The 41,579-nt window shown below is 38.7% G+C and carries 36 protein-coding genes and 6 pseudogenes; 7 read left to right on the top strand and 35 right to left on the bottom strand.

Translation table 11 applies throughout. The features are described from left to right. The 6 genes and pseudogenes from HMPREF2887_RS10365 to HMPREF2887_RS01550 all read right to left on the bottom strand — a co-directional run. A pseudogene (locus tag HMPREF2887_RS10365) lies at positions 1-216 on the bottom strand (glutamate racemase); the annotation flags it as partial. A gap of 93 nt (positions 217-309) precedes the next feature. Continuing rightward, positions 310-558: a YneF family protein gene (locus tag HMPREF2887_RS01570; RefSeq protein WP_003023631.1), complete on the bottom strand. Its 249-nt coding sequence runs from the start codon at positions 556-558 to the stop codon at positions 310-312. Between the two features lie 54 nt (positions 559-612). After that, the gene (locus tag HMPREF2887_RS01565) at positions 613-1,863 is read right to left on the bottom strand and encodes a diaminopimelate decarboxylase (RefSeq protein ID WP_021001962.1); all 1,251 of its coding nucleotides are present in this window, start codon (positions 1,861-1,863) and stop codon (positions 613-615) included. 107 nt (positions 1,864-1,970) lie between these two features. Next, entirely contained in the window at positions 1,971-2,654 is a 684-nt protein-coding gene (locus HMPREF2887_RS01560; RefSeq protein ID WP_021001963.1) for a Bax inhibitor-1/YccA family protein, read from the bottom strand. 25 nt (positions 2,655-2,679) lie between these two features. Beyond that, positions 2,680-3,171, bottom strand: a complete 492-nt coding sequence (locus HMPREF2887_RS01555) for an HDIG domain-containing metalloprotein (RefSeq protein WP_021001964.1) — start codon at positions 3,169-3,171, stop codon at positions 2,680-2,682. A gap of 45 nt (positions 3,172-3,216) precedes the next feature. Further along, entirely contained in the window at positions 3,217-3,957 is a 741-nt protein-coding gene (locus HMPREF2887_RS01550) for a TrmH family RNA methyltransferase (RefSeq protein ID WP_021001965.1), read from the bottom strand. Positions 3,958-3,988: 31 nt separating this feature from the next. Here HMPREF2887_RS01550 and HMPREF2887_RS01545 point away from each other — a divergent pair, with 31 nt between their 5' ends. Continuing rightward, positions 3,989-4,267 carry an acylphosphatase gene (locus HMPREF2887_RS01545; protein ID WP_003023619.1) on the top strand — a complete coding sequence of 93 codons (279 nt, stop codon included), beginning with the start codon at positions 3,989-3,991 and terminating at the stop codon, positions 4,265-4,267. A gap of 79 nt (positions 4,268-4,346) precedes the next feature. Next, the gene (yidC, locus tag HMPREF2887_RS01540; RefSeq protein WP_003023616.1) at positions 4,347-5,264 is read left to right on the top strand and encodes a membrane protein insertase YidC; all 918 of its coding nucleotides are present in this window, start codon (positions 4,347-4,349) and stop codon (positions 5,262-5,264) included. A gap of 132 nt (positions 5,265-5,396) precedes the next feature. Here the strand turns inward: yidC and HMPREF2887_RS01535 are convergent, their stop codons facing one another. From HMPREF2887_RS01535 to nrdR, 14 genes and pseudogenes are all read right to left on the bottom strand, one after another. Beyond that, complete coding sequence (locus HMPREF2887_RS01535; protein WP_021001967.1) at positions 5,397-5,861, bottom strand: 8-oxo-dGTP diphosphatase; 465 nt, start codon at positions 5,859-5,861, stop codon at positions 5,397-5,399. Between the two features lie 76 nt (positions 5,862-5,937). Continuing rightward, a complete protein-coding gene (greA, locus tag HMPREF2887_RS01530; protein WP_021001968.1) occupies positions 5,938-6,420 on the bottom strand; it encodes a transcription elongation factor GreA in 483 nt (160 codons plus the stop codon). Positions 6,421-6,870: 450 nt separating this feature from the next. After that, positions 6,871-8,477 (bottom strand): annotated as a pseudogene (mltG, locus tag HMPREF2887_RS01520) (endolytic transglycosylase MltG). 114 nt (positions 8,478-8,591) lie between these two features. Further along, on the bottom strand, positions 8,592-9,086 hold the full coding sequence (locus tag HMPREF2887_RS01515) for a GNAT family N-acetyltransferase (protein WP_021001970.1): 495 nt from the start codon (positions 9,084-9,086) through the stop codon (positions 8,592-8,594). Then, positions 9,083-9,607: a GNAT family N-acetyltransferase gene (locus HMPREF2887_RS01510; protein ID WP_057489786.1), complete on the bottom strand. Its 525-nt coding sequence runs from the start codon at positions 9,605-9,607 to the stop codon at positions 9,083-9,085. The genes HMPREF2887_RS01515 and HMPREF2887_RS01510 overlap by 4 nt, the downstream gene beginning before the upstream one ends. Continuing rightward, the gene (gene murC / locus HMPREF2887_RS01505) at positions 9,597-10,928 is read right to left on the bottom strand and encodes a UDP-N-acetylmuramate--L-alanine ligase (protein ID WP_021001972.1); all 1,332 of its coding nucleotides are present in this window, start codon (positions 10,926-10,928) and stop codon (positions 9,597-9,599) included. The genes HMPREF2887_RS01510 and murC overlap by 11 nt, the downstream gene beginning before the upstream one ends. 80 nt (positions 10,929-11,008) lie before the next feature. After that, positions 11,009-11,647, bottom strand: coding sequence for a divisome accessory protein ZapJ (locus HMPREF2887_RS01500; RefSeq protein WP_021001973.1), 639 nt, complete (start codon positions 11,645-11,647; stop codon positions 11,009-11,011). Positions 11,648-11,688: 41 nt separating this feature from the next. Continuing rightward, positions 11,689-14,799 (bottom strand): pilus expression-regulating Snf2 family helicase, encoded by a 3,111-nt coding sequence (locus HMPREF2887_RS01495; RefSeq protein ID WP_021001974.1) that lies wholly within the window; start codon positions 14,797-14,799, stop codon positions 11,689-11,691. Between the two features lie 80 nt (positions 14,800-14,879). Continuing rightward, positions 14,880-15,218 (bottom strand): hypothetical protein, encoded by a 339-nt coding sequence (locus HMPREF2887_RS01490; protein WP_003041516.1) that lies wholly within the window; start codon positions 15,216-15,218, stop codon positions 14,880-14,882. 92 nt (positions 15,219-15,310) lie between these two features. Then, entirely contained in the window at positions 15,311-16,621 is a 1,311-nt protein-coding gene (der, locus tag HMPREF2887_RS01485; RefSeq protein ID WP_021001975.1) for a ribosome biogenesis GTPase Der, read from the bottom strand. Positions 16,622-16,958: 337 nt separating this feature from the next. Then, on the bottom strand, positions 16,959-17,672 hold the full coding sequence (locus HMPREF2887_RS01480) for an NADPH-dependent oxidoreductase (protein ID WP_021001976.1): 714 nt from the start codon (positions 17,670-17,672) through the stop codon (positions 16,959-16,961). After that, the gene (dnaI, locus tag HMPREF2887_RS01475; RefSeq protein WP_021001977.1) at positions 17,669-18,568 is read right to left on the bottom strand and encodes a primosomal protein DnaI; all 900 of its coding nucleotides are present in this window, start codon (positions 18,566-18,568) and stop codon (positions 17,669-17,671) included. Before dnaI ends, HMPREF2887_RS01480 begins: the two co-directional genes overlap by 4 nt. Beyond that, a pseudogene (locus tag HMPREF2887_RS01470) lies at positions 18,569-19,716 on the bottom strand (DNA helicase). Further along, positions 19,717-20,189: pseudogene (gene nrdR, locus HMPREF2887_RS01465) on the bottom strand (transcriptional regulator NrdR). It lies immediately after the preceding pseudogene. 165 nt (positions 20,190-20,354) lie between these two features. Here nrdR and HMPREF2887_RS01460 point away from each other — a divergent pair. Then, the gene (locus tag HMPREF2887_RS01460; RefSeq protein WP_021001979.1) at positions 20,355-20,951 is read left to right on the top strand and encodes a hypothetical protein; all 597 of its coding nucleotides are present in this window, start codon (positions 20,355-20,357) and stop codon (positions 20,949-20,951) included. A gap of 46 nt (positions 20,952-20,997) precedes the next feature. Here HMPREF2887_RS01460 and HMPREF2887_RS01455 read toward each other — a convergent pair whose 3' ends face one another. The 6 genes and pseudogenes from HMPREF2887_RS01455 to HMPREF2887_RS01430 form a co-directional block, all read right to left on the bottom strand. Continuing rightward, positions 20,998-21,813: an endonuclease/exonuclease/phosphatase family protein gene (locus HMPREF2887_RS01455; RefSeq protein ID WP_021001980.1), complete on the bottom strand. Its 816-nt coding sequence runs from the start codon at positions 21,811-21,813 to the stop codon at positions 20,998-21,000. 16 nt (positions 21,814-21,829) lie between these two features. Further along, positions 21,830-24,019, bottom strand: coding sequence for a PTS transporter subunit IIBC (locus HMPREF2887_RS01450; RefSeq protein ID WP_084740366.1), 2,190 nt, complete (start codon positions 24,017-24,019; stop codon positions 21,830-21,832). 211 nt (positions 24,020-24,230) lie between these two features. Next, positions 24,231-24,920 carry a response regulator transcription factor gene (locus tag HMPREF2887_RS01445; RefSeq protein WP_057489790.1) on the bottom strand — a complete coding sequence of 230 codons (690 nt, stop codon included), beginning with the start codon at positions 24,918-24,920 and terminating at the stop codon, positions 24,231-24,233. Between the two features lie 8 nt (positions 24,921-24,928). Next, complete coding sequence (gene gndA, locus HMPREF2887_RS01440) at positions 24,929-26,353, bottom strand: NADP-dependent phosphogluconate dehydrogenase (RefSeq protein WP_084740362.1); 1,425 nt, start codon at positions 26,351-26,353, stop codon at positions 24,929-24,931. A gap of 298 nt (positions 26,354-26,651) precedes the next feature. Further along, the gene (locus tag HMPREF2887_RS01435; RefSeq protein WP_003023578.1) at positions 26,652-27,275 is read right to left on the bottom strand and encodes a DNA alkylation repair protein; all 624 of its coding nucleotides are present in this window, start codon (positions 27,273-27,275) and stop codon (positions 26,652-26,654) included. 50 nt (positions 27,276-27,325) lie between these two features. Continuing rightward, a pseudogene (locus HMPREF2887_RS01430) lies at positions 27,326-27,861 on the bottom strand (DUF177 domain-containing protein). Positions 27,862-27,970: 109 nt separating this feature from the next. Here HMPREF2887_RS01430 and HMPREF2887_RS01425 point away from each other — a divergent pair. Together HMPREF2887_RS01425 and HMPREF2887_RS01420 are read left to right on the top strand one after the other, a co-directional pair. After that, positions 27,971-28,828, top strand: a pseudogene (locus tag HMPREF2887_RS01425) (XRE family transcriptional regulator). Between the two features lie 189 nt (positions 28,829-29,017). Further along, entirely contained in the window at positions 29,018-30,247 is a 1,230-nt protein-coding gene (locus HMPREF2887_RS01420; protein WP_084740360.1) for an MFS transporter, read from the top strand. 96 nt (positions 30,248-30,343) lie between these two features. Here the strand turns inward: HMPREF2887_RS01420 and htpX are convergent, their stop codons facing one another. Together htpX and HMPREF2887_RS01410 are read right to left on the bottom strand one after the other, a co-directional pair. Beyond that, positions 30,344-31,240 carry a zinc metalloprotease HtpX gene (gene htpX, locus HMPREF2887_RS01415; RefSeq protein ID WP_084740355.1) on the bottom strand — a complete coding sequence of 299 codons (897 nt, stop codon included), beginning with the start codon at positions 31,238-31,240 and terminating at the stop codon, positions 30,344-30,346. 1 nt (position 31,241) lies between these two features. Beyond that, the gene (locus HMPREF2887_RS01410) at positions 31,242-31,802 is read right to left on the bottom strand and encodes a LemA family protein (RefSeq protein WP_084740351.1); all 561 of its coding nucleotides are present in this window, start codon (positions 31,800-31,802) and stop codon (positions 31,242-31,244) included. 146 nt (positions 31,803-31,948) lie between these two features. On the opposite strand from HMPREF2887_RS01410, the gene rsmG reads away from it, so the two are divergent. Beyond that, positions 31,949-32,662, top strand: a complete 714-nt coding sequence (gene rsmG / locus HMPREF2887_RS01405; protein ID WP_084740397.1) for a 16S rRNA (guanine(527)-N(7))-methyltransferase RsmG — start codon at positions 31,949-31,951, stop codon at positions 32,660-32,662. Between the two features lie 38 nt (positions 32,663-32,700). Here the strand turns inward: rsmG and HMPREF2887_RS01400 are convergent, their stop codons facing one another. The 7 genes from HMPREF2887_RS01400 to HMPREF2887_RS01370 all read right to left on the bottom strand — a co-directional run bounded on the left by HMPREF2887_RS01400 (position 32,701) and on the right by HMPREF2887_RS01370 (position 39,780). Then, positions 32,701-33,528: a glycosyltransferase family 8 protein gene (locus HMPREF2887_RS01400; protein WP_084740348.1), complete on the bottom strand. Its 828-nt coding sequence runs from the start codon at positions 33,526-33,528 to the stop codon at positions 32,701-32,703. 21 nt (positions 33,529-33,549) lie between these two features. Next, the gene (locus HMPREF2887_RS01395) at positions 33,550-34,302 is read right to left on the bottom strand and encodes an SDR family oxidoreductase (RefSeq protein WP_084740345.1); all 753 of its coding nucleotides are present in this window, start codon (positions 34,300-34,302) and stop codon (positions 33,550-33,552) included. 32 nt (positions 34,303-34,334) lie between these two features. Then, positions 34,335-35,171, bottom strand: coding sequence for an energy-coupling factor transporter transmembrane component T family protein (locus HMPREF2887_RS01390; RefSeq protein ID WP_084740342.1), 837 nt, complete (start codon positions 35,169-35,171; stop codon positions 34,335-34,337). Further along, entirely contained in the window at positions 35,164-36,843 is a 1,680-nt protein-coding gene (locus HMPREF2887_RS01385; RefSeq protein WP_084740339.1) for an ABC transporter ATP-binding protein, read from the bottom strand. The genes HMPREF2887_RS01390 and HMPREF2887_RS01385 overlap by 8 nt, the downstream gene beginning before the upstream one ends. Positions 36,844-36,853: 10 nt before the next feature. Beyond that, a complete protein-coding gene (locus HMPREF2887_RS01380; RefSeq protein WP_003023547.1) occupies positions 36,854-37,615 on the bottom strand; it encodes a nucleoside phosphorylase in 762 nt (253 codons plus the stop codon). A 752-nt stretch (positions 37,616-38,367) separates the two neighbouring features. Next, the gene (locus HMPREF2887_RS01375; protein WP_324253126.1) at positions 38,368-38,916 is read right to left on the bottom strand and encodes an ECF-type riboflavin transporter substrate-binding protein; all 549 of its coding nucleotides are present in this window, start codon (positions 38,914-38,916) and stop codon (positions 38,368-38,370) included. Positions 38,917-38,931: 15 nt separating this feature from the next. After that, positions 38,932-39,780 carry an SAM hydrolase/SAM-dependent halogenase family protein gene (locus tag HMPREF2887_RS01370; RefSeq protein ID WP_021001990.1) on the bottom strand — a complete coding sequence of 283 codons (849 nt, stop codon included), beginning with the start codon at positions 39,778-39,780 and terminating at the stop codon, positions 38,932-38,934. 955 nt (positions 39,781-40,735) lie between these two features. Here HMPREF2887_RS01370 and HMPREF2887_RS01365 point away from each other — a divergent pair. After that, on the top strand, positions 40,736-41,296 hold the full coding sequence (locus HMPREF2887_RS01365) for a methyltransferase family protein (RefSeq protein WP_003023538.1): 561 nt from the start codon (positions 40,736-40,738) through the stop codon (positions 41,294-41,296). Positions 41,297-41,579 lie beyond the last annotated feature (283 nt).

The following is a 41,579-nucleotide window of genomic DNA, read 5'->3' as shown; positions in this document are numbered from 1 at the left end:
GGCAAGAACAATCATTTTGACATTTTTAGTTAAGAGAAATTGCACTAATTGCCATGTATATTCGCGAATCTGATCTGCTGGTCTTGGTCCATAAGGCGCACGTGCAGAATCACCGATATAAATCACTTCCTCATGTGGAAGCTGCCGCATCAGTTCGCGAACAACTGTCAAACCGCCCACGCCTGAGTCTAAAAAACCAATTGGTCGATTATCCATAAGTTCTTCTTTCTAAAGAAGGGACTGGGTGCAAGGCCCAAATCCCCATTCAGTTATCTCTTTAAAAATCAAATTTTATACTGTTTGAACAGCTTATTTTTTCTTTTTAGCATTTTCAAGTGCTGCTTTTTGTTGATTTTTAATTTGACGATACACTTGTTGTACCTTTGCTTCATTTGGTTTTTGTCCATTTGCAGATAGCATTGTACGAACCGCATCAATATTCAAACGTGGATTGTCTGCAAATTCTTTTTCAATTTGTTTGCGAACTAGATACATTCCAGCGAGCATGCCACCAAAGAAAGCCAGAATAATCAACAAAATAGCTAATAGTAAATTCATAAATATGTAATCCTCTTTTCCCTTTTTACATCTTCTTATTATATCAAAAATTGTCTATTTTTCAAAATCAAAGCCATACAAAGTTGCGAAGTAATCCTCTGGTATTTCAGCACGCCGAATCATTCGTACACCGCCGTCTTCTTCCAGTAAAATTTCAGCTGAACGAAGTTTAGCATTGTACTGATAACCCATTGAAAAACCATGTGCTCCTGTATCGTGAATCACTAAGGTATCCCCAATATTAGTAATCGGCAGTTCGCGCTGAATGGCAAATTTATCATTATTTTCACAAAGACTGCCGACCACATCCACTATTTCTGTCGGTCCGTCTGGGTGATCCATATTTGTAATATGATGATAAGCGCCATACATAGCAGGACGCAGCAGGTTCACTGCTGAAGCATCTACACCAATGTAAGTGCGATAAGTCTTCTTTTTATGCAATACTTTCGTCACCAATAACCCATGAGTGGCCAGCATAAAACGTCCCAGTTCCGTAAAAATTTTAACCTTTCCTAAACCTGCAGGTATTAAAATTTCCTCATAAACTCGGCGAACTCCTTGCCCAATCGCTAAAATGTCATTTGCTTTTTCTTCTGGACGATAAGGAACGCCTACTCCGCCTGAAAGATTGATAAAATCCAGGTCCACATTGGTCTCAGCTACGACCTCAACGGCTAATTCAAATAGCTGACGGGCTAATTCAGGATAATAATGATTCGTAACAGTATTAGAAGCTAATAAGGCATGAATCCCAAATTTTTTAACGCCCAAATTTTTTAAATCTTTAAATGCTTGGATGAGTTGTTCTTTGGTCATCCCGAATTTGGCTTCTTCTGGAGAATCCATAATATCTGTTCCCAACTCAAATACACCGCCTGGGTTATAGCGGCAAGAAATGATTTCTGGAATGCTCGCCACTTCCTGTAAAAATGCAACATCTTCATAAGCATCAAGATTGATAGTAGCTCCCAATTCACGCGCAAATTGTATTTCTTCTGCAGGCGTATCATTGGACGAAAACATCATGTCATTTCCTGAAAAGCCTACTTTTTGGCTCATCAAAAGTTCTACATAGCTGGCACAATCTACTCCACAACCTTCTTCTTTCAAGATTTTCAAAATAGTCGGATTCGGAGTTGCTTTCACTGCAAAATACTCTTTAAATCCTTGATTCCAAGAAAAGGCTTTCTGAAGCGCACGAGCTGTCTCACGAATTCCTTTCTCATCATATAAATGAAATGGAGTTGGAAATTGAGTTGTGATTTCAGCTAACTTTTCGCGACTAAGAAATGGTTCTTTCATAGCAAGTCTCATACTTTCTTTTCATTTGCTTTATTATATCATAAAAGAAGAAGCCATAGCCATAAAAAAAAAGAAGCTGGAATCAGTCCAACTTCTAATTCTTACTTTTAATTATCTCTTCCAAAAATACGAAGAATGCTGAGGAACAGATTGATAAAATCAAGGTAAAGGCTTAAGGCGAGTGAAACTGCCCAACCAGCTGCTACATTTCCGCCTGATTGCTCATAGACATAGCGGATTCGTTGATTATCCCAAGCAATCAATCCAGAGAAGATAATCACACTAATAATGCTAATGATGAAATCTAGTCCAGAACTTCTAAGGAAAATATTCACCAAACTAGCGATGATAACTCCAATTAGACCTGCAATAAAGGATCTGCCCAGACCAGAAAGATCTTTTTTGGTAAATTTCCCAATCAATGCCATAGCAAAAAACATCGCTGAAGAAGTAATGAAGGCTGCTAAAACCGTTGCTTGTGTGTAAAGAGCCAACACTAAACTAATCGTAAAGCCATTTAAAGCCGAATAAACTAGAAAAGTTGGCAATGCAGCTGGATTGTTTTTGGCAGACATTCCTGAAGCTACCCAGACAAGAACTAACTCAGCAAAAATTGCCAAATAAAAAATCCAACTATTCGCCATTATTACTGAATAAATCACATCTTGAAATATTGTTAACATCAAAGCCGAGACAAGGGCAGAAATGCCAATCCCCATACCGACTAATGAATAAACTTTAGCGTAAAAACTATTGATACCACTATTTTCTTGAATAACTGTATTGTTCATAAGCTCTCTCCTTTATTATGATATGTTACGATTTTAACATTTTTCGATGAAAAAGTCTTCTTTTAGCCATTCTTTTCCGAACTGGCGCCATGGCTTCCTTGATCGCCCAGTATTTATCCACCATGGTGACAATATAGCCTTCTTTATACCGTGGTGGTGCCAATGTTGCTCCCCACATGTGTTTGATAATGATGTCTTCTTCCACTTTATTTAAATTGGTTACTTTCCGTGCATTTCGTACTGCTAAGCGAGGGTGTACCCAAGCATGACTTTTATTAAATTTCGTTTCCCGCCAATCATAATAAAACATATCGTGCAGAAGTCCGCCACGTGCGGTACTTTTTGCATCCCAACCTAATTTTTTAGCAATTTTATAACTCGTATAACTAACATGAATCGAATGCTCCAAGCGATTGGAATAAATATGATGTGTTATGGTTTTTAATTTCTGGACGCGTGGTTGAGCAATCAATTGTCCAACATGATCCATATACTCTTTATCTTCTCTATAAAGCATAGAACCACCTCCATGTGCTTTAAATTATAAATATATTTCTAAATTTTAACTTAAAGAAAAGATGAGAATTCCTGCTGCCACGGCGACATTTAAACTCTCAGCTCGTCCTTTCATCGAAATATGAATGAGGTAATCAGCTGCTTCTGCCATTTCAGAACTAATCCCCTGACCTTCATTTCCCAACACAAGAGCAAAATCCGACAGTGGTGCTAACTCCCGATAATCCATCGAATCTTTTGAAAGTGTCGTTGCCAATATCGGAAATTGTACTTGTTTAGCAAGGTCAAGAAAATCTGCTGTTTTTACTCGATAAATAGGCAAATGAAAATGACTGCCTTGCATGGAACGCAGAGTTTTCAGATTGTAAATATCTGCTGAATGCTGCGAAATAAACACCCCGTCATAACCAGCCGCATCAGCTGTTCGGATAATCGTGCCCACATTCCCCGGATCCTGCACATCTTCTAAAAAGAGATATTTCCCTTTGAGAACTGAAGGAATCGTCGCTTCCTCAAAAGCAAGCTCTGCTACAATGCCCTGCGGTGTTTTGGAATCAGCTAAATCCGCCAAAATTTCTGCCGTCACTACATAAACTTGAGGAAAATCCTGCACTCTGTCAACAAATTCTTCTAAAACAAAGATATGCCTAATTTTAGCTTGTGCATTGACTGCTTCTTCAAATAAATGCCAACCCTCAATTAAGTATGAGTCTTTCCGATATTTTTTTTGAAGTAATTTTTTAGTATTTTTTACCACATTATTCGCTTTTGAGGTTATAATATTCATAGAACTATTATATCACAAAAAGGAGGTTCACATGCAAAAAGTAAGAATGATTGCACAAGGTCGCGTGCAAGGAGTTGGCTTTCGTTGGGGTGTTTACACACTTGCCACAGAAATTGGCGGTATCACAGGGCGTGTCTGGAATAATGAAGATGGTACCGTAGAGATTTTGGCGCAAGCAGAAAACTCTGCCCTTATGGCAAAATTTATCCAAGAAATCCGCAAAGGGCCAACGCCATTTTCAAAAGTCAACTATTTAGATGTTACAATGACGAATTTTGAATCCTATTCAGATTTTAAAATTGCAAATTAAGTCCTAAGAACTATTGTATATTTAGGAAAAAAACAGTAGAATAGAAAGGTATTATTTTTTAGAAAAAGGAAACAAACACGTGAAAAAATTAAATCGTATTTTATTCTCAGGATTAGGGTTATCTATGCTTCTGCTGCTCTCAGGATGTGTGCAAGTAAAAGATGGTAAGCCTGCTGGGTTTGTCTGGGATATCATTGGAAGACCAATGAGCCTTGCCATTCAGTATTTTGCTAATAACATGGGGCTAGGTTTTGGTGTTGCTATTATCATTGTTACCCTGATTGTGCGGCTGATCATTTTGCCACTAGGACTTTATCAATCATGGAAAGCAACCTATCAATCTGAAAAGATGAACTACTTGAAGCCTATTTTTGAGCCTATCCAAGAACGTATGAAAAATGCTGAAACACAAGAAGAAAAACTGGCTGCTCAGCAAGCACTCATGGCTGCTCAAAAAGAAAATGGTGTCAATATGCTCGGAGGTATCGGATGTCTTCCTCTCCTGATTCAATTACCATTTTTCTCTGCCCTTTATTTCTCTGCTCAATACACTGAAGGAGTAGCTAAGAGTGTCTTCCTAGGAATTCCACTCGGAAAAGCCAGCATTCTTCTCACCATTATCGTCGGAATTTTGTATTTCATTCAATCTGCTTTGACCCTTGTCGGCGTTGATGAGGTTCAAAAAGAGCAAATGAAGAAAATGATGTACATGAGCCCGCTCATGATTGTCATCTTCTCGTTCACAGCTCCAGCAGGTGTTACACTTTACTGGGTAGTCGGTGGTTTCATCATGATTATCCAACAATTGATTATCAATCATTACATCCGTCCTCAACTCAGAAAACGCGTAGCTGAAGAATACAAAAATAATCCACCTAAAGCCATTAAAAATTCTGGTCGTAAAAAAGATGTGACACCTCAAGCACAGGCCGTTATTGAAAATAGAAAACAAAATAAAAAGAAAAATCGTAACGCTGGGAAACAACGTTCAAGATAAACAAAAAGGCTGGAACAATCATTCCAGCTTTTTGCTTGCCATTCAATCAGAAAAGCATCTCACTATATGAAATAGTCCTTATCTTTTCAAACATCAACTTGAACGATAGAATATTCTCATTTAAACATAAAATTACCAAAATTCGCGAACAAAATCATTTTCTAAGCGTTCACTATAGAACAATTCTGACAATGATTTGTCATCAAAAATACGTAGCAAATTTTTTAAATCATAAGCCAATTCGAGAGTGTCCAAGTCTTCACGCGCCACCCACCTAACTTCACCTTCTTCTGATGAGCGGAGATGTCCTGAAAATTCATTTGTGCGATAAAGAAAGACCAGATAACGAATACCTTCCGCCGTGTACCAATGTTTCATACCAACCAGTCTAGGACGATGGATTGTTAATCCCGTTTCCTCATATACTTCACGCACAACTGCTTGGTGGAGACTTTCTTTTTCTTCTATATGTCCGCCAGGTAGAGCTGCTCCTGACCAAGAATACCGTTTTGGGTCCCGAATCTGCATAACAATACGATTCTGATCATCTTCAATCAGACACATGTTGGTTAAAATCACTTGGGACTGATGGGACATATTTCCCTCCTCTATGTCTTACTGAGACGCGCCCCGTGATTGTGATGATACCATGGGGCTCGTTTTCTTTTTTTAATTATGCTGTTTTTTCGACTTTTAGGATTTTTACATCATAACTACCAATAGGTGTTTCAACTGTAGCTGTGTCACCTGTTTTCTTGCCAATTAGAGCTTGTCCAATAGGACTTTCATTAGAAACCTTTCCAGCAAAAGCATCTGCTCCTGCTGCACCCACAATCATATAGACTTCTTCATCCGTTTCACCAACTTCTTGAATCGTAACGGTCTTACCAATAGCAACTTCATCTTGTGCTACTGCATCACTATCTACAATTTCAGCATAGCGAATCTTGGTTTCCAGACTTGAGATTTGTCCTTCAACAAAAGCCTGTTCATCTTTGGCTGCTTCATACTCACTGTTTTCTGATAAGTCACCATAAGAACGAGCAATTTTAATACGTTCTACCACTTCTGGACGGCGAACTAGTTTTAATTCTTCTAATTCTTTTTCAAGTTTTTCCTTTTCTTCAAGGGTCATGGGATAAGTTTTTTCTGCCATTATTTTTTCTTCTTTCTATTTTTAAAATAAAGAGGGAGTGGGACAGAACTCAGCTTGAAAATTTTAGTTCCTAGTCTCACCCCCGCAGGGTTGCTCAACAGTCTCCCAGACTGTTGAGGTGGTGGATAAAGAAAACAAAGTTTTTGTCAAAAGTGTTCTACCAAGCTTGAAAAACAAACAACTTTGAGATTTGCTTTACAAGTTCTATCCGCCACCTCAAAGCAATGCTTTGAGCAATCAGTAGCTGCGTCGTTGGTTTATTATAACTATATACTTTATACTTTGAAGCTGGAAACTTTCGTCCCAGCTTCTTTTTAATATTCGCTTGCTTTGCAAGGTGCATTCTTCAACTAGTCTAAAATACGCTTGTAGCAATCTTTTTAGACTTATACATCATTGCTCAGAAGTAGAACAAAATCAAGTTTTAAAAGTTACGTTTGTCCCACTTCTCTAATTCGAACTACTTGATTGTGTCAATTTACTATTAACATGTTCTTGAACATTTTTTCATGTTCTTCATAGGTATTTGCGAAATAAACATTTCCTGTTTCTGTATTGGCTACGAAGTAAAGATAATCCGTTTTGGCTGGATTAACAGTCGCTTCAATAGCAGAAAGACTAGGATTGTCTACAGGACCAGGCATTAAACCGGTATTTTTATAAACATTGTAAGGCGAATCAATATTAGTATCAATCGCAGCGTCTTCTGCTAAGGTTGTCTTTTGACCAAGCTTCCCTTGAGCATACAAAATTGCAATATTACTTTGCAAAGGCATGTTTTGATTTAAACGATTGTAAAAGACACTTGCGATGTTTTTTCGGTCTTGATCTGTTGAACCTTCTTTTTCAACCAAGGACGCAATTGTCAAAACATCATGCACAGTCAAGTTCTTTGAGGCTAAAACATCATAATATTGCGACATGGTTTTATCCATTGCTGCTAACATTTGGTCAATGAGCGTTTCAGCAGTTATGCTGTCGGTCACATTGTAAGTAGCAGGGAAAAGATAGCCTTCTAAGCGATACTTAACACCGCTCTCTTTTTTAGCTAAATTGCCTAATAAGTTTGGATATTTTGTAGCTTCCTGAGTGATAAAATTATCATCTTGCACTTTCTTTAAGAACGTATCCGAAGACAATTTATTTTTCTTCAACTTCGCAATCGTTTTTGCAATTTGGTCAATGGTATATCCTTCTGGAATGGTTAATTTTTCCATTGAAGGATCCTGCGGAGTATCCGTTCCACCTTGCTGTAGCTTTTTAGCAATCGTATCCAAACTCATGCTCTTTTGCAGATTGTAATAACCCGATTGGAAATCTGCATAGTTATTAAACTTAGCATAATAGCTAAAAATCTGAGCATTTTTGATCAAACCAGCTTTTTCCAAGACCGTTCCAATTGCTTTGGTGCTCGATCCAGTCGGAATCTTAACCGTCACATACTTTGTATTTTTCGCATCAACTGGTTGTAAAGCTGATGTAACATAGCGATAAGCAAAAAAACCAGTTAAACCAATCCCTAAAAGTAGCAAAATTAAGACCGTTTTGACGATTTTTCCGGCAATTTTATTTTGACGCTTCTTCGTGTTAATCGTTTGAGCAGTCCGATTTGAACGAGAAAGTTTCTTTGTATCTTGCTCCGTTCCGTAAACTGCAGGTTGAACTAATTCTTTTGGAACCTTGGTTTCTTCAACAGCCTGATTGGTTGGGTAAGAAACAGGGACTTTCGTCGTATGAGTATTAAACTCTTTTTCTTCTTCCCTAGCTACTGCTTCGGCTTCTATTTGTTCAATGGTTGGAAGGGGACTTTCTAAAGGAGCTGGCTCTGGTTCGCCACTTTCTTCTTTTTGAACTTTTGGTATATCCTTTTCAGAAGCAGTTGCTTTCTCTTCTTCCTGTGCAGAAGGAAGCACAGATTGACCCAAACCTAACTTTTCCTGCAAGTCATTAGATTCTTCTACAGGTTTTGGTTGTTCAGTTCCCTTTGCTTTAGCCAAGTCGCGCAGAATCTGCTCTTTAAAACTCAGCCCTTCTTTTTCTTGTGAATCTTCAGCCAAATAGTTGACCTCCTTGTTCAATATCCCTACTATTATATCTTAAAAGATAAAGAAAAGCAATAAGAGAATGCCTTTCTTTCAAGCATTCTACAGAATAATCAATTCTTTTCTCCACTATTTGGGAGTTTTCCAAAGCATATCATACCAGACTTCACCTGCATAGGTAGATTGGGATACGCCCTCGTTGATAAAACCATGTTTTTCATAGTAAGCGACCAAATAATCATGACAAGTTAAGTTGATTCCCAAACGCTGGTCGCGAATAGCAATATCCTTCATTGCATTCAACAAACTGCGACCTAATCCCATATTCTGAGCATTTTTATCAATAGATAAACTGGTCAACGAAATATAATGGTCTGTCAAATGACTATAATCTTCTACCTCAGAAGTAAAGGATTGATCTACTAAATGGCGTTCTGGACGAACAGGTCCTTCAAGGTAGCCTAAAATCTGACCGTCTCGTTCAGCTACTAAGAAACTGGTTGTTAGTTTTTGGATATGGGCTTCCAAAATCTCTCGACTCAGAGCTTCTTCTGGTCCAAAGTTTTCCCATTCAATAGTCGTAATAGCATCCAAATCTGCTAAATTTGCCTGTCTAATCTTCATTTTCCCTCCTTAAAATATGGATTATCCCAAACAAGTTCATATAAAATAGCATGGCTATCTCCCCTTTCAGAAATTCCTTCATTTATGAAAGCATTCATTTCGTAGTAAGAAATCAACTCATCCGAACAAACCAACTGAAGACCTTTTTGATTTTGTGCAACAGCTATTTCTTTGTAAGCAGCTAAAAGCAAAGTTCCCAGTCCCTGCTCTTTAAAATCTAGATGAATGGATAAGCGCTGAATCGTCATAAAATCAGAATCTTGCTGCCACTTTGACGAATTGTCTATCATTTCCTTTGTCAAATGACGTGAAAAAACGGCTGCCCCTACAAGGTAGCCAGCTATTTTCTCATTTAATTCCGCTATTAAAAAGTTCGTTTGCCCCTGTTCAATCCATTTTTGGATTGTTTCTGCACCAGCTGCTTCTGTGGAAAAATTCGCCTCCTCAATCGCAACGATTGCCTTCCAATCTTCCAAAGAAGCTTCTCGAAGGGCGACTTGTGGTATTAGATTACTGGACATTGCTTGTCAAATTGGATAGCAAACGTTCAAAAGAATATTCATAGGTTTGAATATCCCCAGCTCCCATGAAAACATAAACAGCATTTGGGTGTTCTAACAATGGCGAAACATTGTCAACAGTAATAATTTCTGCCTTTTTGATAATTTTTTCAGCTAAATCTTCTACTTTGACATCTCCGTGGTCCACTTCACGCGCAGAGCCATAGATTTGCGCCAAATAAACGGCATCGGCTTGATTCAAAGCTTCGGCAAATTCGTCCAAAAGCGCAATGGTTCTGGTAAAAGTATGTGGTTGGAAAATCGCAACAATTTCTTTACTTGGATATTTCTGGCGAGCTGCGTCCAAAGTCGCAATAATTTCAGTTGGATGATGCGCAAAATCATCAATAATTGTTGTCCCATTAACCACTTTTTCAGTAAAACGACGTTTCACACCACCAAAAGTGACTAAATGCTCCCGAACTAAATTTAAGTCAAATCCAGCTGTGTACAATAAACCAATAACAGCTGTTGCATTCATAATATTGTGGCGACCAAAGCTAGGAATCTTGAATTCTCCTAATTCTTGCCCACGGAAAGAGACTTTAAAGCTAGAGCCTGTCGTAGAACGGAGTAAGTCATGAGCGATAAAGTCATTTCCTTCCTTAAAGCCATAGTAATAAATAGGAGCGTTAGCTGTGACTCGGCGCAATTCTTTGTCTTCACCGTAAACAAATAACCCTTTGCTAACCTGTTTAGCATAATCATTAAAAGCATTGAAAACATCTTCTAAGCTGGTGAAATAATCTGGGTGGTCGAAGTCAATATTCGTGATAATTGAATATTCAGGATGATAAGGCATAAAATGACGTTCGTATTCATCTGCTTCAAATACAAAGTATTTCGCATTTGCAGAGCCGCGCCCCGTCCCGTCACCAATCAGATAACTGGTATCCGTAATGTTTGACAAAACGTGTGCCAACATACCCGTCGTTGATGTCTTTCCATGTGCCCCTGCCACTCCCATGCTGACAAAATCACGCATGAAAGTTCCCAGAAATTCATGGTAGCGCTTATAAGCAATTCCATTTGCATCAGCATAGGCAATTTCAATATTATTATCCGGACGAAAAGCATTTCCTGCAATGACTTCTACATCTGCTTGAAGGTTTTTTTCGTCAAAAGGCAGGATTTTAATCCCTGCTTGCTCTAAGCCACGTTGTGTAAAATAATATTTCTCCACATCGCTTCCCTGAACGTGATGTCCCATTTGATGCAGCATCAATGCTAAAGCACTCATTCCAGAGCCTTTAATCCCGATAAAATGATAGGTTTTTGTCATAATTTCTCCTTAAATACTAAGAGCGTTAAATTTAGTGAAACCAAGTTCACACAAAAATAATTGCTCTTGTCAACGTTCGATTATTTTTCTTCCAGCCGTGTTAAATTTAGCTCTTGCGCTATCCGGCGCTCTCTTTGGCTTTGCAATTCTTTTTTATTGTAAATTTGACTTGTTTTTAAAAAGTCATAATTATTTTTAGCTTTTTTAGGTAATTCATTTGGTTGATGTACAGAAGGCTCCGTCTTGATATCTGCCAAAATATATTGGTCCTGTTTCAAATTCCGACTATATTTTGCCAGTTCACTACCATTTCCCTTTTGGAAAAATGCTGTTGGTTGATGTGAAATAGCTGTGTTACCATTCGTAACGGCAGGATAAGAGCGCTTTTTAGAAGTAAAATCCGATGTCAAATAAGCTGCCGAACGTTTCTTTTTCAAATCCGCTCTGGCTTCTTCTCTAGCCAATTCAGCATAGCTTTTTGGGGCAGGTTTGGCGACTTCATCAGACGGAATAGCTGAAGTTGCTTGGTAAGCTTTTCCTTCTTTTACTTGACTATCTGCAATTTTCTTTACAATTGGTTCCCATTCTAAATAATTTTTATCAACATAGTCACCATTAATATTGCTGATAAGATCACTTTCATCGTAAAGATTCATACGCGGCATTTCTGATAGCATGACTTCATCGTCAGAAATCAATGGAAAAGATTTTTCTTTCATTAGCACATTTCCTTTCAACACCTCATTATAACCTATTGGTGCTATTTTTCAAGTGTTTCTGTAGAAATTCCTAGAATTTCTCGTATTTCAGCAACGGTTAGGCTGTTACGGGATTCTGTTCCATCTAGGATAGTTGATACGAGATGGCGCTTGCTTTCCTGCAATTCTTGAATTTTTTCTTCGATTGTGCCTCGCGTAATCAGGCGATAGACTTCTACATTTCTTTCTTGACCCATACGGTGAGCTCGACCAATTGCCTGAGACTCTACTGCTGGATTCCACCAAAGGTCAACTAGAATAACGGTATCTGCACCTGTCAGGTTTAAGCCAACGCCACCAGCTTTTAGGGAGATTAGAAAAGCGTCTCCTTCCCCATTGTTGAAAGCATTTGTCATCTCTTGGCGCTCTTTTGCTGGTGTAGAACCTGTAATTTTAAATGCCTCCATTTTCATCTTTTTCAATTCTTTTTCGATAATGTCTAGCATACCTCGGAATTGAGAAAAGATTAACACACGGTGGCTTCCTGTCTGAATCTGCTCTAATAGTTCTAGCAGGCTTTCTAGTTTACCACTCTCGCCATGATAATCTTCCATAAAGAGCGCTGGGGTATCACAGATTTGGCGCAAACGCATCAAGCCGGATAAAATTTCCATTTTGCTGCGATTGAGTTCTTCCTCTGTAGAAGCAAGCACGCGCTCCTGCATTTGTTTTAACTGCGCTAGGTAGATAGCCTTTTGACTATCTGCCAGTTCATTGCGATAAGACACTTCGATGAGATCTGGTAATTCTTGCAAGACATCTTCTTTCTTTCGACGCATGACAAATGGTTTGATAAAACGAGCGACAGTTTCTGCAGGCAGTTTCAAAAAGTTCTTTTTGCTAGGTAATAATCCTGGCAAAACAATTTGAAAAATAGACCATAATTCGCTGAGGTTATTTTCAATCGGCGTTCCAGAAAGAGCAAAGGTATTTTTGACCTCAAAATTTCGTAAATGATGAGCAATCTTGGTCTGTGCATTTTTCATGACCTGCGCTTCATCTAAAAAGAGATAATCGAAGTTCAATTGACTATATTCTTCAACATCTTGACGGAAAGAAGCATAGCTTGTAATCATCACCTGATGACCTTCTGCAATCAAGTTATCTCTGACTGGCTTTAATCCATAAATGACCGCTACATCCATTTCTGGCGCAAATTTTGCAAACTCATCCAGCCAATTGTAAATTAAACTAGACGGAGCCAAAATCAAAACGTTGGTCTCTTTTTTTAGCTGACTACTTAAAAAGGCAATGGTTTGAAGGGTTTTCCCAAGCCCCATGTCATCTGCTAAAATACCGCCAAATCCATAATGGTGAAGCATAGACATCCATTTGACACCCGTTTCTTGGTAATCACGCAAAGTTGCTTCCACTTTTAACGTTGGTAGCGCAAATTCCTCTGGATGCGTCAAATCAAAGGCTAAATGGCGAAATTCCTCCGAAAAGCTAACTTTTTCTTGATCTTTAAACAATTCAGATAGCTGATAAGCAGCAATCCGCTGCGTTTGGAAAATGCCGTCTTTTCCTTTTTTAACTCGTAAATCCTGTAAGGTTTTGCTGACTCTTTTTGTTTCTTCATCAAAAACGAGCACCTTGCCAGAGCGACTGATGAAATAATCATTAGCCGAAAAAAGAGCTTCTAACGCATCGTCTACTTCTGTCTGGTCAATACTTGTAAAGTCAAACCCGATATCCAACAAGCCACCATTTGTCTGAACAGAAACTGCTGGTCTTTCCACTTGGTACAAGGCTGTCAGGCTTTCTGCTACAAATACCTTTCCCAAGCGCCTAAAACGAGGGAGAATGGACGTAAAAAATGAATAAATCTCTTGTGGTTGCAATGGTGGACGAGTGCTTGTGAAATCTGCTTCAAAGCCAGCAGACAGAGCTTGTTGAAAAACCTTTTGTTCTAACTGGAAATCGCTGGCAAATGGTAGTTCTTCCAACTTAAAACGAGTATCCACAACACGATTTCCATAGTCAAACTGGATTTTGAGACGAATTTCCTGAGTATCCAATAACTCGAAATCAAACAGTGGAGTAAACGTATGAATGACTAAACTTTCTGGTGCGTGAATAGAACCGACTTTGCCAAATTCTAATAGTCCTGAAGCTAGTTTTGCTTGATCGCTTGTATCAAATTGAAGGCGTTTTTTGCGATCGGTATCCACAGGCAATTCTCGAATCACCTGAATCATCCGCTTTTGTTGATCTGTCAGTTGATAGAAATGATCCCCATAAAAAATAAAGTCACCACCATATAGGATTTTATAATTTTGCTCTGTAATGGTGAGTTCGAAATAATCCAAATTTTCCTCTACTGTAAAATCATAGATGCCTACTTCAGCATGCAAATCTTGGAAAAAGACTTTGTCATAGTCATAAAGACTATATTCCAAGCGAAAATGCGGCAAATTCATGAGTCGATTTACGCCTTCTTCAAACAGACTAGACGGAAAATAAAGATGTCTAGCTGCATTTGGAAAGATAAAAGAAGCATCTTGATCTTGCTGATAAGAAACAAGTCCTCGTAAAAACTGGATCACCTCTTGACTAGCTTCATCAAAAGCAGCCAATTGCATTTTTTCATAATAGTGCTTGCCGATTTGATAATAATCGCCTTTTTCAACAATCTTTAAAAAAGCACGAATATCCCGGATAACATAGGAGCGCTCATCTGGTAAACGACTGATGCGCAAGGTCCACAAAAATTGTCCTGTATAATCATCTTCTTGCCCGACCGCAGACAGTTCATAGTGAACGGCTACTTCTTCTGTCTGGAGGATTTTATCCAAGAAGAGACTGCCAAAAGAGACCTTCGTTTGAGTTTCTTCTGAAGTTGTCTGTTCTTCTTCCAGATTTGCCAAAACGACTTTCCCTTCAGGATCATTTTTTAGAAAATATTCTAATCCTGCAAGATGAGCACAATATTTCTTTTTTTGAAAAAAATCACAGGCACAAAAAATGGCTTCGTCGTCCAAGCTATATCGCAGATTGTGACTTTCCACTCGGCTGTAAATCATCTGATCTTTCACTTTGAGAATTTCAATTTTCCCTGCTTCGTAAAGGGCAATTCCTTCCGTCCGAATCTTCCCAGGAATCAATTTTGCCATAAGTACCACCTTTATTTTATCTATTCATTATACCATATTTTCAGCATAAAGAAAAAAAGCAAGGTTCTCCTCGCTTTCTTTTAGAAAATGTCCTCGTTGAGCTTTTTATAGCATTTAGTGCGTGCAATCAACACTTTCATAAAACCGACTAGCAATATTGTATTTCCTATTACTAAGAATACTAAAAGGAGCCAAATTCCCAGTAAAAGTATAGAGAATTTTGTTATCATCAACCAAATGACGCCCAATGTTATAGCAGCCAAGAAAAGATGTGCAATTCCTACAACTATCAAACTAAAAAGTGATAACCAATAGCGAAAACCAAACGGTTTGTACTTTCTATCATCATAATGAATATTCACATAAGCTGCACTTGCAATTCCAATGAGCACCACTTTAGCAATATTTATCCAATTCATATTTCTTTCTCACATAAGTACGTTAGACTAGTTATCTTGTACTGTACCACTTCTACTATTTTTATGTTCAGCCTTGTTTAGTTAGTTCCGCCCTACTTCCGCTTTCTGGCAATGAGATGAATTGGTGTTCCTTCAAATACGAAAGCTTTGCGGATTTGGTTTTCTAGGAAGCGCATATAAGAAAAGTGCATGAGCTCTTCTTCATTGACGAAAATAACAAAGGTTGGCGGTTTAGTCGCGACTTGTGTCGCATAGAAGATTTTCAGCCGTTTCCCTTTGTCGGTCGGTGTCGGATTAATCGCAATGGCATCCATGATGACGTCGTTGAGAACAGCTGACGGAATGCGAGTATTTTGACTTTGACTAATTCTCTTAATCATGCCTGGCAATTGATGCAAACGTTGCTTAGTCAGAGCTGATACAAAGACAATCGGTGCATAAGAGAGATACTGAAATTGGTCGCGAATATCGGCTTCCCAATTTTGCATGGTCTTGTTATCTTTTTCCAGCGTGTCCCACTTGTTAACAACGATAATAATTCCTTTACCTGCTTCATGAGCAAAACCAGCAATCCGCTTATCATACTCGCGAATCCCCTCTTCAGCATTGAGCACCATGAGCACAACATCGGAACGGTCAATGGCTCGCATAGCTCGCATAACAGAATACTTCTCTGTATTTTCATAGACCTTACCTGACTTACGCATACCCGCTGTATCAATCATAGTAAATTCTTGTCCCTCATCGTCCGTAAAGACCGTATCAATCGCATCACGAGTAGTACCAGCCACAGGACTAGCAATAACACGATCTTCTCCTAAAATCGCATTGATTAGGCTAGACTTGCCGACATTGGGACGACCGATGAGGCTGAATTTAATCATGTCTGGATTTTCAGCTGCTTCTTCATTGGGGAGATTTTCAACAATGGCATCCAGGACATCTCCTGTCCCAATCCCATGAACGGAAGAAACGGGATAAGGATCACCCAAACCAAGCGCATAAAAATCAAAAATTTCACTGCGCATCTCTGGATTATCTACTTTATTGACCGCTAAAATAATTGGCTTGTGGGTCTTGTAGAGCATGCGAGCCACATATTCATCCGCATCTGTAATACCTTCTTTTCCAGACACCACAAAAACGATGACATCCGCTTCCTCCATAGCAATCTCTGCTTGGTGCTTGATTTGCTCCATAAAAGGTGCATCTACGTCATCAATCCCGCCTGTATCAATCATGCTAAACTTGCGATTCAGCCAATCAGCCGTTGCATAAATACGGTCTCTGGTTACTCCTTCAACATCCTCAACAATCGAAATCCGCTCCCCGGCAATCCGATTAAAAAGCGTTGATTTGCCGACATTAGGACGGCCGACAATGGCAATGGTTGGTAAAGCCATAGTGTTCCTCTTTCTGTTTCAAGAAGCTGGGACAAAATGCTCAGCTTCGCTTGTTTATGTAGTTATAATTACAGGGCGCAGCGGTTTGGAGAAACTCTATTGACTTTAGGCAATTTAGAATTTCCCATGTACAATTACTAGACAATTAGTGCCAATCAAACACTGCTAAGTGAGGTCTAATGCGCTGATAAATCAGCTTTTATATCCCTTTTGACGTCAAGTTTTACTTGAGTTTTTTTCCAACCTCGGAAGGTTTCCCAAACCTTTCGAGCTGTGCGGGGTGAACCAACAAAATCGAATTTCTTCAAAATGACCTTTTTGTCTCACTCCCTTTATTTTACAATAATTTCTTGTCTTGCAATAGATCCTGACTAGCAATATTAGGCTTTTGACCAAATTGCTTCGCTAGTCGCTCGCTCCATGTATCTGTTGCACGCTTCCCAGCATAGTCTGCCTGAATCTGATCATAAGCCTGAATAACAGACGCATCCTGTTCTTGATAGTTTTCTTCAAAAACGACTGTTTCATACGGCAGGCGTGGTTTAACAGCATGGTACTGATCCGACTTTCCCAAAGCCATTCCAAAAATAGGGTATGTATAATCTGGTAAATTAAACAGCTCCGCTATTTCCCTAGAAGCATAGCGAATCAAGCCAATGATGACCCCGCCATATCCCAGACTTTCAGCCGCCAAAAGAGTATTCTGCGCGACCAGACTAGCGTCAACAGAACTAATCAGAAGATTCTCCACTCCTTGTGAGTAAAAGGTATCCGTATGAAGTCGCACACCTTTCTCAGCTCGATTGAGGTCTCCGATAAAAAGAAGAAAAACAGACGACTGACGAATAGCCTCCTGAGGCACCAAATCAAACAAAGCTACTTTCTTTTCTTGATTGCGAACAACAATAATCGAATAAGATTGGAAATTCTTCCAGCTAGAGGCTGCTCGACCAGCATCAATAATCGCCTTCAAATCCTCATCTGAAATCTGCTCATCTGTAAAACGACGAACAGAAGTATGCTTTTTCATCAAATCAATCGTTTCATTCATCGGCGATTTTCTCCTTCCAGACGAACTTCCTCTGCTAAGAATTTTATTCTTTCCATGACACGACGAGCCTGCCAAGTTTCATCTCCGTTTTTGGATGTCGCAAAATGCCGTTCCAAATCCGCAAAATTAAAATTCGATGTAAAGAAAGTTGGCAAATTTTCCTGCATCCGGTGCTGTAAAATAACCTGCAAAATCTCATCTCGCATCCACGGACTTGATTGCTCCGCACCAATATCATCCAAAATCAATACTTGCGCTACTTTTACTTCATCAATCTTTTCCTTAACGAGACCAGAAGAAATAGCATTCTTTACATCCAAAACAAAACTAGGATAATGAAGCAAGGTCGTGGAAACACTGCGTTTTTCCGACAAATCATGTGCTAAGGCTGCCATCATGTAACTTTTTCCCACGCCAAAATCACCATAAAGGTAAATCGCTTTTTTGTAGTTTGGATAATCTGCCACAAAATTCGTCAGCAACTCAAAAGCCTTGTAACGACCAACATCGTCCAAATCCACTTTTGCCAAACTAGCTTCCTTGAGACTAGCCGGAAGACTAATTAAATTTAACCGTGCATTGATAGTTGCTTGTTTCTGCGCTTCGACTAGTTCTGGAGTTTCTTCATAAGAAACGTCTGCATACCCCTCATTCTTCACCAATATCGGCTTATAGCCTTTGGCAATATACGCTTTATCACCTAGCAAGAAACGGTTTCGCTCAGAAATATACTGATTAAACTTAGAAATGCTTCGTTTGATTTCAGCAGGTGTCAATCGCTCAGACTGGATAAAAGCCGCCACATCTGGATCGGCAACGATTTGTTTCACCAACTCTTCATAGTCAAATTGACGAGCTTGTTTCCTATGCGCCATCGTTTGTCCAACACTCTCCATCTAGTCACCTCCTTGGTCTAATTTCGCTAAAAGTTTTCTCTTTTGCTCCTCTAGCTCAGCCTGCTTTTCAGCACTTGTTTCATTCTTATAGTCAGGATTGCTCCAGTCGGGAACATTGCTCTTTGAAGTAGCCGTTTGATTTGCTTTTTTGCTTGGTTGTTGATTTCGCTCACGAATCCACAAAACTGCTTCTTCTGCTGATGCCACCTCCTGATATGAAAAGTCATTTGCTACTTTCAAAGCGTATTTTTCATTGAGATTAGCCGAATCCACTTTGTTAAAAGTCAACAGCAAAATCACATTGATCACTTCATCTAACAGTCCCAAATTTGCCAATTCTTGCAAACACTGACGTTCTCCTCGTGTGATTGTCGCATGCTTTGTTTTTTTGATTTCTGCCAAAAACTGCATGGCTGACCTACTCTTAGCCTCTCGAATAATCGTTTGTTCAGCATTAGAAAATCCACTTGCAGCAGGCTTTTGATTTAATTTTTGCTTCATTCGCTTGGTTGAAATCACATGACCGACAGCCGTTTCCTTAGCCAACAAATAGGTCTCATACCAAGTCCAATTTTGTTGCTCTGAAATAGCAAAGAGTACCAGCAAATCTTCTTTTTCGTTTTCAAAACGCAAGTTTTCTCGCGCCATCAATTGTTTAAAGTAATCCAAGTCAAAATGATTCTGTTTTGATTGCGGCTCTACCTTTGCATCTTCCACTTGAAAAATCTCTGACAGCTTCACATCTTGCTTCTCACCACTTGGGTGACTAGGCAACAAAGCTTCTACTGCAGCTTCACCAATCTTCTTTTCTAACAGACGCTTGTAAACAGGATTGCTTAAAAACTCACCAGACGATAATGTGGGCTGCAAATAGACCTGAAAATGATTCTCTGCATGATAAAGCTCTACTAACTGCATAGCGGACAACATTTCTAAACTTTTTTGCAAGGCATTCATCCCCAGATTGAGATGATTCAAATGTGCCCAAAAGTATAAGATGATTTTCCATTATCCCAAAAAGCAAGAAAATACTGATAGATAGAGGTTGCATGAAACCCTAAAATTGGCAAATATAGACGAATCAAATTGGTGCTGTCCTGACTAATCAGATTATTCTTCACAAAAGAAAATTGATCATTCGGTTTCATCTATTGTTCCTTTTTCTTTTTCGCTGTTTTTGTAATCTGTTTCAAGAGGCTTTCCAGCTCGCTCACATCTTTAAAGCTACGATAAACACTAGCAAAACGAACATAAGTAATTTCATCTAAATCCGCCAACTCTTCCATAACCAAACCACCGATATACTCGCTTGCGATCTCATTTTCATTACTACTGCGCACTTTTTGCTCAATTCGGCTAACAATTGCTTCAATCTCATCACTAGAAACAGGACGTTTTTGCGCCGAACGAATGATTCCATTAAAGATCTTATCTCTTGAAAATTGTTCTCTCGTGCCATCTTTTTTACGACAACAAGTGTCCGTTCTTCTACACGTTCATAAGTCGTAAAACGATATTGACATTCATCACACTCACGACGACGACGAATTGTGTTGCCATCTTCTGCTTGCCGACTGTCAATAACACTTGATTTACTACCACCACACTTAGGACAACGCATCTGCTTCCCTCCTGAATTCTTAATACTTCATTATACCATGTTTTAAGAAATAACAAAAGATAGGAACTTCCTCACGAAAACATATAATAATCCGTTATCCTATTTACTTCTCTCAAGAAATTTTATATAATAATTGTAAACGTTATCATTTCAAGGAGAATTATAATGAAAAGATTTTTTTCTGTTGCCTTTTTTAAAGACAAAAAGAATATTGCTATTCTAGCTTTAATTGTTCTTTTGTTGGTTTCCTTTTCTACCAAAGGAAACCAGCGCGAAAATGGAGAAGAATATAAAGTACAGATTCAAAAATTAACAAAAAGCAATGAAAAAGCCGCTAAAGATTACAAAGCATTAAAAAATGAGTTTGACTCCTACAAAAGAGAAAACGAGCAATATATTGCTATAGGTAGAAAAGAGAAACAGGCAAAGAAGGAGAAGGCCGCTGAGGAAGAGAAGAAAAAGGAAGCGGAAAAAGCTAAGCAAGAAAAAGCAGCAAAAGAACAAGAAATAGCTAAACAAGCGGAAGAAAAACGAAAACAAGAAGAAGCAGCTGCCGCTCAAGCGCAGCAACAACAAGAGGCTGCTGCAGCACAAGAAGCTCAACAGCAGGAACGAACCGTTTATGTAGCTCGTAACGGAACTGCTGAGGTTTATTGGTACAGTATAGATAATATGCCACGCAATACACGGTTTGACAGAGTAGTCACCATGACTGAAGCCGATGCTATCAATGCTGGAAAACGCCACACCTCTAAAGAATGACAATCAAAAACGGGAAGTTTTATCTTGAACTTCCCGTTTTTGATTGTTAAAATGCAACTTCTGCTTCTAACCCAAAATGGTCACTAACGACAGGTGTTGCTTTGCCGTCAAAAACAACAGCAGATTTTTTAACGTTAAAATCTTTACTCGTAAAGATATAATCAATTTTTAGAGCATCCTTGTTTCCAACCCAGCCGGCAATATCGCCTTCAACTGTTGCGGTGCCAACGACTGTAGCAGCAACGGCATGACTGTCTTGCAAAGCAAGTGGACTTTTTAGAATGTACTGATAGCCCTCATAACCGACAGGATTGTTAAAATCTCCCATCAATACTAGAGGCATATCGCGTTGCAACAATTCTTTTTCTACTTGTCCCCATTCTTCTTGGAATCCTTTGTCCCACCAAGAAAGATGACAGGAAGTCACCGTTACAAGCCGTCCATCAACTTCTGTTTCTGCTAAGAGGACTTTTCTAGTGTGATAATCCGTTGGATCGTTGGCATCTGAAACCAATAACTCACTTGGTTTCAACGGCTTTAAGGATAAAATAGCGACTCCCTCATGAAACCGATCAAAACCAATATGATTATAAGCCCAAGACCAATGATAAATAAGACCTTTCTCTATCAATCTCTCCACGAGACAATGCGCAAAGTGGTCTTTATGAATCGCAATGGCGCCATCTACCGCATGATAAAATGGAGCCTGAACAACCTGTTCAGACTCCATTTCTTGATTGACTTCCTGCAGGCAAATGACATCATATTTTTCTTGAAGAATCCGCTCAGCTAGTTGATCTAGCTTTTTTTCTTGCTCATCTTCCATCCAACTATGAGTATTTAAAGTCAGGAATTTTGCCATGATTTCTCTTTTCTATTTACAATTCTACTTTAGCAACAACTGTTTTCGCTGCTACTTTGCCGAATGTTTCAACAGTTACAGATTTAATAGCTTGTGCATTTGTGAAGACAACAACTGTTGAAGTTTCACGACCTGCTGCTTTGATAGCTTCTAAATCAGCTGTCACAAGAAGATCACCTGCTGTAACTTTTTGCCCTTCTGCAACATGCACTTCAAATGGTTTACCTTCAAGACTGACCGTATCAAGTCCGATATGAACAAGCACTTCAAGACCATTATCAGTCAAGAGACCAAGAGCATGTTTTGTAGGGAAAATGCTTGTAATCGTACCTGCTACTGGTGAGTAGATCTTGCCATTTTCAGGTTCAACAGCAAATCCGTCACCCATCATTTTTTGAGAGAAGACTGGATCTTTGACATCTGTAATCGCAATCACTTCACCGTCTGCGACTGTCTCAACTTCTTCTGTCACGCCTTTGTAGCTCGCTTCGGCAGCTTGTGAAGCTGTCATTTGGCTCGGAAGAGTTTCAGGAATCACTTCGCCTGAGTCAAGTAAGTCTTGAATGTCAGATTTCAAAACATCCGCTTTCGGACCATAAATGGCTTGAACACCTTGACCTTTCATCACCAAGCCCATAGCTCCTTCGGCTTTCCATTGCTCTTCTGTACCAACTTTTTCTGCATCTTTAACAGTTACACGAAGACGTGTCATACATGCGTCAACATCAACAATGTTTGCACGTCCACCAAGAAGATTGATAATATTCACAGCTTGAGATGCTTCTGCTACTTTGCCACCAGCTGCGGCAGACGAAGAACTATCTTCTCCATCAGCTGTTTCATAGTTTCCGTTACGTCCTGGAGTTGCGTAGTTAAATTTCTTAATCATGAAGTTGGCAATAAAATACATTCCAACTGCAAAGAGCACTGTTACCCAAACAAAATTAATAATATCCATACCCAAACCAGCATTGATGGCTAGTGGAGTACGAGTCAGAAATTCGATTGAACCAAATGAGTGCATACGCAAGTGAACAATATCTGCCATAGCAAAGGCTAACCCTTGCACAACAGCATACACCAAATAAAGAGGTGTTGCAACAAACATAAACATGTATTCAATTGGTTCTGTAACACCTGTTAAGAAAGTTGCAAGTCCTGTTGCAATCATCATCCCTTTGTATTTATGTTTCTTATCATCATCTACATTTCGATAAATTGCAAAGGCAACCCCCATCAAAATACCAAATGAACCAATCATTTGCCCAACTTTAAAACGAGCTGGAGTAATACTATTTAGAAGATGTTGATATTGGTCAGCGTGTGAACCTTTTAAATTAACAAGGTCTGTTACCCAAGCCAACCATAATGGATCTTGACCAAATACAGTCGTTCCTTTAGCAGCCCCTGTCAACACTTCATATGTCCCACCTAATTGAGTATAGTTGATTGGAATTGTCAACATATGGTGAAGTCCAAATGGTAAAAGAAGACGTTCTAAAGTACCAAACAAGAATGGTGCGAGAATTGGAGCTGTCTTTTGAGAGTTAGCAATCCAAATACCAAAATTGTTGATTCCAGTTTGAACAACTGGCCAAAATACTGCAAGAATCAAAGCCACAATTGTAGAACGCAAAATAACAACGAATGGCACAAACCGTTTACCATTAAAGAATGAAAGCGCATCTGGTAATTTACGGTAATTATAATATTTGTTGTAAGCAGTTGCCCCAACAAAACCGGCGATGATACCAACAAACACCCCCATATTAAGAGCAGGAGCTTCAAGTACACTTACAAAATAATCAGCCACCTTAATGGTTCCACCAAAGACAGTTTTTACAGTAGCTCCTTGTTTTGTAAGAAGGTCTGAAGTTACTCCAAAAAAGACCCCTGTAATACGGTTAATTAAAATAAATGAAAGTCCGGCCGCAAATGCACCACCAGCACGTTCCTTTGCCCAGCTACCTCCAATAGCTAATGCAAACAAAATGTGAAGGTTTCCGATAACTCCCCAACCAATTTGCTCAAGAATACCGCCTGTTGTAACAAGAGCAGCTACGTTTGGATTGATCATTGGAATTGATTTACCAATACTGATCATCAAACCAGCCGCGGGCATTACTGCGATAACGACCATCAGAGCTTTTCCGAATTTTTGCCAAAATTCGAAACTGAATATGTTTTTGAATGTCTCTTTCATCATTCATATCTCCTTATAAAATTTTCCGCAAGCGCTTTCCGCAAACGTTTGCATTTATTTGACTCTTTAATTATATCATATATTTCTATTTTGTAAAGCGTTTTTATATAATATTTTAAAAATTTTTCCTATTTCTTGCTTACAAATTGTAATAGACTAGGGAAATACGCCCATTAGAAAAGTGCAGAAAAACGATATTTCCTGCACCTCAGAGTTATTCTTGCATAACATAACCAACACCACGCACGGTTTTTATATAACTTTTTTGCCCCACTATATCAATTTTACTACGAAGATAGCGAATATAAACATCGACAACATTTGTTTCAACAGCTCCTTCGTATTTCCACACGCGTTCTAACAACTGTTCACGGCTTAAAGCCTGATGACTTCCCATCAATGTTGCTAATAAATCATACTCTCTTCGAGTCAAAGCAATCACTTCTTCACCTCGATAAACTGTATGATTTTGCACATCAATCCGAAGATTCCGATAAGATGTTGGAACTTTCATCTGACTACAATGCTGGTCAATAAAATCACGCCCACGAAAAATGGCAGAAATTTTTTCAACTAAGTCCGTCACAATGAATGGTTCTACCATGTAAGCAACAGCAAAGCGTTGGATTTCCTCAGTATATTGAAGAATATTATCACGATTATCCAATACAATGATGACCGAAGCAAGCTTTATCACACTTAATTGTGCGGCAAATTCTGTTCCTGTCATATCGTCAAGCATAAAATTCAACAGGAATAAATCGTATTGATTAGCTCTCGCAGACGCCAAAGCATCTTTTCCTGTTTCAAAAAGATCAACTCGATAACCTTCTTTTTGTAATTCTAAGCCAATAAATTGCGCTAATTTTTTTTCTTTCTCAACTAATAAAATCCGCTTCGCCATAGCCTATCCTATTTTTCATCATACCAAGAATAGTGGTAAATTCCTTCTTTGTCCTTGCGTTCATACGTATGCGCACCAAAGTAATCGCGTTGCGCTTGAATTAAATTGGCTGGCAAGTTTTCTGCACGATAGCTATCAAAGTAAGCAATCGCACTAGAGAACGTTGGTACCGGCACACCTGCTTGAACAGCCAACGCCACTACATCACGAACAGCTTGTTGGTATTTGGCAGTGACGTCCATAAAATATTCGTCAAGCAGTAAGTTTGTAAGATCTGGATTACGTCCGTATGCATCTGTAATTTTTTGCAAGAAACGAGCACGAATGATACAACCAGCACGCCAAATAGAAGCAATTTCACCAAACGGAAGATTCCAATCCTGCTCTTTAGATGCTACACGCAATTGTGAGAAACCTTGTGCATAAGACATAATTTTTGAGAAGTAGAGGGCTTGACGAATTTTTTCAATCAATTCAGCCTTGTCTCCTTCAAATTTAAATGCAGCTGGTTTTGGAAGAACCTTGCTTGCAGCCACACGTTCATCTTTATAAGCAGAAATATAGCGTGCAAAGACAGACTCTGTAATGAGCGGAAGCGGTACACCAAAGTCAAGAGCTGATTGACTCGTCCATTTACCAGTTCCTTTATTTCCAGCCGCATCCAAAATGTAATCAACGATTGGTCCATCTTGACCTTCATCATCTTTACGAGTCAAAATATCAGCAGTGATTTCAATCAGATAGCTATCCAACTCACCTTTATTCCATTCTGTAAAGATGTCAGCCATTTCTGCTGCTGAAAATCCAAGCAAGTGTTGCATTAAATCATAGCTTTCCGCAATCAATTGCATATCACCATATTCTATCCCATTGTGAACCATTTTTACATAATGACCTGCACCGTTTGGACCGATGTAAGTCACACATGGCGCACCGTCTTCTGGTGCTTTGGCTGAAATTTCTTCCAACACGTCTGCTACTAATTCATAAGCTTCTTTTAGCCCACCAGGCATGATAGACGGTCCTTCAAGCGCACCTTTTTCGCCACCAGATACACCTGTTCCGATGAAATTGATTCCTGAATTTGCCAATTCTTCTGAACGACGAATGGTGTCTTTATAGAAAGTATTTCCACCGTCAATCAAGATATCTCCCTTATCAAGGAAAGGTAAAAGTGCCTGAATCGTTGCATCAGTTCCTGGCCCAGCTTTGACCATGAGCATGATACGACGTGGTTTTTCAATAGAATTTACAAAACTTTCCACATCATAACTTGGAACAAAGTTTTTTTCAGGGTGAGATGCAATCACATCTTCTGTTTTATTCGCTGAGCGGTTGTAAATTGCTACTGTATAGCCACGAGATTCAATATTAAGGGCAAGGTTACGACCCATGACGGCCATACCAACAACACCAAAATTCGCTTTTGTCATTTTGTACTCCTCTTTTTAGTTTGTTTTATTTTATCATTTTTATGCGTGAAAATAAAGGATTTGTTATTTTACATGAAACTATTTGCTAGCATAAATAGAAAAACATATAAGTAAAATAATTCTTAGAACCTGTTCCCGCAAAGATAGTTTTGTCAGACGAAGATTCACTCTTTAGTTAATCTAGACAAAAATTTGCAAGAATACTGAATATATGTCAAAAAACTTTAATAACGGACGAGTGACGGAGAATAGTCTTTTATATATGAAAAAGTTGTCTGTAGAATACAAGCCCTTATATTTATATATGTGTGCCAATGAATTTACTAGCTAATTGATAAACCTGTCGCTCTGCTTTATTGGTTCCCCACGTCTTGAGTTCCGATTTTACAAGTTCTGGAAATTTTTTACTAATATCTTTTAAAGCATTCCCTACGGACTTTCTTACGTATTCACTAGAGTCTAATCTTAAGTTCGACAATCTTTTTATCGCTTCCTGAGGATTCTCATTAAAATAAGGTCTGCTAGTCCATATTCGTAAACCTTCTGTTACTGCTCTTCTTGTATTTGGCTGTTCTGCATATAGCCACTCATCAATTATATCTAGAGATTGCTCATATCCAACTCTTTTGCAATACTCATCAAAGGATTTTGCTAGAATTTCCTGAACTCTCCAATTCTTATCTTTCGACACTTCTTCTTTCATAAAATGCAAAACTGCCTTATCATCAGACAAATATCCGAATAAAAAGACAGCATACATCCGAACTTGATATACCTCTGATTGATAAGCTAATTTAGCTAATGCATGCACTTCTTTTTCTTCATAACTTTCAAAATCTAACTGCGCTCTTTTCTCAAATTCTTTAAAACCATTTTTTATTTCAGAAAAATCATGCTCTAATCTTTTTATGTATTTTTGCATATTCTGCTCCTTTTTCCAATAAAAAATATGGCAAACAAAAATTAGATTTTTCACTCCTCATCAAATAGACCTTGCAGGCTAGCAAAAGGACTGTTCTTCTCTTTTTGCTCTTGTTTACTTTGCTGATACTCTTCTTCGGTCATGACCTGCCAATCATTTCCTGAAGGCATGCTATCACTCGCTTCCTCCTCGGCTGTCAGCACTTTAAGAGGGATATGCAATAAAATATTATCTGCCACACTTTCAGCTAAATCGATTTCTTCATTTTCAATCGGCAACACCAAGTCATCCGCTATCAAATCCTGATCTACTTTTCCACTATGCGCATCAGCAAAACTTCATTTACCAAGTAGCTCTCTTTTTGCTCTACCGGCTCCATGCTGCGACTTGATGCCAGTGTAATGGTATAAGACAAATCATAATCTAAAAAGTAAAGACCGTCCTCATATTGCACTCTTCCACTTGCAAAAATATCTTGGACATTTAAAATTTCAGGATTGCGCACTTGCAATTCTTGTGTCAAATCAAATCCTTGCTCAAAAGCAAGACCATCTGGATTTTTACGAATTTCTTGAATATGTAACATCATTTCCTCATTTGTATTTAAATTTCTAGATTTATTATACCATTTTTGAGATGAGAAATAGGAGAGAAACCATTATTTTGTTATAATAACAATCAAAAGGAGGATTGTGATGGATAATTTAGGTCGTATATTTAAATCTTTCCGAGAAGCTAGACATATTTCCTTGACAGAAGCAACCGGAGAAGAATTTTCAAAGTCTATGCTGTCACGTTTTGAAAATGGTCAGAGTGAGCTTTCTGCTCAAAAATTATTTACAGCTCTTGAAAATATCCACACAGATGTGAAAGAATTTACTCTAGCAGCTCATGAACATCAAAAAAATTCCGAACAACAACTAATTGATACCCTTCAAGAACAGTCTGATAATCCAGATTTTATCGAAGCTTTTTACTTAGAAAAACAAGCTCTATATCAAAAATCCAGAAAAAAAGAAGATATGATTGAAGCTATTATTGTCAAAGGTTTTCTTTGCGCTCTAAAAGATGGAATTACAGCTTCCACAGAGGAAAGTAACTTTCTTCATAATTATCTCTTTTCTGTGGATATTTAGGGGTTGTACGAACTTAAACTTTTCGCCTTTTGTACGACTATTCTCTCCTCAAAACTTTATACACAATATACAAAAGAAATGGTCAACAGAAAAGATTTTTTAGGCTTATTTGAGAGCAATCGTTATACTATTCATACCATTTTTATAAATGGCTTCTTTCTAGCTATTGAATCAAGACACTTTGCAGAAGCTACTTTCTTCGAAAACTGGATTAAAGCTCATTTTTATAAGGAAAATGAAGCCTATCTACGAATCGTTTTTAAATTTGCTCAAGGAGAACTCCTATTCCTTTAAGGAAATAAAGAAAACGGATTGAAACAAATGAAGCAAGCTGTCCATATCTTGCAACTATTAGATTGCCAGACTAGTGCTGAATACTATCAAAATGGAATTGAAAAGCTCCTCAAAGAAAATTAACTTTTGTTGAATATGTGCAACGTTTTGCTGACGTTGCATTTTTTCATTTATACTAAAATACATAAAGTTTACTTGCAAGTTACTTTTCCATATCGTTCACTTACTTAGACTTTATTCCCACTTGCGAAAAGGCTATTGAATTTACTTTTTTGCTTGTTATAATCAATGCAACACACATAGGAGGTTATCATGAAACTTATTTTGAGAAATAAAGTATTTGCTTTTATTAGTCTGTCACGCATATTCAATATTTTGGGCTCTTCCATTTATAATATTGTTTTTGTAGTCTTTGCATCCAGTTTACCAAATCCTAAATTTGCTGTTGGAATCGCTAATTTTATCGTTCTCGTTCCAGTGTTTTTCACTATTTTTGTGGGAATGAAAGCTGATCAAACAACCCATAAAGCTCGTTGGCTCATTCACATGGGCTATCTCCAAGCCATGTTATTTGTCTTTGTAGCATTTCTAACTCGCTCAACTTCTTATCTAGCTTTTTCTGTCGTTTGTTTGCTAAATATCGTATCAGATATGATGAGTGATTATCGTAGTGGTCTGCAAATGCCTATTTTGAAAAAGAATCTAGCAGAGGAAGAGATGATGCCAGCTTTCTCCTTTATGCAACTAATTGCTTATCTCTGCAATCTTGCCGGACAAGCATTAGGAATTTGGCTTCTTGCTATCAGCAACCAACAATTTGCGTTGGTCGCCTTCATCAATGCCTTAGCTTTCCTACTTTCTTCCACTACTCTTTATTTTGTTCGTCATAAACTCACCCATGACCCAGTCAAAGAAAATGAAAATCCTCTTCCTCTCAAACAACAATTCCTAGAAATGTATCACAGCTCCAAACTAATTTTTGAACAAAACGGAGACAGCCATTTTTTGACTTTACTCTTTCAGATACTAATACTCAATGCACTCGGCGGCTCTATTATGGCCATTTACAATCTTTATTTATTGGATCATTCTTTATTTGGACTTCCTTTCAGTCAATCTCTTCTCATTTTTGAAACAACGATTATTTTAGGAGTTATCTCTGCCAGCCTGACTCCCAATGATTATTTTAGCAAACTTTCCGTCAATAAAATTGCTTTTTGGGCTACTTTATCCATTGCTCTAATTGGCTTCATAAATCTTCTCCAGCTACCCGTTTTCCTTACTATTTTTGCTGTTTTCTTTATCATGTATCTTTCTGGAAAAGTCAATCCCAAAATCAACAGCATGCTCCTCAGCAAACTTCCATCAGATATCTTAGCACAGACTTCTAACTTTCTGAGTTTGCTATTTAGTTTTTCTGTCCCATTTGGAACCATGATCTTTACCAGTCTCGCTATTTGGAATATGAAAGTCGCTTGGATTGTGTTTACAATCTGTGGCGTGCTGTCTCTCTTACTCTCATTCCAAAAACAACATAGATAAAGCTATCGTAACTAAAATTTATATGGTGAAATACCAAAAAAGATTGGGACAGACAGTCATGATTGCTACACAACCATATAGTCTATCTCAATCTTTTTACATTTTTCTTAAGCGCTCCACTCGCTCTGAAATCGGCGGATGAGTGTAAAATAGCTTTTGAAGTCCACCTTCTTTTTTCGGATCATTGATATAGAGAGCTGCACTAGCGTCATCAACTTTGTGGTGCATCGGCTCGCTATTTTCTAATTTCAAGAGAGCGTTAATCATCCCTTGTGGATTGCGCGTTAATTCTACACTGGAAGCGTCTGCCAAAAATTCACGTTGACGAGAAATTGCCAACTGTACTAAGGTGGCTGCTAAGGGAGCTAAGATAATCGCAATAAGCGACAGAATCAACATCAAAATCCCCAAACCGTTGTCATTATCTCGACTATTACGCCTGCGACCACCGCCACCAAACCACATCATACGCCCAGCTAAGCTAGATAGCATGGTCACTGCACTAGCAAGTGCTACTGCAATCGTTGAAATCCGAATATCATAATTACGAATATGGCTCACTTCATGTCCAATAACCGCTTCCAGTTCTTCACGATTCATCAGATTTAACAACCCTGTTGTTGCAGCAACTGCTGCATTTTCAGGCTTTGAACCAGTCGCAAAAGCATTGGGCGATGAATCCTCTACAATATACACCCGTGGCATCGGAACTTGTGCTACCATCGCCATATCTTCTACCACATGATACAAATCAGGGGCTTCAGCTTCAGTGACTTGGCGCGCACCATTCATAGACATAACAACCTCAGTAGACTGGAAAATCATGCTAAAAGCATAAATTCCACCAATGATAAAGGCAATTATCACACCACCGAGAGTAGAATTTAACCATAAATACCCTACCGCAGCACCAATAATCGCTAAGAGAGCAAAAAAAGCAATTAAGAGAACCCACGTTCGTCTTTTATTACTAGCAATTTGATCAAAGAGCATATTAGTCACCTAGACCGCTAAAATCAACTTTTGGTACAGATTTTTCTTCTTCTGGGACAGCTAAGAAATCTGCCGGCTTAAAGCTAAACACTCCGGCAATAATATTACTTGGAAATGTTTCTAGCTTCACATTATAATTGCTTGTTACACTATTATAAAGTTGACGAGAATACGAAATTTTATTTTCAGTATTAGTCAATTCTTCTTGCAATTTTACAAAGTTCGCGCTTGCTTTTAACTCTGGGTAATTTTCTGCAACTGCAAAAATACCAGAAATCTGACGCGTCAAGGCATCACTTGCTTTCATAGCCTCTGCTGGCGTTGTAGCAGCTGCAACTTGACGACGAAGCTCTGTTACCTTTTCAAGCGTTGATGCTTCATATTTAGCATACCCTTTGACCGTTTCAATCAAATTTGGCAGCAAATCATTTCGACGTTTTAACTGAACATCAATTTGACTCCACGCTTCTTTGGTTTGCATACGACTTTTGACAAGACCATTGTAACTAGCAATCACAAACAATATCAGTACTACAACAATGGCTAAAATAATCATCCACATAATCATTCTCCTTTAAATTTATTATAGACATTATACCAGAAAAATGAAAAGAATAAAAATTTAGACTTCTTCAAAAGAGAAATTTTAAAGATTCTCTTCTGATTATCTGGTATAATAGAAATAAGAAATACAAATAAGGACAAATGATGACACCCGAAGAATTTTATGAACTCTTAAAACAGCAACAGATTGAACTCACAGACCGACAAAAGAAGCAATTTGAACACTATTTTGAACTGCTCGTTGAATGGAATGAAAACATCAATCTGACAGCTATTACTGACAAAAAGGAAGTCTATCTCAAGCATTTCTATGATTCCATTGCGCCAATTTTACAGGGACGGATTGAAAACAAAAGCATCAAACTATTGGATATTGGAGCAGGGGCAGGTTTTCCGAGTCTTCCGATGAAAATCCTCTATCCAGCATTAGATGTGACGATTATTGACTCTCTAAACAAGCGTATTCTGTTTTTAAATCACTTGGCTGACGAGTTAGGTTTGGAAAAAGTTCATTTTTATCATGGTCGGGCAGAAGATTTTGCTCAAGATAAAGACTTCCGCGCCCAGTTTGATATTGTCACTGCACGCGCTGTTGCTCGTATGCAGATCTTAGCCGAGCTGACCATTCCCTTTCTTAAAGTTGGCGGGCGTCTTTTAGCGTTCAAAGCTAGCAATGCTCCTGAGGAATTAACAGAAGCAAAAACCGCGCTTAGCCTTCTTTTCAGCAAAGTCGAAAAAAACATTCATTACCAACTCCCCAATGGCGACCCGCGGTATATCACGGTTGTTGGCAAGAAAAAAGAAACTCCCAATAAATACCCACGCAAAGCAGGAATTCCTAATAAACGGCCGTTATAAAAAGAAAATCCAACCATTTTAATTGGTTGGTTTCGTTTTTATCTGCCAACTCTTCGGCTGCGATGTTGGTAATGCTTGTAAAGCGCGGCATAGCGTCCGTGGTATTCTTTCAGCCAAGGCTTATCTCGACCGCAAAAGTGAAGAAAAACGGTGTTCTCAATCACCCAATCCAAGTCCCACTCTCCTTTACTCCGAGCATAATATAGCACATTGTAGCGTGCATCATAGTTATACAATTCATCTGGAATCTGAATTGTCAAATGCCCATACAAAGCATTCAGCACATCTTGATCCGGTAAAAAGAGTTTAAAACTATTTTGAGCAATGTATTCTAAAATCTTTTCTCGTTTTACTTCTTTTAGAATGGCGGTCAAATTCATAAGTAAAACGCCGGAATTGTAATAACTTTCCGCTTCAAAATTCTGCAAGCGCAACTTATTGACTAAATCTGTCATATTGGCATCTGATCCATGACTAGCCGCAGCATATAAAGAAGCTCCTAACTCCATTTCATAAAGAGGACAAATATCATTCAGACATAAAATATCTGCGTCTAGGTAAAGAATTCTGTCTAAGTCTTTAGGAAGGTATTCATGTGCCAGCAAGCGATAGTAGATTGTTTCTGGATACCGATCAGTGCTGGGGGCGTCCTCAAATGCTTTTTCCCCAATCACGACTGGTTCATAGATGATTCCTAGTGCCTCACAAAATTCCTCAATCTCCACATTCCTTTTTAACAATTTTTTTTGCAAAACAAACACATGCAGCAAAGCTGACGGTGAATTTAGGTAAACGGAATACAAGGTTGTTTTAAATTGCTCGACATAGCGATCATCGATTGAAAACAAAAGGTTTATTTCTGTCATATTCTCCCCATTCTATCTCATCTATTCTTCTCGAAAAACAGGCTGCGCTCCAAATGTTTGTGAAACAGGCATGATTTCAATCCGGTTAATATTGACATGAGGAGGCTGTCCAACAATCCAAGCAACAGTATTGGCAATATCTATTGGCTGAATAGCATGAGCTCCTTCATACAATTTTTCAGCTCGTTGATCGTCCCCTTTAAATCGGACATTTGAAAATTCTGTTCCCTCACAAAGACCAGGTTCAATGTTAGTAACACGAATATGATGTCCTGCCAAATCAGCACGTAAATTCAAAGAAAATTGCTTCACGAATGCTTTACTAGCTCCATAGACGTTGGCACCTGGATAAGGAACCGTTCCAGCAGTCGAACCTAGATTGATAATCAATCCGCTATCTCGCTCTACCATTTGCGGTAGGATCTGACGTGTTAGATAAACCAAACCAATAATATTGGTCTGAATCATCGTCAGCCAATCTTGCATATCTGCCTCATAAGCCTTGTCTAAGCCCAATGCCAGGCCTGCATTATTGACCAAAATATCAATCGTTCTCCAATTCTCCGGCAAACTTTCTAAAGCCTGATCCACACTTTTTGTATCCGACACATCCATTTGAAGCGGATAAAAATTTTCAAAACCCAACTCCTCTTGAAGTTGTGTCAACTTTTCCAATCTTCTCGCTGCTCCAATCACTTGATGGCCTTCTGTCACCAATCGACGACAAATAGCTTGACCAAAACCAGCTGAAGCTCCTGTTACCAATGCAATCATTTCCTTCCTCCTATGTACATTTCAATTCTCATTTATAGCCAAGGATTGTAAAAGCGACCGTGATTAACAAAAAAGAGTAAAAAACTGAGTAGTAAAAATAAAATAGCCAGCAAAATCACTTCAATATCCAATCTCTGAAAAGCCTGATAAGTGTACCAAGTCCGCTTCTTATTTTTACCAAAACGGCGCAATTCCATGGCTGTCGCAATCGTATCAATCCGCTCCAGCGAGCTAAAAATCAATGGAATAATGATTTGCAGGTTCCCTTTGATACGCTGGCTTAATTTTGCTTTTTTGGACAATTCCAGTCCACGCGCTTCTTGCGACATTCTAATCAGGTAAAATTCCTCCTGCAGGTCAGGAATATAGCGCAGCGTCAAACTGACAGAATAGGCGATTTTATAAGGAATTCCGATTTGATTCATGCTAGAGGCAAACTGACTAGGGTGAGTGGTCATTAAAAAAATAACCGCCAAAGGAATGGTGCAGAGATATTTCAAGAACAAATTAAACAAATAAAAAATTTCCTGCGCTGTTACAGTATAGCTACCTAGACCGCTTAACCAGACCGTCTGTTGGCCATAAATCTCCACTCCGTACTGAGGAGCAAACAGATAGACCATGATAAGATTCAAAGCGGCAAAAACACCTGCAAAAGCCAAAACAAACGATACATCTTTGAAATGAATGTTCGAAACTCTAAAAAGAAAGAGTGAGCCAATCGCAATGACCAACAGCAAGCGAGTATCGTAACTAATCATCGCTGCAGTTGATACCAAAATGAAAAACAGTAACTTACTCGCTCCGGATAGGCGATGCAAAAAGGTCGTTCCCGCATGGTAACCAATAAGTTTTTGCTGATTAAGCATGGCTTTCCTCCCTTTCTTGCATATAAAATTCTGTTAAAGCGAGTGGATCAACGTTTAATTTCTCAGCCAAGTAAAAGATAGACGTTTCCTTAAGGTTCGCTGCATGAATCAAAGTCTTATCTGTCAAAACTTCGGCCGGTGTTTTGTCTGCCAAGATCTTTCCGTCTAACATCACAACCGCACGGTCAGAATAATCCAGCATCAGCTGCATATCATGTGTAATCATGATAATCGTATGCCCTTTTTGGTTCAATTCATCTAAGAAATTCATGATTTCTGTGTAATTGCGCTGATCTTGGCCAGCCGTTGGCTCATCTAAAAGGATAATCTCTGGATTTAACACTAAAATCGAAGCAATGGTCACCCGCTTCTTTTGCCCAAAAGACAGAGCAGAAATGGGCCACTGCCGAAATTCATATAAACCGCAGGTTTTTAGCGCAGCTAATACACGCTCTTTTATCTCATTTTCTGCAATCCCACGCAACTTCAAGCCTAAAGCAACCTCATCAAAAATCATGGTCGTAGAAATCATCTGATTTGGGTTTTGCAAAACGTAACCAATCCGTTCTGCCCGCTCTTTAATGGAGTCGCCTTTGATGTCTCTTCCCTGCCAAGTATAGCTTCCTTCTGTTGCGATAAACTGGCAAAGCGCTTTGGCTAACGTGGATTTTCCAGCACCGTTTTTCCCGACAATGGCAATTTTTTCGCCTTTAGAGATTGTAAAATCAATATCTTGTAAAACCTTTTTCTCACCGTAGGCAAAGTGGACATTTTTCAATTCCAGCAAATCATCCTGGGCTTGTGATTTTTGAATAGAAACTTTTTCACCTGAAAACTGAACAGCGGAGACATCTATCTGAGCTAAATTTGCCAACTGTGCAGAATTTTCCAGCTGAAAACCAAGCTGACGCAAGGTGGTCAGATAAAGTGGCTCTCGAATCCCATTTTCGGCTAATAAATGCGTATGCAGCAGATTATCAGGACTGCCGTTAAAGAGAATTTGTCCGTCATTGATGAGGACAATCCGATCAATAGACCGATACAGTACATCTTCCAGACGATGCTCGATAACAATCGTTGTCGTTCCTGCTTCCGCATGGATCTGATCAATCAGCTCAATCGTATCCTGTCCCGACTTCGGATCTAAATTTGCCAAAGGCTCATCAAAGAGCAAAATCGGACTTTCATCAATCAGCACCCCAGCCAAACTGACCCGCTGCTTCTGCCCACCAGATAAGTCTTGAGGACGTTGGTGTAACAGCGATAACAAATCCAATTTCTCTGCCCACAAATGAACCTTTTCTCTCATCGTTGGCAAATTAACCATGTCATTTTCCAAAGCAAAAGCCAAATCTTCCGCGACACTCAGCCCGATAAATTGACCGTCTGTGTCTTGCAAGACGGTACTGACAAGATTGGACAAGTCATAAATGCTGCTGCCAAACGCAGACTTACCTTGAATCCACAGATTCCCAGTCATTTCTCCATGATAAATAGTTGGAATAATGCCATTTAAGCATTGTCCAAGAGTGGACTTTCCCGAACCAGAAGGGCCGACTATCAAGACCTTTTCGCCCTCATAAATCGTCAAATCAACATTTTTCAAGGTTGGTTCTGTCTGCGCTTGATACTGAAAACTAAAGTTTTCAAATTGAATAATTGGTTTTTTCATAGCATGTTCTCTATAAAGCAAGGGCAATTTGCATTGCCAAGTTAGCCACTTTGTCTTTTTCATCTAGGTCTGCATGATTGGCTAAATTGCGCATATCCCAGGCTTCTTCTGACAAGTGATCCGCCGCATAAAAGAAATGGCAAACGGAAATCTCACGAAAAGCTGCCAAAGCTGCAACTGCTGAACATTCCATGTCTACACAAACAGCACCCATTTCTTTTCGCTTATGGAGTTTCGCAGCCGTTTCCCGATAAATGCCGTCTGTCGTCCAAACTTTTCCAACTGTATGAGAAATTCCTTTAGCAGCTAAAAATGACCGTAAAAAATCCCGCAAACCGACATTTACTTCTATCTCATCAGAAGCCGGCAGGTAATGATAACTGGTCCCTTCATCACGAATAGCCGCATGAGGAACAATGATAGACGTTTCCCTAATCGTTTCATCTAAAACACCACATGTTCCAAAAAGAACCAGCTTCTTCATTCCAAAGGCAATCAAATCTTCCAAAATAGCGATACAGGCAGCCGCCCCTACTGGTGAATTAAACACGGCGATTGCCTTACCTTTTATAACAACCTTGTAAATGGGAATCTCAATATTTGCCATGGAAGTGGAGGTCAATAACTCATGCTGAAAATCAGCCAGCATGCGCTTAAAGGTCTCACGGGCAAAGCAAGACACCACTATTTCTGGAAAATCTGGCAACGCCTCAACCAAATCTTCTGGATTGATAATCGCCTGACGGTTTTCATCAAATTCCTCTAAAATCATCCACTTCTCCTCTTGTACTTACTCATTCTATTGTAGCATAAAAGAAAATAAGATGAAAATCAATTTTGAAGTCCGCGAACACTGTCGCAAAATTAAACCTTGAACGTGAAAAAATCTGACCAAACAAGAAGCGTTCAGCTTCTTGCCGACCCTACACGGTTACTGAGAAAGTGCGGCAATGGTTAAAATAGTCGACCCGGTCGACGAAACAAACTTAAACCAGTTGAGACTATCGACCCAGTCGACGGGACAAACAAGAACTCGTTTCTTCTGTCTGAGCCTCGAACGACATGAACCAAAATCAGTTTGCTCCGTCCGAGCCTCGGATGACATGAACCAAAACTAGTTTACTCTGTCCGAACCTCGGATAACATGAATCAAAATCAGTTTGCTCTGTCCGAGCCTCGGATAACATGAATCAAAATCAGTTTGCTCCGTCCGAACCTCGGATGACATGAACTAAAACCAATTTGCTCCGTCTGCCCCTCGGATGACATGAACTAAAACTAGTTTGCTTCGTCTGAACTTGGACAGCATGCCTAGACAATATTTTTCTCATTAGGTGCTTTCTTAAGTCTAAAAAGCAAATGAAAAGCTCCATCATAGGGCATTTTGCCATTATAAAGCAAGAAACTGAGGCAAAAATGCTCAGCTCCTTTGTTTATATAGTCATCAGAATTATAAGACGCAGTGGTGAGAGTAAGAAGAAACATTTTCAAACCTTCGCTCCGTCTCACTCCCGCTTCATGTCACTAATCTTTTTTCAAACTTCCTGATTTGGTTTGCGTGCGGGCATAAGCTAGCAAAAGCACTGTTCCTGCAATAGCAACCGTCAAACCATTAGAAATCGTTGCAACAACGCCCTGTACAAACACCTTGTTTGCAGGCTCATTGTAAATCAAAATATCACCTAGCGGCGCAATGACAATCCACACCACAGCATTGGCCAACAGTTGAATTACATTGAACGATACAATATCTTTTGCTTCAAAAATACCTTGCGTAACACGGAGTCTTTTCCGAAACAGCCCAATAATCAAACCAAACAAACCGCTGGCAATGACCCATGACCACCAAGGATTTCCATATTGCAAAGAGTCTTTTAGGGCATGCCCGATGAAGCCCGTTAAAAATCCAACAACCGGACCAAAAATCACACTAAACAAGGCCTGCAAAGCATACTGCAATTGAATGCTGGTATTTGGCACAGGAGTTGGAATACTAATCATTCCGATAACGACGAAGAGGGCTGCTCCAATCCCCGTTGCGACAACACTTCTTATTGAATTATTTTTCATAATAATCTCCTTTATTATTTATTTTTCAATCCGCTTGATTTCAATACTCCATTGCGCTCCGACTCCTACATTATAGGCCTTCGCAAAAGACCCCTGATTGATCGCCAGACCAACACGATAAAGAGAATTGATATACAAAATCGGCTGACCAATCCGTACATCCGCAAAAGATTTCCCATAAGTCACCTGGTTCTGATAGACCAGCATATCGTTATTATAAATCGTGACCTCAAACCGATTACCAAATTCAGGACTAAGAGTATAAAATTCCTCACGTGTAATAGACGTCCATAGCGAACCAAAACGAACATCTAAAATATCAATAGCCCCACTAACAAAATCATTCCCAATTGTCGTTTCCACAACAGGAATTTCTACAATTTCATCTATACTTAATTCTGGGCCCACTTCTTCAAAAGTAATGTGTCCGCTTGCTAACTTCGCACCAGTATAAGCATAAACATCACGACCATGAAACGTATAAGAATGCTCCGTATTTTTTCGGCGATTTTCCACCTCCGAAATCTCACGAATCGCTAGAATTCCCACATGTTTCTTGATAAAAGAAAGTGTCCCGTTATTTGGCGTGACAATATACTGATTTTGTACAGTTTTGGCAACCACGCTTTTCCGCTTCGAACCAACGCCTGGATCCACAACGGAGACAAACGTTGTCCCTTCTGGCCAATAATTCACCGTTTGAAACAAACGATAGCTTCCCTCAAAAATATTATAAGGCGTAATATCATGAGTCAAATGATGTATTTTTAACGTTGGGGATTCCTCTAAGGCCACACCGACCATTGCCGATACAGCCCCATCTACCAAACCAAAATCTGACTGTAATACCAGTAAGTTATTCTGCATTTTCTCTCCTTTATTACACTTATATCATAACATAAATTAAATTTCTTATCCATATCTATTTTTGACCACATCAAAAAATCTATCTATATCTCCCTTGACACCACTTACAGCTTCTGAGATTGTAAGCAAGCTTGATTTGCTCCAATACCCACTACCTGCTCTATCTAAAAGTCGTTCAATGCAAGTAGAATTAGATTCAACGTTCTGTTTTATGGGCATGTATTCCAATGATTGCTGTCTCACCTACATACATATTGTGCCGCAAGAGCATTTGCAATTGATACTTTAACTGTTGTCCCCGAATACCTCAAATCCACCTCAATTATAGGCCACATTTTCATTAAAGATTGTAGGGAATATCAATACTCCTCTGAAATGATAGGTTTTTAAATTTCTAATTGGTAAATAAACAGAAAACTATCATAACAGCAACAGACTAAATTTATACTTTTTATTGATATACTAATGAATTCGTTTCAAAAATGGCAACAAATACTTGGCACTACGGTAAAGAAAGACTTATTTTCAGAAATTCTTGTTGTCATAGCATTACCATTGAAAAATAATAGTTTTGGCTAAAATGTACTACGTTAACATTGTAACCTTTCGATAATTGTCATCTCATTTGGAATCCAACTATTATGCAAGTGGATATTGCAAGTAATGAGGTTTGGCGGTATAATGTAAATGAGTCATTTAAAAATCGTCTACATTCTTCTCACTTGAATATCACCCACAAATGAACTAATTATTTTAGCTGACACTACGGAGGTAAACCTAGAATTGTCTAACAACCAATTGAGTGGCCATTTTTATTTTCTGTGAAAGTTCTTTTAGCCACCTCAAGATGATATATATCAGTTCATTTCTCAGAAAATCACTTCTAACTAAATATGAGATTGATGTCTTTTATAGGACTCTTGGTTAGAGCTGAAATAACGAAAAGAGGTTTATAATGTTTCACTATCAAAGCACCATCATTTATTGTTTACTCGTTCTATGGGGGTTAACAGAACTTTTTATTAAAAACAAGACCAGCAAAAACACCTCAAATCATTCTAAGGATCAGGGGACAAGATACATTATTATTACCAGTGTTGTGTTATCCATAGCCATGCTGAATAATCCTATTAAACCTTACCTACTTCCTGAATGGGGGATTTACCTAGGTATTTTTCTGATGATTTTCGGTATTATTTTTAGATTATATGCTATTCATTATCTTGGCAAAGCATTTACACTAAATGTTCAGACCACTGATACTCAAAAATTAATTAGCAGTGGACCCTATAGTCTCGTTCGCAACCCTGCTTATACTGGAAGCATTCTTTCCATTTTAGGCTTATCTTTTGTAACATTAAATATCTTAAGTATTCTCATTACTCTTATTATTTTGAGCATTGCCTACGCTATCCGTATTCGAACAGAAGAAAGGGTTCTCAATCAGCATTTTGGAGAAGACTATAAGGACTACTGCCAAAAGGTTAGATATCGTCTTTTCCCATTTATTTGGTAAATAATAATTCAGACTTTTAAAACAAAGAAAGGCTCCATAATATCTCTCTCTAGTAAGGTAACCCTACTTCGGAGATACTATAGAGCTTTTTGTATATGATTTTAATAGAAAAACACGACTAAGTTCTTCATTGGAAGAGCAATGAATTCCAATTTAAGACAGATTTAATCCATCTTCCAACTTTCACTAGAAATAACAATCCCTTTAGAGGGGATATAAAACCTTCACTGTTTTGGATATATGAAAAAAGAGAACGAAGACTGTACTGACCCCCAAAAGTTGG

It is taken from the genome of Streptococcus sp. HMSC071H03, from assembly GCF_001813035.1.
Taxonomy (GTDB): domain Bacteria; phylum Bacillota; class Bacilli; order Lactobacillales; family Streptococcaceae; genus Streptococcus; species Streptococcus anginosus.
Note: the sequence above shows the minus strand (reverse complement) of the source record. Positions and strands in the feature narration are given on the sequence as shown.

Bases quoted from the DNA above. Each gene is read 5' to 3' on its own strand.
- HMPREF2887_RS01555 (WP_021001964.1), bottom strand. From the start codon at position 3,171: ATGCTTTATAGAGAAGATAAAGAGTATATGGATCATGTTGGACAATTG.
- HMPREF2887_RS01460 (WP_021001979.1), top strand. From the start codon at position 20,355: ATGAAAAGATTTTTTTCTGTTGCCTTTTTTAAAGACAAAAAGAATATT.
- der (WP_021001975.1), bottom strand. From the start codon at position 16,621: ATGGCTTTACCAACCATTGCCATTGTCGGCCGTCCTAATGTCGGCAAA.
- dnaI (WP_021001977.1), bottom strand. From the start codon at position 18,568: ATGGAGAGTGTTGGACAAACGATGGCGCATAGGAAACAAGCTCGTCAA.
- HMPREF2887_RS01390 (WP_084740342.1), bottom strand. From the start codon at position 35,171: ATGCTTAATCAGCAAAAACTTATTGGTTACCATGCGGGAACGACCTTT.
- rsmG (WP_084740397.1), top strand. From the start codon at position 31,949: ATGACACCCGAAGAATTTTATGAACTCTTAAAACAGCAACAGATTGAA.
- greA (WP_021001968.1), bottom strand. From the start codon at position 6,420: ATGGCAGAAAAAACTTATCCCATGACCCTTGAAGAAAAGGAAAAACTT.
- HMPREF2887_RS01570 (WP_003023631.1), bottom strand. From the start codon at position 558: ATGAATTTACTATTAGCTATTTTGTTGATTATTCTGGCTTTCTTTGGT.
- HMPREF2887_RS01380 (WP_003023547.1), bottom strand. From the start codon at position 37,615: ATGATTTTAGAGGAATTTGATGAAAACCGTCAGGCGATTATCAATCCA.
- HMPREF2887_RS01365 (WP_003023538.1), top strand. From the start codon at position 40,736: ATGTTTCACTATCAAAGCACCATCATTTATTGTTTACTCGTTCTATGG.
- HMPREF2887_RS01445 (WP_057489790.1), bottom strand. From the start codon at position 24,920: ATGGCGAAGCGGATTTTATTAGTTGAGAAAGAAAAAAAATTAGCGCAA.
- HMPREF2887_RS01545 (WP_003023619.1), top strand. From the start codon at position 3,989: ATGCAAAAAGTAAGAATGATTGCACAAGGTCGCGTGCAAGGAGTTGGC.
- HMPREF2887_RS01480 (WP_021001976.1), bottom strand. From the start codon at position 17,672: ATGAATGAAACGATTGATTTGATGAAAAAGCATACTTCTGTTCGTCGT.
- gndA (WP_084740362.1), bottom strand. From the start codon at position 26,353: ATGACAAAAGCGAATTTTGGTGTTGTTGGTATGGCCGTCATGGGTCGT.
- HMPREF2887_RS01455 (WP_021001980.1), bottom strand. From the start codon at position 21,813: ATGGCAAAATTCCTGACTTTAAATACTCATAGTTGGATGGAAGATGAG.
- HMPREF2887_RS01450 (WP_084740366.1), bottom strand. From the start codon at position 24,019: ATGATGAAAGAGACATTCAAAAACATATTCAGTTTCGAATTTTGGCAA.
- HMPREF2887_RS01495 (WP_021001974.1), bottom strand. From the start codon at position 14,799: ATGGCAAAATTGATTCCTGGGAAGATTCGGACGGAAGGAATTGCCCTT.
- HMPREF2887_RS01420 (WP_084740360.1), top strand. From the start codon at position 29,018: ATGAAACTTATTTTGAGAAATAAAGTATTTGCTTTTATTAGTCTGTCA.
- HMPREF2887_RS01550 (WP_021001965.1), bottom strand. From the start codon at position 3,957: ATGAATATTATAACCTCAAAAGCGAATAATGTGGTAAAAAATACTAAA.
- HMPREF2887_RS01370 (WP_021001990.1), bottom strand. From the start codon at position 39,780: ATGCAGAATAACTTACTGGTATTACAGTCAGATTTTGGTTTGGTAGAT.
- HMPREF2887_RS01435 (WP_003023578.1), bottom strand. From the start codon at position 27,275: ATGCAAAAATACATAAAAAGATTAGAGCATGATTTTTCTGAAATAAAA.
- HMPREF2887_RS01385 (WP_084740339.1), bottom strand. From the start codon at position 36,843: ATGAAAAAACCAATTATTCAATTTGAAAACTTTAGTTTTCAGTATCAA.
- HMPREF2887_RS01395 (WP_084740345.1), bottom strand. From the start codon at position 34,302: ATGATTGCATTGGTAACAGGAGCTTCAGCTGGTTTTGGTCAAGCTATT.
- HMPREF2887_RS01500 (WP_021001973.1), bottom strand. From the start codon at position 11,647: ATGAAAGAAAAATCTTTTCCATTGATTTCTGACGATGAAGTCATGCTA.
- murC (WP_021001972.1), bottom strand. From the start codon at position 10,928: ATGACAAAAACCTATCATTTTATCGGGATTAAAGGCTCTGGAATGAGT.
- htpX (WP_084740355.1), bottom strand. From the start codon at position 31,240: ATGCTCTTTGATCAAATTGCTAGTAATAAAAGACGAACGTGGGTTCTC.
- HMPREF2887_RS01410 (WP_084740351.1), bottom strand. From the start codon at position 31,802: ATGTGGATGATTATTTTAGCCATTGTTGTAGTACTGATATTGTTTGTG.
- HMPREF2887_RS01515 (WP_021001970.1), bottom strand. From the start codon at position 9,086: ATGAAGATTAGACAGGCAAATTTAGCAGATTTGGATGCTATTACGACT.
- HMPREF2887_RS01560 (WP_021001963.1), bottom strand. From the start codon at position 2,654: ATGAACAATACAGTTATTCAAGAAAATAGTGGTATCAATAGTTTTTAC.
- HMPREF2887_RS01490 (WP_003041516.1), bottom strand. From the start codon at position 15,218: ATGAATTGGATAAATATTGCTAAAGTGGTGCTCATTGGAATTGCAAGT.
- HMPREF2887_RS01510 (WP_057489786.1), bottom strand. From the start codon at position 9,607: ATGTCCAGTAATCTAATACCACAAGTCGCCCTTCGAGAAGCTTCTTTG.
- HMPREF2887_RS01400 (WP_084740348.1), bottom strand. From the start codon at position 33,528: ATGACAGAAATAAACCTTTTGTTTTCAATCGATGATCGCTATGTCGAG.
- HMPREF2887_RS01535 (WP_021001967.1), bottom strand. From the start codon at position 5,861: ATGTCCCATCAGTCCCAAGTGATTTTAACCAACATGTGTCTGATTGAA.
- HMPREF2887_RS01565 (WP_021001962.1), bottom strand. From the start codon at position 1,863: ATGAAAGAACCATTTCTTAGTCGCGAAAAGTTAGCTGAAATCACAACT.